52 protein-coding genes and 2 pseudogenes (2 of these 54 cut by a window edge) are annotated in these 57,464 nt (G+C 60.8%); 29 read left to right on the top strand and 25 right to left on the bottom strand.

From position 1 onward, the window contains the following. From NT26_RS14705 to NT26_RS14690, 4 genes are all read left to right on the top strand, one after another. Window positions 1-281: the 3' portion of an extracellular solute-binding protein gene (locus NT26_RS14705; RefSeq protein ID WP_052642226.1), read on the top strand. 964 nt of this gene lie to the left of the window's left edge; 281 of the gene's 1,245 nt are visible here — the last part of the coding sequence; its start codon lies beyond the left edge, outside the window; its stop codon occupies window positions 279-281. Between the two features lie 74 nt (window positions 282-355). Continuing rightward, a complete protein-coding gene (locus NT26_RS14700) occupies window positions 356-1,249 on the top strand; it encodes a carbohydrate ABC transporter permease (RefSeq protein ID WP_052642224.1) in 894 nt (297 codons plus the stop codon). After that, window positions 1,246-2,136: a carbohydrate ABC transporter permease gene (locus NT26_RS14695; protein ID WP_052639780.1), complete on the top strand. Its 891-nt coding sequence runs from the start codon at window positions 1,246-1,248 to the stop codon at window positions 2,134-2,136. The genes NT26_RS14700 and NT26_RS14695 overlap by 4 nt, the downstream gene beginning before the upstream one ends. A gap of 3 nt (window positions 2,137-2,139) precedes the next feature. Beyond that, window positions 2,140-3,246, top strand: coding sequence for an ABC transporter ATP-binding protein (locus NT26_RS14690; protein WP_052639778.1), 1,107 nt, complete (start codon window positions 2,140-2,142; stop codon window positions 3,244-3,246). A 664-nt stretch (window positions 3,247-3,910) separates the two neighbouring features. Here NT26_RS14690 and NT26_RS14680 read toward each other — a convergent pair. From NT26_RS14680 to NT26_RS14665, 3 genes are all read right to left on the bottom strand, one after another. Continuing rightward, a complete protein-coding gene (locus NT26_RS14680; RefSeq protein ID WP_052639774.1) occupies window positions 3,911-5,533 on the bottom strand; it encodes an MBL fold metallo-hydrolase in 1,623 nt (540 codons plus the stop codon). A 163-nt stretch (window positions 5,534-5,696) separates the two neighbouring features. Continuing rightward, on the bottom strand, window positions 5,697-5,918 hold the full coding sequence (locus tag NT26_RS14675; RefSeq protein WP_052639772.1) for a hypothetical protein: 222 nt from the start codon (window positions 5,916-5,918) through the stop codon (window positions 5,697-5,699). A 401-nt stretch (window positions 5,919-6,319) separates the two neighbouring features. After that, window positions 6,320-6,784, bottom strand: coding sequence for a lysylphosphatidylglycerol synthase transmembrane domain-containing protein (locus NT26_RS14665; protein ID WP_280136219.1), 465 nt, complete (start codon window positions 6,782-6,784; stop codon window positions 6,320-6,322). A gap of 163 nt (window positions 6,785-6,947) precedes the next feature. Between NT26_RS14665 and NT26_RS14660 the strand changes: the two genes are divergently transcribed. The 6 genes from NT26_RS14660 (at window position 6,948) to NT26_RS14635 (ending at window position 14,128) form a co-directional block, all read left to right on the top strand. Beyond that, complete coding sequence (locus NT26_RS14660) at window positions 6,948-7,628, top strand: SDR family NAD(P)-dependent oxidoreductase (protein WP_052639766.1); 681 nt, start codon at window positions 6,948-6,950, stop codon at window positions 7,626-7,628. A gap of 2 nt (window positions 7,629-7,630) precedes the next feature. Next, a complete protein-coding gene (locus NT26_RS14655; RefSeq protein WP_052639764.1) occupies window positions 7,631-8,236 on the top strand; it encodes a glutathione S-transferase family protein in 606 nt (201 codons plus the stop codon). A gap of 74 nt (window positions 8,237-8,310) precedes the next feature. Then, complete coding sequence (locus tag NT26_RS14650; protein ID WP_052639762.1) at window positions 8,311-9,570, top strand: ABC transporter substrate-binding protein; 1,260 nt, start codon at window positions 8,311-8,313, stop codon at window positions 9,568-9,570. Between the two features lie 70 nt (window positions 9,571-9,640). After that, entirely contained in the window at window positions 9,641-10,519 is an 879-nt protein-coding gene (locus tag NT26_RS14645; protein ID WP_052639760.1) for a branched-chain amino acid ABC transporter permease, read from the top strand. Window positions 10,520-10,526: 7 nt separating this feature from the next. Continuing rightward, window positions 10,527-13,052 (top strand): branched-chain amino acid ABC transporter ATP-binding protein/permease, encoded by a 2,526-nt coding sequence (locus tag NT26_RS14640; protein WP_052639758.1) that lies wholly within the window; start codon window positions 10,527-10,529, stop codon window positions 13,050-13,052. A 119-nt stretch (window positions 13,053-13,171) separates the two neighbouring features. Continuing rightward, window positions 13,172-14,128 carry a LysR substrate-binding domain-containing protein gene (locus tag NT26_RS14635; RefSeq protein WP_052639756.1) on the top strand — a complete coding sequence of 319 codons (957 nt, stop codon included), beginning with the start codon at window positions 13,172-13,174 and terminating at the stop codon, window positions 14,126-14,128. 13 nt (window positions 14,129-14,141) lie between these two features. Here the strand turns inward: NT26_RS14635 and NT26_RS14630 are convergent, their stop codons facing one another. The 6 genes from NT26_RS14630 to NT26_RS14610 are packed head-to-tail and all read right to left on the bottom strand — an operon-like array spanning window position 14,142 to window position 20,403. Then, a complete protein-coding gene (locus NT26_RS14630) occupies window positions 14,142-14,993 on the bottom strand; it encodes a sugar phosphate isomerase/epimerase family protein (protein WP_162197793.1) in 852 nt (283 codons plus the stop codon). A 17-nt stretch (window positions 14,994-15,010) separates the two neighbouring features. Beyond that, window positions 15,011-16,468 (bottom strand): aldehyde dehydrogenase family protein, encoded by a 1,458-nt coding sequence (locus tag NT26_RS14625; protein ID WP_052639752.1) that lies wholly within the window; start codon window positions 16,466-16,468, stop codon window positions 15,011-15,013. Window positions 16,469-16,506: 38 nt separating this feature from the next. Further along, window positions 16,507-16,872: a cupin domain-containing protein gene (locus tag NT26_RS14620; RefSeq protein WP_052639750.1), complete on the bottom strand. Its 366-nt coding sequence runs from the start codon at window positions 16,870-16,872 to the stop codon at window positions 16,507-16,509. A 27-nt stretch (window positions 16,873-16,899) separates the two neighbouring features. Continuing rightward, window positions 16,900-17,214 carry a thiamine pyrophosphate-dependent enzyme gene (locus tag NT26_RS23300; RefSeq protein ID WP_280136218.1) on the bottom strand — a complete coding sequence of 105 codons (315 nt, stop codon included), beginning with the start codon at window positions 17,212-17,214 and terminating at the stop codon, window positions 16,900-16,902. Beyond that, window positions 17,153-18,685, bottom strand: coding sequence for a thiamine pyrophosphate-binding protein (locus NT26_RS14615; RefSeq protein ID WP_280136217.1), 1,533 nt, complete (start codon window positions 18,683-18,685; stop codon window positions 17,153-17,155). The genes NT26_RS23300 and NT26_RS14615 overlap by 62 nt, the downstream gene beginning before the upstream one ends. Then, window positions 18,682-20,403, bottom strand: a complete 1,722-nt coding sequence (locus NT26_RS14610) for an FAD-dependent oxidoreductase (RefSeq protein WP_244467617.1) — start codon at window positions 20,401-20,403, stop codon at window positions 18,682-18,684. Before NT26_RS14610 ends, NT26_RS14615 begins: the two co-directional genes overlap by 4 nt. 248 nt (window positions 20,404-20,651) lie before the next feature. Between NT26_RS14610 and NT26_RS14605 the strand changes: the two genes are divergently transcribed. Beyond that, complete coding sequence (locus NT26_RS14605) at window positions 20,652-21,245, top strand: TRCF domain-containing protein (RefSeq protein ID WP_052639746.1); 594 nt, start codon at window positions 20,652-20,654, stop codon at window positions 21,243-21,245. Between the two features lie 309 nt (window positions 21,246-21,554). On the opposite strand, the gene uxuA is transcribed toward NT26_RS14605, so the two are convergent. Beyond that, window positions 21,555-22,772, bottom strand: a complete 1,218-nt coding sequence (uxuA, locus tag NT26_RS14600) for a mannonate dehydratase (RefSeq protein ID WP_052639744.1) — start codon at window positions 22,770-22,772, stop codon at window positions 21,555-21,557. 63 nt (window positions 22,773-22,835) lie between these two features. Here uxuA and NT26_RS14595 point away from each other — a divergent pair, with 63 nt between their 5' ends. The 5 genes from NT26_RS14595 (at window position 22,836) to NT26_RS14575 (ending at window position 27,639) form a co-directional block, all read left to right on the top strand. After that, entirely contained in the window at window positions 22,836-23,600 is a 765-nt protein-coding gene (locus tag NT26_RS14595; RefSeq protein ID WP_244467616.1) for a GntR family transcriptional regulator, read from the top strand. Then, complete coding sequence (locus NT26_RS14590) at window positions 23,600-24,781, top strand: AGE family epimerase/isomerase (RefSeq protein WP_052639742.1); 1,182 nt, start codon at window positions 23,600-23,602, stop codon at window positions 24,779-24,781. The genes NT26_RS14595 and NT26_RS14590 overlap by 1 nt, the downstream gene beginning before the upstream one ends. Window positions 24,782-24,809: 28 nt before the next feature. Continuing rightward, on the top strand, window positions 24,810-25,787 hold the full coding sequence (locus tag NT26_RS14585) for a C4-dicarboxylate TRAP transporter substrate-binding protein (RefSeq protein WP_244467615.1): 978 nt from the start codon (window positions 24,810-24,812) through the stop codon (window positions 25,785-25,787). Between the two features lie 77 nt (window positions 25,788-25,864). After that, a complete protein-coding gene (locus NT26_RS14580) occupies window positions 25,865-26,356 on the top strand; it encodes a TRAP transporter small permease (RefSeq protein ID WP_052639740.1) in 492 nt (163 codons plus the stop codon). Next, on the top strand, window positions 26,353-27,639 hold the full coding sequence (locus tag NT26_RS14575; RefSeq protein WP_052639738.1) for a TRAP transporter large permease: 1,287 nt from the start codon (window positions 26,353-26,355) through the stop codon (window positions 27,637-27,639). The genes NT26_RS14580 and NT26_RS14575 overlap by 4 nt, the downstream gene beginning before the upstream one ends. Window positions 27,640-27,810: 171 nt before the next feature. Here NT26_RS14575 and NT26_RS14570 read toward each other — a convergent pair whose 3' ends face one another. Further along, on the bottom strand, window positions 27,811-28,635 hold the full coding sequence (locus NT26_RS14570; protein WP_342024172.1) for a glucosamine-6-phosphate deaminase: 825 nt from the start codon (window positions 28,633-28,635) through the stop codon (window positions 27,811-27,813). Between the two features lie 343 nt (window positions 28,636-28,978). Here NT26_RS14570 and NT26_RS14565 point away from each other — a divergent pair. Then, window positions 28,979-30,103: pseudogene (locus NT26_RS14565) on the top strand (IS3 family transposase). Between the two features lie 84 nt (window positions 30,104-30,187). Here NT26_RS14565 and NT26_RS14560 read toward each other — a convergent pair. The 5 genes from NT26_RS14560 to dsbD form a co-directional block, all read right to left on the bottom strand. After that, the gene (locus NT26_RS14560; RefSeq protein ID WP_082077709.1) at window positions 30,188-30,946 is read right to left on the bottom strand and encodes a L,D-transpeptidase; all 759 of its coding nucleotides are present in this window, start codon (window positions 30,944-30,946) and stop codon (window positions 30,188-30,190) included. Between the two features lie 96 nt (window positions 30,947-31,042). Then, the gene (locus NT26_RS14555; protein ID WP_052639734.1) at window positions 31,043-31,654 is read right to left on the bottom strand and encodes a DsbA family protein; all 612 of its coding nucleotides are present in this window, start codon (window positions 31,652-31,654) and stop codon (window positions 31,043-31,045) included. Window position 31,655: 1 nt separating this feature from the next. Then, entirely contained in the window at window positions 31,656-32,351 is a 696-nt protein-coding gene (locus NT26_RS14550; RefSeq protein ID WP_052639732.1) for a L,D-transpeptidase, read from the bottom strand. Continuing rightward, on the bottom strand, window positions 32,348-33,163 hold the full coding sequence (locus NT26_RS14545; protein WP_052639730.1) for a TlpA disulfide reductase family protein: 816 nt from the start codon (window positions 33,161-33,163) through the stop codon (window positions 32,348-32,350). The genes NT26_RS14550 and NT26_RS14545 overlap by 4 nt, the downstream gene beginning before the upstream one ends. Beyond that, complete coding sequence (gene dsbD, locus NT26_RS14540) at window positions 33,160-35,004, bottom strand: protein-disulfide reductase DsbD (RefSeq protein WP_065814538.1); 1,845 nt, start codon at window positions 35,002-35,004, stop codon at window positions 33,160-33,162. The genes NT26_RS14545 and dsbD overlap by 4 nt, the downstream gene beginning before the upstream one ends. Window positions 35,005-35,107: 103 nt before the next feature. Here dsbD and NT26_RS14535 point away from each other — a divergent pair, with 103 nt between their 5' ends. The 5 genes from NT26_RS14535 (at window position 35,108) to NT26_RS14515 (ending at window position 40,466) form a co-directional block, all read left to right on the top strand. Beyond that, a complete protein-coding gene (locus tag NT26_RS14535) occupies window positions 35,108-35,770 on the top strand; it encodes a response regulator transcription factor (protein ID WP_052639728.1) in 663 nt (220 codons plus the stop codon). After that, window positions 35,767-37,134, top strand: coding sequence for an ATP-binding protein (locus NT26_RS14530; protein ID WP_052639726.1), 1,368 nt, complete (start codon window positions 35,767-35,769; stop codon window positions 37,132-37,134). Before NT26_RS14535 ends, NT26_RS14530 begins: the two co-directional genes overlap by 4 nt. 251 nt (window positions 37,135-37,385) lie before the next feature. Continuing rightward, window positions 37,386-37,937 carry a TRAP transporter large permease subunit gene (locus tag NT26_RS14525; protein ID WP_342025636.1) on the top strand — a complete coding sequence of 184 codons (552 nt, stop codon included), beginning with the start codon at window positions 37,386-37,388 and terminating at the stop codon, window positions 37,935-37,937. A 499-nt stretch (window positions 37,938-38,436) separates the two neighbouring features. Next, entirely contained in the window at window positions 38,437-39,798 is a 1,362-nt protein-coding gene (locus NT26_RS14520; protein ID WP_342024164.1) for a sensor histidine kinase, read from the top strand. Next, window positions 39,795-40,466, top strand: coding sequence for a response regulator (locus tag NT26_RS14515; protein ID WP_052639720.1), 672 nt, complete (start codon window positions 39,795-39,797; stop codon window positions 40,464-40,466). Before NT26_RS14520 ends, NT26_RS14515 begins: the two co-directional genes overlap by 4 nt. Here the strand turns inward: NT26_RS14515 and NT26_RS14510 are convergent. The 4 genes and pseudogenes from NT26_RS14510 to NT26_RS23400 all read right to left on the bottom strand — a co-directional run. Beyond that, complete coding sequence (locus tag NT26_RS14510; RefSeq protein WP_065814537.1) at window positions 40,434-40,937, bottom strand: hypothetical protein; 504 nt, start codon at window positions 40,935-40,937, stop codon at window positions 40,434-40,436. The genes NT26_RS14515 and NT26_RS14510 overlap by 33 nt on opposite strands. Before the next feature lie 609 nt (window positions 40,938-41,546). Further along, a complete protein-coding gene (locus tag NT26_RS14505; protein WP_052642212.1) occupies window positions 41,547-41,987 on the bottom strand; it encodes a hypothetical protein in 441 nt (146 codons plus the stop codon). Window positions 41,988-41,998: 11 nt separating this feature from the next. After that, window positions 41,999-42,412: a hypothetical protein gene (locus NT26_RS23405; RefSeq protein WP_082077814.1), complete on the bottom strand. Its 414-nt coding sequence runs from the start codon at window positions 42,410-42,412 to the stop codon at window positions 41,999-42,001. Window positions 42,413-42,682: 270 nt separating this feature from the next. After that, window positions 42,683-43,147, bottom strand: a pseudogene (locus NT26_RS23400) (hypothetical protein); the annotation flags it as partial. 419 nt (window positions 43,148-43,566) lie between these two features. Between NT26_RS23400 and NT26_RS14490 the strand changes: the two are divergent. From NT26_RS14490 to NT26_RS14475, 4 genes are read left to right on the top strand one after another with little or no spacing between them, the layout of a single operon-like run. Next, a complete protein-coding gene (locus NT26_RS14490; RefSeq protein WP_052639712.1) occupies window positions 43,567-45,174 on the top strand; it encodes a carboxyl transferase domain-containing protein in 1,608 nt (535 codons plus the stop codon). Window positions 45,175-45,184: 10 nt separating this feature from the next. After that, window positions 45,185-47,188: an acetyl-CoA carboxylase biotin carboxylase subunit gene (locus NT26_RS14485; RefSeq protein WP_052639709.1), complete on the top strand. Its 2,004-nt coding sequence runs from the start codon at window positions 45,185-45,187 to the stop codon at window positions 47,186-47,188. Next, window positions 47,181-48,038, top strand: a complete 858-nt coding sequence (locus NT26_RS14480; RefSeq protein ID WP_052639706.1) for a hydroxymethylglutaryl-CoA lyase — start codon at window positions 47,181-47,183, stop codon at window positions 48,036-48,038. Before NT26_RS14485 ends, NT26_RS14480 begins: the two co-directional genes overlap by 8 nt. Continuing rightward, window positions 48,035-48,838: a crotonase/enoyl-CoA hydratase family protein gene (locus NT26_RS14475; RefSeq protein WP_052639704.1), complete on the top strand. Its 804-nt coding sequence runs from the start codon at window positions 48,035-48,037 to the stop codon at window positions 48,836-48,838. Before NT26_RS14480 ends, NT26_RS14475 begins: the two co-directional genes overlap by 4 nt. Before the next feature lie 37 nt (window positions 48,839-48,875). On the opposite strand, the gene NT26_RS14470 is transcribed toward NT26_RS14475, so the two are convergent. The 5 genes from NT26_RS14470 to NT26_RS14450 all read right to left on the bottom strand — a co-directional run bounded on the left by NT26_RS14470 (window position 48,876) and on the right by NT26_RS14450 (window position 53,992). Then, on the bottom strand, window positions 48,876-49,604 hold the full coding sequence (locus NT26_RS14470; RefSeq protein ID WP_052639702.1) for a proteasome-type protease: 729 nt from the start codon (window positions 49,602-49,604) through the stop codon (window positions 48,876-48,878). 47 nt (window positions 49,605-49,651) lie between these two features. After that, the gene (locus NT26_RS14465) at window positions 49,652-50,446 is read right to left on the bottom strand and encodes a transglutaminase family protein (RefSeq protein WP_052639700.1); all 795 of its coding nucleotides are present in this window, start codon (window positions 50,444-50,446) and stop codon (window positions 49,652-49,654) included. 8 nt (window positions 50,447-50,454) lie between these two features. Further along, window positions 50,455-51,393: an alpha-E domain-containing protein gene (locus NT26_RS14460; RefSeq protein WP_052639698.1), complete on the bottom strand. Its 939-nt coding sequence runs from the start codon at window positions 51,391-51,393 to the stop codon at window positions 50,455-50,457. A gap of 30 nt (window positions 51,394-51,423) precedes the next feature. Next, entirely contained in the window at window positions 51,424-52,833 is a 1,410-nt protein-coding gene (locus tag NT26_RS14455; RefSeq protein WP_244467614.1) for a circularly permuted type 2 ATP-grasp protein, read from the bottom strand. Between the two features lie 208 nt (window positions 52,834-53,041). Continuing rightward, window positions 53,042-53,992 (bottom strand): LysR substrate-binding domain-containing protein, encoded by a 951-nt coding sequence (locus NT26_RS14450; protein ID WP_052639696.1) that lies wholly within the window; start codon window positions 53,990-53,992, stop codon window positions 53,042-53,044. Between the two features lie 143 nt (window positions 53,993-54,135). Between NT26_RS14450 and speB the strand changes: the two genes are divergently transcribed. From speB to NT26_RS14435, 3 genes are all read left to right on the top strand, one after another. Continuing rightward, window positions 54,136-55,194, top strand: a complete 1,059-nt coding sequence (gene speB / locus NT26_RS14445; protein ID WP_052639694.1) for an agmatinase — start codon at window positions 54,136-54,138, stop codon at window positions 55,192-55,194. 71 nt (window positions 55,195-55,265) lie between these two features. Further along, window positions 55,266-56,354 carry an ABC transporter substrate-binding protein gene (locus NT26_RS14440; protein ID WP_052639692.1) on the top strand — a complete coding sequence of 363 codons (1,089 nt, stop codon included), beginning with the start codon at window positions 55,266-55,268 and terminating at the stop codon, window positions 56,352-56,354. Window positions 56,355-56,437: 83 nt separating this feature from the next. Then, on the top strand, window positions 56,438-57,464 hold the 5' portion of the coding sequence (locus NT26_RS14435; RefSeq protein ID WP_052639690.1) for an ABC transporter ATP-binding protein. The gene runs 8 nt beyond the window's last position; the window shows 1,027 of its 1,035 coding nt (coding positions 1-1,027); it begins with the start codon at window positions 56,438-56,440; its stop codon lies off the right edge, out of view.

Below are 57,464 nucleotides of genomic sequence, written 5' to 3'. Positions count from 1 at the left end.
CGCCGGACTTCCAGAAGACCTTCAACATGGCGAAGGGCTCCATCCCCGCGCGCACCGACGTATCGCTCGATGGCTTCGACGAATGCGCGGTGAAATCACACGAGGACCTTCAGCGGGCGACGGCCGACAATTCCCTGCTGCCGTCGATGGCACATGAGATGGCCGTTCCGCGAACCGTCCGTGGCGAGTTCCTCGATGCGGTCACCAACTTCTTCAACTCCGACCAGAGTTCCGAAGATGCGGTCAAGCAACTCGCTGCGGCGGTCCAGCGGGCCGGATGAGGCATAAGGTTCGGGGCCGCCAACAGGCGGCTCCGAACGGCAAGGCGTACATGCTGCAAGTCCGGGGGGAGTTCATGCGGAAGGCTACGGTTGCACTGGAGAGATCGGTCGAGCGTTGGCTTCCGCAGATCGTGGTATCGCCGCTCTTCGCGATCAGCTTGTTCTTCGTCTATGGCTTCATCGCCTGGACCATCTACATATCCTTCACGAAGTCGGGCGTGATGCCGGATTACACCCTGCAGGGGCTCCACCAGTATCAGCGGCTCTGGTCGACTCCTCGATGGTACATCGCAGTCACCAATCTCTTCATCTTCACCAGCCTGTTCATCCTGGGTTGCCTGCTGATCGGCGGACTTCTGGCGGTGCTGCTCGACCAGCGCATCCGCGCGGAAGGCCTACTGCGCACCATCTACCTCTACCCCATGGCGCTATCCTTCATCGTCACGGGCACGGCATGGAAGTGGATCCTCAATCCGACGCTCGGGATCGAGCGGCTCATGCACGAGTGGGGCTTCTCCGATTTCCGGTTCGACTGGATCGTTGACCCGCAGATGGCGATCTACACGGTGGTCATCGCGGGGGTCTGGCAGTCTTCCGGCTATGTGATGGCGCTCTTCCTGGCTGGGCTGCGATCCGTCGACGACGAACTTCTCAAGGCGGCGGCGATCGACGGGGCTGGCCCCTTCCGGACCTATTTCGGTATCGTACTGCCGATCATCCGCCCCGTCTTTTTCTCCTCGGTGGTGATCCTGGCGCACCTTTCGATCAAGAGCTATGACCTGGTGGTGGCGCTGACTGCGGGAGGGCCGGGCTATGCCACCGACATGCCGGCAACCTTCATGTATGCCTTCGCCTTTCAGCGCAGCGAACTGGGAATTGCTGCAGCCAGTGCCGTCATGATGCTGGCGACGGTCGTCGCCGTGATCGTGCCATACCTCTACTCCGAACTGCGGGAGGGCAGGAGATGACGAAGCGCACCGATGGGATCGTCACACCGAGGGGGATCGCGAATACCATGCTGCGCCTGCTCCTCTTCGCCGTGCTTGTGCTTTTCTGCCTCTACTACCTGATCCCGCTTCTGGTGATGGTCTCGACGTCACTGAAGTCGCTGGAAGAAATCAGGACTGGCTCCCTTCTCAGCATGCCGCGGGAGATCAGTTTCGACGCCTGGAGCAAGGCCTGGAGTTCTGCCTGTGTCGGCGTTCGCTGTACCGGGCTTGCACCATATATGTGGAACTCGGTGATGATGGTGGTTCCCGCCGTCATCCTGTCGACCGCGCTTGGTGCGATCAATGGCTATGCGTTGACGAAGTGGCGGTTTCGAGGTGCCGACGTGGTCTTTGCCATGATGCTGTTCGGCGCGTTCATTCCGTTTCAGGTGGTCCTTCTGCCGATGGCCAGAGCCCTTGGTTACCTCCAACTGGCGGGCAGCGTCAGCGGGCTCGTCCTCGTGCACGTCGTCTATGGCCTGGCGTTCACGACGCTCTTCTTCCGCAATTTCTTCATCGGCGTCCCGGACGGCATCGTCCAGGCGGCAAAGACCGACGGGGCGGGATTCTTCGGCATTTTCTTCAAGATCATGTTGCCGATGGCGCCGTCGGCAATCGTGGTCACGGTGATCTGGCAGTTCACGCAGATATGGAACGACTTCCTGTTCGGCGCCGCCTTCACCGTCGGCGACAGCAATCCGGCCACGGTCGCCCTGAACAACATCGTCGCCACCAGTACCGGGGTCAAGGAATACAATGTCGACATGGCCGCCGCGATCCTGGCGGCCCTGCCGACGCTGCTGGTCTACGTGGTCGCCGGGAAGTACTTCGTTCGCGGGCTCGCAGCCGGCGCTGTGAAAGGTTGAGGCATGGCTGGTGTAAGCCTGAGGAAGATCTGGAAGAGGTTCGGCACGACTGAAGTGATCAGGGGCGTTGATCTGGACATCGAGGATGGCGAATTCGTCGTACTTGTCGGACCCTCCGGCTGCGGCAAGTCGACATTGCTCAACCTCGTGGCCGGGCTGGAGGGGTTGAGCAGCGGCGACATCTTCATTGGCGCCGAGCGCGTCAACGATGTCCCTCCGCGAGATCGCAACATCGCAATGGTTTTCCAATCCTACGCGCTTTATCCGACCAAAAGCGTGCACCGGAACATGACGTTCGGCTTAGAGACGCGACGTGTGCCACATGAGGAGCAGGAGCGGGTGGTGAAGGAATTCGCTGAGCTCCTGCACATTGACCATCTTCTCGAGCGCAAGCCGGGCCAGCTTTCGGGTGGACAACGCCAGCGCGTCGCAATGGGGCGGGCGCTGGTGCGTCAGCCGGAGGTCTTCCTGTTCGACGAGCCGCTTTCAAACCTCGATGCGAAGCTCAGGATCGAGATGCGCACGGAGATAAGGCGGCTGCACAAGCAGTTCGGCAAGACCACGATCTATGTCACGCATGACCAGATCGAGGCGATGACGCTGGCCTCTCGTATCGCGGTGATGGACAATGGCACGATCCGCCAAGTGGGAACGCCAGACGAGATCTATGAGGCGCCCGTTGATCTCTTCGTAGCCAGCTTCATGGGGTCCCCGCCGATGAACATCATAAAGGCGACGATATCGCCGGAGGAGCCCGTCGCCGCAGTGGTACGAGACATCCAGGGCGAGGTGCGGTTCCAATTGCCGGAAGATCTCGCAGGACGAGTGACGGATTATCGGGGCCGCGAAGTATACCTCGGCCTCCGACCAGAAATCATCACCCATCCAGGCGGCCACAGCCAGCAGGCGATGCTCTGCTCCTTCGAGCGGATTGTGGACGTCGTTGAACCTACCGGACCCGACATCATGTTTGTCTTCCTGCTGGGTGGAACAGAGGCGATCGCGCGGGTGAGGCCTGAGGCGCGGGTGGCGGAAGGTTCGCCCTTTTGCTTCGAAGTCGATATGCGCAAGGCAAAGCTGTTCGACCCGACCACGGGCAAACGGCTCTAGATCTGCCACTCGCTGGGTCTGCCGTCCGTCACCGTAGCCACGTGCCCTTCCGTCTCGGAAGATTTTTTGCGGCGGTCTTTCTACACTGTGATCACGCCACCTGGTTTCCCAAATGCGACGACCGGCGTATGATTGTTGAAGCTGAAGTGTATTCTGGAGGAGGACACGTGATGCGTTCTATATCGCAAGTCGGTTTGCAAGAAGAGTTACCAAGGACCGCCTACTCTCCATCGCGTGATCGTGTGCATGATCTCCACACCTCCCCGACCGCGAAGATGGACTTCCTTCGCGGCCTGATGGCGCAGGCGGGACGTCCATGCGAGGGGATGAACTGGCGTTTGCTTCTCTTGGAGTGGCGCTACGATCTAAAAGTCCTACTTGGCAATGTCCGAGACTGGATCGACTATATAGATCGGCAGTTTGACCGGCATTGACTATCTAAGCCCGGACGTCCTGATAATCATACTGGAGCATCTCTCTTCCGAGCCGGCTCTCTTCCCCTTGAGGACCGGCTTCAATGTTAGAACGCTTAACGCGCTGACCGCCGAACAAGGAGGCTGGCGAGGTGGAGCGGTACCTCTGACCATTCTCAGGACGGCGGCAACAGTACGGAAACTGAAGCCGCACCTTCGATATCCAGCGGCAAGCACGTCAGATCCATAAGCTAGTCACGGCTTGATCTGCCGGTGCTCCTCTCATCCTCATCCAAGGCTCCCATCACGCGTCGCAGGATTACGCGGCGGGCCTTATCATCGGCAGCCGTGGCAAGCCGCTCCTGAAGGTCAAGAACGAATCCCTGGAAGTCGTTGTGCCAGTCGCGACTTCCAACTTGAAGCGGAGGCAGTCGGGGAGGAACTTCAGGTGACGTCTGCTTGCTCTCACTGCGTCCGAGCATGTAGGTCGAATCCAATGACGGCTGGATGATGGAAAAGCCCGGATCGATATCCTCGATTCTGCGGTGCAGCCCTTCTAAAGCAGAGGTCTCACCATGCACAAGAAACAACGAAGTTTTGATCGGGAGCCGCTGTCTGATCCAATCGACAAGCTCTTTCGCGTCAGCATGGCCGCTGTACACGTCCAGGTTTCGGATGCTTGCTTTCACGGCGATGTCGTCGCCCTGGATGCGGACAGTCCGTGCTCCCTGCTCAAGCAATCTCCCCAATGTGCCCTCGGCTTGATAGCCGACGAGCAGGACTGTTGCTTCCTCACGCCACAGCCATCTTTTCAAGCGATGTCTAATCCTGCCAGCCTCGCACATCCCGCTTGCCGCGATGACGATGTGGAACTCCATCTGATCGTCAAGGGCCTTGGACTGTTCGAATGTTTCTGTAAAGCGCACGTGGCGGGAGGAGAGCGCGCGCTGCAACAGGTCTCCCCTTTCCAGTTCCGATACATTGCGCCTGAACACTCCGGTGGCTCTTGAGGCCAGCGGAGAATCTATAACCACCGGACAGGGGGAAATCAGATCCTGATCCATCAGCACAACAAGATCCGTCAGCAGTTCCTGGGTTCTGTCAACGGCAAAGGAAGGGATGACGAGTGCGCCGTTGGGACTCCGGGCGGCCCGGTTGACTTCCTCTCGCAGCAGCGCCCTCCGCTGCTCCGGACTAATGTCCACTCGGTCTTCGTCGCCATACGTGCTCTCACAGATTACATAGTCCCACTGTGCGGGTGCCTCCGGCTCATGCTGAAGAAGCTTGCCCTGTGGTCCGATGTCTCCGGAAAAGAGGATGCGAAGCGTTTCCGTCTGAAGCCTGATTTCGAGTTCCACCGACGCGGAGCCGAGAAGGTGGCCGGCATTCCATAGCCGGAAACGGGTGTCTTCAAGATCATCACACCACTGCCGGTACGGAAGCGTACGCATCTGGACGAGGGTGTTTGCGGCGTCGGCAGACGTGTAGATCGGAGACACGATCGGTCGACCGCGGCGTCTGTTGCGGCGGTTGAGCTGCTCCACCTCCATCTCCTGGATGTGGGCGGAATCGGGCAGCATGACCGCGCATAGGTCGAGCGAGGCTGGCGTGCAGTAGATCGGCCCGCGATATCCCTCCTTCACCAGCTTTGGAAGCAAGCCGCTGTGGTCGATGTGTGAGTGGGTGAGGATCACCGCATCAACGGTTGATGGGGAGAAGGGGAAGGCGCGGTAGCTTAGCTCCTTCTCGGTCTTGGAGCCTTGGAAGAGGCCGCAATCAATCAGAATGCTTCGCTCATTTGCCCGTAGGAGGAAGCAGGAACCCGTCACGCCACCGGCTGCACCGTGAAAAGAGATGGTAGGTTCGGCAGCCATGGTGGTTCTTACGGTCGGTTGATCATTGCGGAACAAGGCTAGCGGATATTGGCGCGCATTCGTTGATGTCCATCAATAGCGGCCGTGGCCACGTCGTGGCGTCATCTCGTTGTCCACGATGTGCAGGAACAGTCGCCGACGTCGGTGCGGGGTGGCTTCAATCTTATTTCTGCCTACGGCCTTGCGAGAACATGCTGCTTTGTGCTGCGGCATGAATCGGGTCGTCACTACGCTGAAGGTCGCTTCTCCGCGCCTGGACAAGGGTCAGTTCCCGTAGCGCTGACGCCAGCATCTCCTCGAGCCTCCGGCGACGCTCTTCGTCCTGCTCCTGGTCGAGGAGTGCCTGATATCTCGATATGTTTTCCTTGAGGATGAAGGCCTTCATGGCAACCTCCAGGGATCTCGCGGTCTTCCCCGCCTGCCAAACGTCAGAAGAACATCCCGGTGAAGAGTTTGCTGGTCGATAGAAGAGAAACGGCATCCGCCAAACGTTGCGGATCCTCTAGGCCACCCTGGTACAGGGACACGGCTATCCGCAGAATGATCCCTGGCTCTGCCTCGTTAGCTCGGGAGGCGAGCAGATCACAGGCGGCGACAACCTCCGCAGGGCCACTATCGATGATTGCTCTGCAGTTCCTAAGCAAGACCATCTATCCTGTTTGGCTAAAGGTGCAACATACTCCTCTACTTGCCGAGACACGAGTAGATTGATTGCCTGAGGCCGATACTACCTTTGGATCAGGTGCCGCATCTGATCGCCGCACCACGGCCGGGTCCGGCGGACCTTTACTCCCGGCCGGCACTGCGCGCATTCCTACCGGGCAATTCACGGCGCATCAGCCAGAGTCCGGGAAGCATCGGAAGCCACAGGGTGAAGCCGCGGAAGATCAAGGTCGCAGCCAGACTGCTCTCGATGCTGCTGCCCATGACATGGAGGAGCCCGATACACGTCCCCTCGAAGGTCCCCAAACCCAGCGGGACCGGCGACAATGTCGCCACCACGGACGCGAGCACGAAGCTGATGAAGGCCGGGGCCGGTGCCAGTTCCATGCCCACCGAATGCGCTACGGCCCAAAGAGTAGCCACATCCAGTAGAAAGATGCTCACCAGCAGGGCGAGTGTCTTCAACACCAGCCGTCCGTCCTGAAGCCTTGACTGCGGCAGTACGCGGCATCGTGCGGGACATCGCCAGTCGGCGTTTCTGTAGGTTGATCGGCCATCGCGTGGGGTCGGAGAAAACTCAAAATCCAATCCTAACAGTCACTTATTCCTATACGATCTTCTTATGGACCTGGTCGCAATCCCTATTGGCGGCTGCGGGAAAAAAAGCGCAGGTTCCAGCCCACAAGAGCATCTGGCAGCGGATGTACGCACAGACATCCTGTCATGCCGGCTCTGATGAGGGAGGGATTGTATGAAGACGGCTTTGATCGTTGGTGGATCACGCGGAATTGGCGCAGCGACTGTCCAAGCCATGCGCACGGAGGGGTGGAAGGTCGAGGCCACCTCCACCTCAGGCAAGGACGGATCAATTCCGGTGGACATTCGCGATCCGGCTAGCGTCGAGGCCGCCTTCGCCGAGGCAAAGGCACGGCTCGGCAAGCTGGATTGCGTCGTCGCCAATGCCGGCATCAACGTCCCGCCGGGTTCGCTTGCGACTTTCGACAATGATCGGATGCGCGATCTGGTGGAAACCAACATCATCGGTGCGTTCAATGTGCTCAAAGCCGCTGCCGCTGGGGTCGAGGACAGCGGTGTCATCATTGCGCTGACGACATCGCTGGTCCGCCATGCCGTGCCCGGTGTCGGGCCCTATGCGGCCACTAAGGCTGCCGTCGAGGCGCTCCTGCGTTCACTTGCCAAGGAAGTCGCTGGCAGGGGCATCCGCGTCAACGGCGTGGCACCGGGTCCCGTGGATACCGATCTCTTTCGCGCCGGCAAGGATGAGGCAGCAGTCGCCCGGTCGGCCGCGATGTCTCCGTTCAATCGCGTCGGCAGACCAGAGGAGGTGGCCGCTGTCGTCGCGTTTCTCGCATCGGACCGCGCGAGCTGGGTCTCGGGCCAGATTATTCAGCCGAATGGCGGGCTGATCTGATCATGCTGACGCTTCTCCATTCCCCCGCCTCGCCATTCGCGCGAAAGGTGCGGATGGCTGCGATGGAGCGGCAAGTTTCACTCCATTTGGAGATCGTGCGCGTCGACCCGGTGGTCAGGAACGACCACCTCGCGGGCATCAACCCGCTTGCAAAGATCCCGGTGCTGAAGACGCCGGATGGCCCGATCCACGACAGCCGGGCGATCTGTCGCTTCATCGACCGTCGGGGGGAGGGGCCAAGCCTCTACGGCTCGGAGACGGCAGACATATGGGAAATCCAGGTTCTGGAGTCGATCGCCGATGGCGTGATGGAGGCGGCCGTCAACCTTCGCTACGAACTGGTGAACCGGCCGGCCGAAATGAGGTGGCCTGAATGGATCGCGGCGCAGCGTCTGCGTATCAGCGCCGGCCTCAATCATTTCTCGGGACGGATAGCCCAGTTGGCGGCGCCGCATATCGGGACGATCGCCGTTGGCGCGGCACTGGAATATCTCGATTTCCGTCACCCCGAACAGGAGTGGCGGGCAGCATTTCCAGCGCTTTCGGACTGGGTGAACTCATTCGCCGAGGAGGAGATCATGCGGGCCACCGCTTACCCGGCGGCCTGAGGGAGGCTCATGCCCGCCGCTGCTCGCGCAGCGGCAAGATTTCGATATCCATGTAGCTAAAGGGAGGAAGCAAAATGGAAGAGACCAGCAAGTTCATCCTGTCCCGGCGACAGATTCTGAAGACCGGTGTCGGCACCGGCGTACTCATGGCGTCGGGGCTAGCAGCGCCGTCGATCCTGCGGGCGCAGGAGCAGCCTATCGTGCTGGGGCACCTGGTGCCGCTGACGGGGTTCCTCGGAACGCTCGGGCAGTACGCGATCAACGGTCTGAAGCTTTCGGTCGACCAGATCAATGAAGCAGGTGGTGTCAATGGTCGCAAGCTGCAGATCATTGCCGAGGACTCCATCAATCCGGAAACTGCGGCGACCAAGGCGCAGCGCATGATCGAGCGCGACAAGGTCGACGTGCTGGTGGGCGAGATATCCTCGGCCTCGGCACTCGCCATTTCCGAAGTGGCAAGCCGCAACAAGAAGCTATTCATCGCTACGGGACCGCGGTCCGACGTCCTTCGTGCCGACCGCTGCAACCGCTACATGTTCTGCACGGACATCCCGAATGCCGTCATGGTCAATGCAGTGGGAACGGCGCTGAAGCAACAGGGAATGGTGGAAGGCAAGAAGTTCTTCACGGTGACCTCCGACTATGTCTTCGGGCACGATCTTCTGAAGGCAGCGAAGGCCTTCTTCGCCGCCAACAATGCCGAACTCGTCGGCGATGAACTGGTGCCGACGGACGCCACCGACTTCTCCGCGAACATCCTCAAGATCCGCCAGGCTCAGCCGGACGTGGTCTGCCTCAACCTTGGCGGTAACCAGGTCACCAATTTCCTCAAGCAGTACGCGGAATTTGGGCTGTCCATTCCAACCGTCGGCTTCAACCTCAACACGGCGGATGCCTGGGCGGCCGGCATGGGCAATTTCGGAGGAGTCTGGCCTACCGTATGGTTTGACACGATCGATACCGCCGGAACAAAGAAGTTCGTCGAGGACTACAAGGCGGCATATGGCGGGGAGATCCCGGAGAACCATGCCTGGATCGAGTACATCACCGGAAACATCCTCGCGAAGGCTTTCGAAGCCACCGGCGGCAGCGACAACGAGAAGATCATCGACTACTTCGAGACTGAAGCGGAGTTCGACATTCTCAAGAAAAGGCCGGCCTACTTCCGCAAGTTCGACCATCAACTGGTCCAAGAAGCGTACTCGTTCTCCGTCAAGCCGGAAGGCAGCTATTCGACCGTCTACGACATGCTTCAACTAGGTGCCGTCGTGCCGGCCGAAGGCGAGAAGCTGACGAGCATTTATCCGGAAGACACCGGCGCCTGCAAACTCTGAGTCCGCAAACCGGCGGACCCATCCCCCGCGGGAGCACTTTCCGGCGGGGGACCATTGCCAGGAAACTCAAATGGAACTTTTCTTCCTCTTCGAGCAGGTCGTGAATGGGCTGGTTCTCGCAGGATATTACCTGCTGATCGCCTTAGGCCTGTCCCTGATCTTTTCGGTCGGCGGGATCGTCAATCTTGCCCATGGCGGCTTCTACGCGATCGGGGCCTACCTCGCGGTGACCCTCACGCCGCATCTTGGTTTTGCTCCTGCCGTAGTCGTCTCCCCTCTACTGGTTGCCTGTCTCGGCATACTGTTCGAACGTTTCGTTCTGCGTCGTTTCTACCGGGAGGATCCCATCCTCAGCCTGCTCGTGACATTCGGGCTGGCGATGGTCGCGGAACAGGCGATCCGGATGATCTGGGGTGCCGCACCGTTGTCGCAGACGCTCCCATCCGGTCTGAAGGGCGGCGTGGAGATCGGGCCGCTGCTTTTCTCGAAATACCGCCTGGTGATGCTCGGCGTCGTCCTCGCCATCCTCGCTTCGATTTGGCTGCTCCTGAACCGCACGTCATTCGGCCGCGTCATCCGGGCAGGGATCCAGAACCCGGACATGGTGGGCGCGCTTGGTATCCGCCTCCAGCCGTACATGACGACGGTGGTTATGATCGGCGTTGGCCTGGCGGCGGTGGGCGGTGCCCTCTTTGCCCCGATCACGACGGTTCATCCGGCCATGGGTGCGGAAATCCTGACGATCGGCTTCATCGTCGTGATCATCGGCGGGCTCGGCTCCTTCTGGGGCGTGGTGCTGGCAGCCGTTCTGGTCGGCGTTGTCCGGTCGATCACCATCCAGTATCTGCCCGCCGCCTCCGAGGCGTCGATGTACATCCTGATGTTCCTTGTCCTGCTGCTGCGCCCGCGCGGGCTACTGGGCGAACGCATGGCAAAATTCGAAGGCTGATGACCTGATGAGCTCGCAAACAAAAACCCTTGCCGTCAGCGCACTCGTGTTGGTCCTTCTGCCAGTCGTGTTACCGATGGTCGGCCTGACGCTGACGACGGCGACCATGGTCGTTTCCCTGTGTATCGCCGTATTGGGCCTCAACCTGCTGATGGGCTATACCGGTCTCGTCAGCTTCGGCCATGCCGCGTGGTTCGGGATGGGCGGCTATGCGGCAGCGCTTCTTCAGAAGAACTTCCTGCCCGGCCAGTTCATCCTTCCGGTGCTGGGTTCCATCTTCTGTGTCGCGGTGATTGCGGCGGTCGTCGGCTGGTTGATCCTGCGCCGGCGTGGTGTCTACTTTTCCCTTCTGACCCTTGCCTTCACCGCCCTGACATTCACCGTCGCCTATCGGTGGACGGCGTTGACCGGTGGTGAAGATGGTCTGGGCGGGTTCACCCGCGGAAGCATTGGGCCCCTCGATCTTGCCGATAACCTGACCTATTACATCGTGGTCGCGGCGATTGGTTTCGGCGTCCTGTATTCCATGATCCGCCTTACCCGGTCGCCGTTCGGAACGGTTCTTCTGGCAATCCGCGAGAACACGCTACGGGCGGAGTTCCAAGGCTACGACGTCCAGCGCTACAAGCATATCGCCTATATCGTTTCCGCCTCCCTCACCGGCCTCGCCGGTGCCCTTTCCGGTTTCCTCCATTACATCGTCACCGCCGAGAGCACGTCTATCGAGATGTCCGGCGAACTGATGGCTATGGTGGTGATCGGGGGGATGCATGCGCATATCCTGGGGCCGGCCGTGGGGGTCGTCTTCTTCATCCTCTTCCGGGAACTGTTCTCGATCGCCACCTCCGACTGGATGTTCTGGTTCGGTGTGACCTTCGTTGCCTTTGTGATGTATCTGCCTGGCGGTCTTGTCGGATTGGGAGAGAAGATCTGGCGGAAGTTCCATCCGCTGCCGGAAGAAACGGCTGCCATGAGCCGGCGCAAGATCTACGAGGGTCTTGAGCTCCCCGAAACACTTCGGCCGGAGCCGACGACCGGCGAGGTTCTGGTCGCCGAGCAGGTCTCCATCAACTTCGGCGGCATCAAGGCGGTCCAGAATGCATCACTTTCCGTGAAACCGGGGGAGATCCATGTCCTGATCGGCCCGAACGGCGCAGGCAAGACGACACTCTTCAACCTGATATCGGGGCTCTACAAGCCCGTCTCCGGAAATGTGCGTCTGCTCGGTCAAGCGATCCACGGGCTTTCTCCGCAGGAGATATGCCATTCCGGCCTCGCTCGGTCATTCCAGATCACTTCACTGTTCAACAACCTCAGCATCAGGGAAAACCTGCGGCTATCGGGTCAGGCCAAGGATCCGCATCGCTATGGGATCTGGCGTGACGCCGAGAGGCTTGTCGATGTCAATCGCGATACTGCGGCACTGATCCGGTTTCTCGGGCTTGAAGGCATTGAAGAGGTCAAGGGTGGGGATCTTTCCTATGGCGGGCAGAGGCTGGTCGATCTGGGAATTGCGCTTGCTTCGAAGCCGAAGGTCATCCTCCTGGATGAACCCCTGGCCGGCCTTGCGGCGGCGGAGCGCGAGCGCGTCGGTCGCCTGATCGTGACGATGGCCCGCTATGTCCCTGTCCTGATCGTCGAGCACGACATCGACCGCGTCCTTTCGTTCTGTCAGGAGGTCACGGTGATGAACGAGGGGCAGGTGCTGATCAATGGCACGCCCGAGATCGTTCGCACTGACCGCAAGGTCCAGGAGATCTATACGGGAACGGGCACACCGGCGGTGGTCGGTTGTACCGCGGTCACATCCACGTCCGGCGAACTGGTGCTGCAGGCTGACAACCTGCATACCTTCTACGGCAAGAGCCATATCCTCAATGGCGCTACGCTGGAGGCTCGGAAAGGCGAGATCGTGGCTCTGCTCGGCCGGAATGGCGCAGGCAAGTCGACCTTTCTCAAGACGATAGCGGGAATCGTAACGCCAGCAGACGGTAAGCTGCTCCTGCACGGGAAGGATGTGACGGGCCTTTCCCCGTGGCAGATGGCGCGGGCGGGGGTTGGCTATGTTCCGCAGGGCAGGGGCGTCTTCGCCGGCATGACCGTGCGGGACAACCTGGCGCTCGGGCGCCTGGCACGGCGGACCGACGGGGAAACGGGAACAGTGTGGGACGAAGACAAGATCTTCGACTACTTCCCGCGGCTCAAGGAGCGGATCAACAGCCATGCCGACTACCTTTCCGGCGGCGAACAGCAAATGCTCGCAGTGGCGCGGGCGCTATCCGGCAATGTCAACCTGCTGCTGCTCGACGAACCGTTCGAAGGCCTGGCGCCTGCTATCGTGGAAGATCTCTTCCGCACCTTCGACAGGCTGCGCCAGGACGTGCCGATCATCATCGTCGAGCACAATCTCGACCTTGTGCTGGCGCTGGCCGATCGCGTCTTTGCTTTAGAGAACGGAAAGGTGTTCCATACGGGGCCGGCAGAGCCATTGCTAAAAGACATGGACTATCGCAAGCAGATACTTTGGCTTTAGGCCGACGGCTGCAATGATGAGGTGCCGCAGCCAGGGCACCTCAGTTTCCATAGGCACGAGGCTTGCCCATTCGGCCACGTCGGACGCCGAAAGGCAGGGTTGGGGGTGTTGGACCTGGAATGGATGTCAAGCAACTCAGATACTTCGTCGCGATCGTCGACTGCGGAGGGTTCTCGCAGGCGTCTCGCGAACTGAATATCGCCCAGCCCGCGTTGAGCCAGCAGATCGCTCGCCTGGAATACGAGGTGGGCGCCCCGCTCTTTCTTCGCTCGAGCCGCGGGGTGACGCCCACCGCCAAGGGCATTACACTGCATCGGCAGGCGAAGTTCATTCTGCGCCAGATCGAGCAGGCTATCACCATGACACGGGAGGCGGAAACCCAGATTTCCGGCCGTGTCACTCTTGGTCTTCCGCCGACCACCTCAGCCCAGATCGGCGTGGATCTCGTCGTGCGACTCAACCGGCGCTTCCCGGGCATCATCGTCAACCTGATCGAAGGATTGAGTGGCAACCTCCGAAACCTCGCCGTTGCCGGTGATCTCGATCTCGCCGTGCTGTTTACGCCATCGGCTGTGCCCAACTGGGAGGAGACCGAGTTTCTGCGCGAGGAACTCTTCCTCGTCTATCCTCGCGACCGCAAGCTCCTGCCGGATGACATGACATCCGTCACGGTGCGGGACCTGCTCGAGGTTCCGCTGATCCTTCCCAGCCCGCAGCATGGGCTGCGCCGTCGCGTCGACCTGGAGTTCGAGCGGCTTAACCTGACTTGTAATCCGGTAGCGGAAATCGACAGCCTGTCGATCCTGATGCAATGTCTCCAGCGCGGCATGGGGGCGACCGTGAAGCCGATGGCCGCAGTCAATGTGCATGGCCCGGCGCAAGCCTCGCAGTGGCGCTGCCTGCCCTTCCGCGGCATGTCGATGACCCGGCTCAACTATCTTTATGCGCCGCCTCGCGAGACGGCGGCACCGGCAGTCAGCGTCGTGCACGAGGAACTGCTCAACATCGCCTGCGAGGAAGTGCTGTCACGGCGGTGGCGGGGTGTAACCTGGACGGGACCTGATCGAGCAGCCTGAGGGGCTGGGCACTTCAGAACTCCAGTCCGAAGCTGTGCCGCGCGCTTGCCAGCGCATGATGGCTGCGGGTGATGGCGTCTACTGGCTCGCTGCTGCTCGATATGATCTCGATGACCAGAGGTCCCATCCAGCCGATCTCGTCGAGGAGATCACAGATGCGCTGGAAGCCGATCTCGCCCTCGCCAATGATGTCGTGCCGCCACCTGTCCCGCCTCGTATCGGAGAAATGGAGGAGTTGGAGATGGTCTCTCAGGAGCATGATGCCTTCGAGGGGATCCTCGGCGCTATAGTGCGCATTGGCCACATCGTAACAGATGCCGAGATTCGACGGCGTATCGAGGAGGGTGATGAAGTCCAACAGGTCTGATGCCCTTGGCAGCGAAGCGATTGGGAGGTTCTCAAGCGCGAGGGTGACGCCCTCCCGGCGAGCGAGCGGAAGGAGGGCTTCAAGCGCATCCCGAAGCCATTGCCGAAGGAGCTCGGCGGGGGCGGGAAAGAGAGGGCTGACCCGTCCCGGCGCCACTACCAGTCTCCGCGCACCCAAAGCACCGGCCAGTCGGATCTGACGGCAGAACATGTTCACAGAGTATGCCCGCATCTCTTCCATGGCGGACGCCAGGTTAAGATCGAGGCTCGGCATGTTGAGGGAGTGCAACTCGAGGGTTCCCGCCGACACGAGGGACCTGATCGCCATCGCTTCCGGGCTCTTCGGGTCAAGCGAAAGATGCGGCGGCTGCATCATCAGTTCGAATTCCCGGTAGCCTTTCTCGAGCAGGAGCCCAATGGCTTCATCGGCCCTATGGCTCCAGAGAAAGCCATAGGTGTTGACCGTCGGCGGACGGGAGGTCGCTAAGCATTTCTCCACCCTTGCCTCCCGCTCCATCAGACCGTGAAACTCACGACACGTTCTTCCGTCATCTCGTGCATGGCGTACCGGGGCCCTTCGCGGCCGAAACCACTATCCTTGGAACCTCCATAAGGCATCATGTCGACCCGCGACGACGAAGTCTGGTTGATGTGCACGCCACCGACATGCAATTCGCGCATCGCCCTGAAGGCCTTCTCCAGACTGTTGGTGAAAAGCCCGCTGGCAAGCCCGTAGGGGGTTCCATTTATTCGCCGGATCGCAGCGTCGAAATCGCTGTATCGCTCAATGCAGACCACCGGTCCGAATATCTCCTTGCAGCCGACGCTCATGTCGGAGGTAACCTCGGCGAGTAGCGTCGGTGCAACGACTGCACCTTCCCGTGTACCGCCTGCGAGAAGACGTGCCCCATTCTGGCAAGCGTCGCCGATCCACGCCTCGATGCGTTCAGCGTCCCCCAGCGAGATCAGGGGGCCGGTGCTGCAGCCAGGCTGCGTCGGATCGCCATACACCAGTCCAGCGACCATCTGTGCCAACGTCGTTTCGACCTGCTCGGCAAGGCTTTCATGCACCAGAAGGACCTGAACGGAGGTGCAGACCTGCCCGGCCTTCCGGTAACCTGCGTTCACCACCTTCGGCAGGGCGCTGGAGAGGTCGGCGTCTTCAGCCAGGATAGTGAATGCGATGGAACCGAGTTCCATCTGCGTACGCCGCAAGCCGGCTTGCGATTGGATGATCCGACCCACTTCAGTGGAACCGGTAAAGGCGATGTACCGCACCCGCGCATCTTCCATCGCAAGGCGCACCGCTTCACCGCCACCATGGAATATCTGGAGGTGATTGGCAGGGAGCCCGGCCTCAAGAAAAAGCGTGGCCAGGAAGCAGGCGGTGCGAGGCGTCTGTCCTGCCGGCTTGAGGATCACCACATTGCCCGCGCCGAGCGCCGGAGCGATCTTGTGAGTGACGGTGTTGAGCGGCGCGTTGAAAGGGGTCACGGCCAGCAAGACGCCAAGCGGCACACGCAGCGTGAACGCCATCCGGTTTCCTTGCCCGGCCGCACCTGCCACGGGTACGATATCGCCGGACAGACGACGTGCCTCTTCCGCTGTTAGCCGTAGCGTCTCGATCGTGCGGTTGATTTCTCCGTTGCAGTCCTGGCTCGTAAAGCCGGTCTCACGCTGCATGACGGTCAAGGCGATGTCGCGTCGTGCTTCGAGAAGTTCTGCGACGCGCTCGAGCACGCGGCCTCGCTCGTGGGGGGTAAGCCGATCCCCTTCGAATGCCGCCTGCGCAGCATCTATCATCTGGCGGATCTGCCTTGGGGAACTTGCGGGGAGTTCGGCGAACGGGTCTAGGCGATACTTGTCGAAAACTGGCCGTGCTGCGCCTTCGCCCAACTCCCATCGCCCATCGAGCAGCATCGCAACCTGCGGGAGGGCTGCAGGTGACGGGGAGACATCAAATGGAAGTCTCATCGGACATCCTTTCTCAACTGGTATTTGGCCGATGAGGTTCATTCGTCCGAGACAGGCGTCGTGACCACGATGAAGGTCAACTGGCCGAGGCCGGAGTTCGTGATGGAATGCCAACTGCCGGGGGCAATGAAGATCACGTCGTTCTTGCGCACGACACGCGTCTTGCCGTCGATCTCCATAAGCCCTTCGCCGTCCAGGATGTGGTAGACTTGCTCCTGCACCTTGTGCACGTGACGTTCGACATAGGCCATCGGTGCGTAAGTCGAAATGCGGTAGTCCATCAGGCGGGAACCTGTAGTGGCGGGGGCTACCAGCGCTTTCGACAAGGCGCCGCCGAAATGGGCGGGGAATTCCTGCCAGGGCTCTTCGACGATGTTGCGGATGATGCTCTTGCGGTCGGTCATATTTTGTTTCCCTGGTACAAGTGATCGTCAGGTCGGCTGCCACGGAGTTCCGAACGCCGGCTCCTTTGGCTGCAGAGGCGGCAGGGCCCAGGAACCGGTCGCCGGCGGGCGGATGTCGGCATCGACATGCACGTCGATCAGGACCGGACGGTTCAGACGAACAGCCTCTTCCAGCGTCGCTGCGAAGTCCTCCGACCGGGTCACGGTGTAGCCCGCAACGCCGGCCGCCCGCGCCCATGCAGCAAAATCGGGATTGTAGGGCGCCGCGTTCGCTCCCTGGTTAGAAGGCCGTTCCGTATTCGCGGCCGTCGAAATAGCCGTATTGCAGGTCGCGGATCGCACCCCATGCAAAGTTGTTCCAGACGACCCAGATGACCGGGATGTCGTACTCGACCGCCGTACAGAGCACATGCGGCACCATGGTGAAGCCGCCGTCGCCGCACACGGAGACGCAGACGCGATCGGGGGCAGCGAGTTTCGCCCCGAGAATGGCCGAGGGGCCGAAGCCCATGCCGGAATAACCCCAGGAGTTCAGCATGCTCTGCGGGCGGCGTGCCTTCCAGAACTGCATGAACCAGTTGTGGTGGATGCCGGCATCGAAGGACAGGATCGCGTCATGCGGCAACACCTTTTGGCAATCCTCGACGATACGCTCAGGCCTTATCGGCGTCTGGTGCAGGGAGAAATTCGGGGCAACGAAAGCCTCCCACTCGCTGCGCCAACCAGCAATGTCGGCCCGCCAGGGGGCAAGCCGGCTCTCGTCGGGGCATACAGAACGTGAATCGAGTTCCCCGAGGACCTGGGAAAGGAACGTCCGTGCGTCGGCGAGAATGGCAATATCGGGAGTGTAATTGCGCGTCAGCTCAGCGTGGTCCAGGTCGACATGCACCAGCCTGGTGTGCGGAAAATTCCAAGAATAGCCCGGGCGCCAGCTTGAGGCGGAACGGTCGTCGAAGCGTGCACCGATGGCGAGCACCAGGTCGGCATGACGACCGGCCTGGTTTGCCTGATAGGCGCCGTTCCGGCCGATGAAGCCGAGCGACAGCGAGTCTTCCATGTCGATCGTGCCCATGCCGTTTGGCGAGGAGATGACCGGTACCTGGAGGCGGTGGGCAAGCTCGGTCAGTTCCGCACCGCCCTCCGAAAGCGCCATTCCGTGTCCGACGAACAGCACTGGCCGCTCGGCTGCCAGCAGCCAGTCGACCACCTGCTGGAGGTCAGCAGGGGATGCTCCGGGGCGGCGCTGGCCGAATGCCGAGCCGACGGGTTCCGGCTGGAGGTCACCTTCTTCCTGGAACAGGTTGTAGGGTATGTCGAGGTTCACTGGACCGGGGCGGCCGGTGGTCATTGTCGAGGTCGCCTGGCGGATCATCAGCGGCAGTTGCTCGACTCGCGATGGTTGGAAGCTGCGCTTGACCACCGGCTTGATGACCTGGTTGAAGTCTGCCTGGCCATGCATGTTCAGTTCCTGGAACGGTGCCCGGTTGAACTGTTGGGTCGGAACGTTCGCCGTGATGGCTAGTATAGCCGAACTATCGGTCTGGGCGACGGCAAGCCCCATGATCTGGTTACAGGAGCCGGGCCCCGTCGAGGTCAGCGTCGCCGCCACCTTGTGGGAGACCCGGAAGAAGCCGTCGGCCATGTGGACCGCCGTCTGCTCGTGGCGGGGCGAGATCATCGGGACCTCATCCTTGACCTCGTGTAGGCAGTCGATGAGCCCAACCGTGCCGTGGCCGCAAACACCGAACACGTAGGGAACCTTTTCCCGTACCAGCGCCTCGGCGATGTAGGTGCCGCCCTTTTGCTTCGTCATGTATCTCTCCCATTGAAGTCCTGCACGCGCCGTGCCGCGTGGCGGGCTGCTGCCCATCCAAATGTCATCGCCGGTCCGATCTGGGCGCCTGCGCCCGGATACTCGCCGCCGAACACGGATTGCATGTCATTTCCCGCCGCATAGAGACCGGGGATGGCATGGCCCTCATTGTCCAGCACCTCCCCGGAAATCCCGCAGAGCAGTCCGCGGGCGGTCGCTAGCGGTGTCGGCCACAAGGCGACGGCGTAGAGCCTGCCAGGTCCCACTTCGCCCAGGCAGGGGTTGGCAAAACCGCGACTTGCGTCGCCGTTCGAGCGCTCATAAGCACTCTCTCCACGCCGAAAGCCGGCATCCCGCCCCTCCCGCACGCACTCGTTGAATTTCGCGATGCTGCGGCTGAGGGAACCCGGCGGCAGGTGAAGCTCCCGCGCGAGCTCCTCGGGATCTTTCCCCGTCTTGAGGTAGCCTGAACGAAGAAACCGGTTGAGCGAAGGGGTTCTGGGCCGAATCACGCCCAAGCCATAGCGCCGGATGAAGTCTCGCCCGACGACCATCCAGGCTGGACAGGCTGCTGGTCCGTGACGGAACATCGCGGCGCAGAAGTCGTGATAGCTGGACGCCTCGTTGGCGAACCTCTCTCCGGCTTGGTCGATAATGATCGATCCCGGTTTCGCGCGGTCAAGGGCGATATGCGGGTAGACGGCGAGGCCGCCGCCAGGTCTCGCCCAAAGCGAGGATGGAAACCACAGGGCATTTAGACCGAGATCCGGCCCCATTTGCCCGCCGGCTTTGATGCCCAGTCCGATCGTCGTGCCGCGCGCGAAAGGGCTAGCGGGCGAATGTCCGGGTGCAAGCGTCGGGAGGTATCTGGACGTCATCTCAGGATCTGCAGGGAAACCGCCGCCTGCCAGCACGACGCCAGCGCGCGTAGCCAGGCTGAAGGGGCGTTCGCCGTATACGCCGCCGACCCGGGCCACGCGCCCTTCCGTTAGCTCGATTTCCCGAACATGTGCGTTGGTGAACACAAGTCCGCCACGGATGAGGGTAGCATGAAGAAGCCGCGCCACGAGGGCATTGCCCATGACAAGGCGAGTGCCTCGCCTGAAGCGCAGGCGATCACGAAGATGGCGAAGGAGGAGCTTCAGCCCTTCCATCATGGCGGCGGGAGAGCGTTCCGCATGGATCAGCCTTTGAGCTTCCGCCCGCGTTACCATCATCCCGCCAAGTACGGTCAGTTCTCGCATGGGCTCTGCGAGCCTGTCGAACCAGCTGTCGAGACGCCGTCCGTCGAACTCGATCGGCTCTAGCGCACGGCCGCCCGACGCGGCACCTTCCAGATTGCTTTGATAATCGGGGGCGCTGCGGTAGGGACGGAACAGGATCTCGGCCCTGTCTTCGAGGTCCGCCTGCATCTTAGGGGCATGTGTGAGGAATGCCTGCCAAGCTTCTTGCGCGTCAGCGTCGCTGATGAGGGCCGAGAGATAGGCGCGAGCCGCTTCCGCATCGGGCGCGAAACCGACGGCCCGCATCAACCGGTTGTCGGGGATCCACGCGGTTCCGGACGAGCGGGCTGTGGTGCCACCCACGACAGGAGCAGCCTCCAGAACGACTACGCTCAGCCCTTCCAGCGTCGCTGTCAAGGCGGCGGTCAGCCCTGCTGCACCCGTGCCCAGAACGATGAGGTCGACCTCGCCCAGTTCCGCGAGCGACTGCTGCATAGAAGGATCCAACCGCATCGCCTGCCAATCCTCCTCCGTTGCTCAGGCCTCTCCCGGAGACCACCACTAGGGCCTAACCGGCTTTATTCCTAATAGGGTTTTCCTTGGGTGCCATACGATGCAGCTATAGCCGCCACCTGCCCGCACCGCCCAGCGTGGGTAACGTCATCCTGGCCAGAGACTAGCCTGCCAGTCGGTCGCGGCGACGCTTGAAGACGCGATCAATCGCTGCCTGAAAGGTATCACTAATGAATCGCGACTCTGGTTCGGCAGAGTTCGGTCAGGTGAATCTGATTCTCCTCACGGAAGAGGGCGCCGAACTGCCGGAGGATACCCGCTTGCGCCTCTTGACGCTCGTGGAGAACGATCGACTGGGGTCAGGGCTTGCCATCAGCTTGCGTGAACTCGAATTGCGGGGTGGTGGCGACCTTGCCGGCGAGGACCAGGCAGGTCACATCAAGGCCATTGGGATCGGCCTGTACCAGAAGCTGCTCGCGAGCGCCGTTTCGAAGTCGCGTAGGCAAACTGAGGGTTCGTCTCCGCGCGCAACCCTTACCCTCGGGGTCGCAGGCACCATACCGGCGGATTACGTTTCAAACGCCGCCGTGAGGCCTAATCTCTACGCCCGGCTGTTGCGTGCTTCCGCACCGAACGAGATGGACGATCTGGAAGAAGAATTCGAAGATCGCTTCGGCGAGCTACCGCAGGAGGTGGCGCTTCTGCTGCGGACGACCCGACTACAGCTCGCGGCGGCGCGGCTAGGCTTTGCCAGGCTCGAGGCTGGGCCTGAAGCGCTTGCGATCACCTTGACACATGAGGCACCGGCTAAGGTCTCTGACTGATGCAATGAGGCACCGACAGCCCTTCGATGATGGCAAAATGTCAGAGCTCGCCGAGTGGAGGAATGTCAGACGCCGGAACGTTTTTACGTCTGCTCAGTAAGCTGCGCGTCCAATAGCCGTCAGTCCGCTCACGGCCCCAAACTGGCCGTCTCTGAACCTTAGTTTTTGTGTAAGGGATCGAGAACTTGCACACCAGTCAAAGGACCCACTGGCGGATGGACGGATGATACGCCCGCGATGATATGCAAGCGTCTTGGATGAAGGGGCAAGACAGCAGCAAGTATCCATGCCTACGATTGATCCAAGGCTTCAGTCGCGAATTCCCTCTACCGGATGAGAAAGCGCAGTGAGTATTCCCCTGAGTTCCGCTAATCCCTTCAAGCGTCCAATGGCCGGATAACCGGGTTGAGCGGATCTGCCGAGGTCGTCCAGTATGTCTTGGCCATGATCGGGGCGGAAGGGAATAGAGACATCCAATCGGCCTGCTTGCCGGCGCTTTGCCTCCTGCCTGAGCACGGCAGCAATGAGTGCGACCATATCCGTTCCCCCGCCGAGATGCTCAGCCTCGTAGAAGCTTCCAATGAGTCCGCCGCTTTCTCGGGTAACGTTTCGAAGATGCAGGAAGTGCACCCTGTCCCCCAACCGTTCCATCATCCCCGGAAGATCATTATCCGGTCGAGTGCCAAGCGATCCCGAGCACAAAGTAGCGCCGTTCGAGGGGAGGTTCACTGCATCAAGTACTGCACGATAATGCGCTTCCGTGGACATGACACGCGGCAGTCCGAGCAGGGAAAATGGCGGATCGTCAGGGTGACAACACAGGCGCATGCCAAGCGATTCCGCAACCGGTGCGACTTCGGAGAGAAAGTCAATCAGATGCTGCCGAAGACGGTCCTCGGAGATTTCGGCATACAGCGAGAGGTGGGTGCGAACATCATCGAGAGAGAAGTTCTCTGCGGCTCCCGGTAGCCCGAAAACCACATCGCGTGCCAGTTCGTGCTTGCGCTCCTCCGACATTTGCGCAAACCGCTCTTTGGCAAGCTCACCGATATCTTCAGGGAAGCTCTCCACAGCACCCTTGCGGCAAAGAATGTGGATGTCGAAAGCGGCGAAATCTATCAGATCGAACCGCATGCATGTCGCACCATTGGGGAGTCGGTGAGCGAGAGCTGTTCGCGTCCAGTCGAGCACCGGCATGAAATTGTAACAAATTGTCTGAATCCCTGCGGAGTTGAGGTTCTCAAGAGTAGTCTTCCATGCCCGAACATGGGCCTTCCAATCACCGGTCTGTCTCTTGATGTCCTCTGAAACAGGTATGCTTTCAACCACCTCCCAGGCTAGCCCGGAGGATGAGCCGTCCTTCATGCGTCCGATTTCAAGCTGCCGTGCTTCAATATCTTGCAGACGCCATGCGGTGCCTGTTGGTACATGATGGAGAGCGGAGACGACGCCTTCGACACCTGCTTGCATCATGTCATCGATGGACACACGGTCCTTCGGCCCAAACCAGCGCCATGTCTGCCGCATCTCGTTTTCTCCCGTCGTTGCTCGTCTGCCAATGAGTAACATCAGGAAAGGGGGTTGACTAGTATGCTAGTAGAAGACAAGCTGACTGCGGGTGGAGTTAAGATCATGAACACACGAGCTGGGACTACATTTCCCGTGCCGCCGAGGGTGACGCTAGAGGCGCCGATTGGTCCTCAGTTGTGGCGCATCATTCGTGAGTGGATATTGCGGGGAGAGTTATTGCCTGGCACCCGCCTATCCGAGCTCGACCTAGCCAATCTCTTTACTGTGAGCCGTCAACCTGTCCGCGAGGCCTTCATCAAGCTCGCTGAGGAGGGCCTTCTTGAGATCAGGCCTCAGCGCGGGACATATGTCAGCCGGATCCGCATCGATGCTGTGACCTCGGCCAGGTTCGTCCGCGAAGCTGTCGAAGCCGATATCGTCCGATTGGTGGCAAATCAGCCAAGCAAGCAACTTCTTGAAGACCTCAAGGCCAATCTCTCCGCTCAGGAAGAGGTGCTGGAAGGGCCGGAGCCGCAGAAGTTTCTCGCACTTGACGAACAGTTTCATCGTCTTCTTGCAGAGGCTGCAGGCCAGCGCCAGAGCTGGGAAATTCTTCAGCCTCTCAAAACACAAATGGACCGTATGCGATATCTCAACGCGCGACACTTCCCGCGCGACCAGCTTCTTCAGCAGCATAAACAGATCGTGGATGCGATCAGCAGCCACAATTCAGACGCCGCGGAAATGGCGATGCGTGCTCACTTGCGCCAGATCCTCGACGACCTTCCTGTAATCGCAGAAGCGCTACCCCACTTCTTCGAAGCAAGCCAATCGGAGGCGGTTTGATGTTAACCGCCAGCAAGTTTGCGACCGACTTCGTACCGGCCTGGATCGATCTTGCGCGCGACCGCGAGTATGGAGGCGTCGTGCAGCGTCTCGACTCCGACGGACACGCAGTTGTCGGGGAGATGAAATCAACGCTAGCGCATGCAAGGACGGTATTCTCTCTTTCGCATCTCTATCTCCATACGGGTGACGCCTCGCTTCTGAGGGCTGCACGAGACATAAACGACTTCATGATGGCTCATCTGCGCTCCTCGGAGGGAGGCTATCGTTACGCAGTCGAATGCGACGGACGTGCAAGCGCTGCTCCAGCCGATAATCTATGTCGGGCCTATGACCAGTCCTTTGCTCTTCTCGCTCTTGTGACCTTGCGTAAGGCAGATCCTTCCGCCGTCGACGCACAGACGATTTCACAGCTGTGGGAATTTATCGAGACGCTGACCGAGCCTGAGACCGGCGCCCTTTTCGAAGACGACGAGATGGCCCGTCAAAGGCCTCAGCTGGGGGACCTGCGTGCCCAGAACCCTCAGATGCACATGTTGGAGGCACTGCTCCAAGCCGTCGAATTGATCGGCAATAGAACCTGGCTGGAGCGGGCTGATCGGTATGTCGCTCTTGCCGAGAAATTCTTCATCGACCCCGCGACTGGAGCCGTGCGTGAATTCGTTTCGGGCGACTTGTCGCCGTTGGCATCGCTTGTGGGGCGTCGACGGGAGCCCGGCCATCAGTATGAATGGGCCTGGCTACTGCTTCGTTATCGTGAGCTTGGTGGGAATAGGGACGTAAAGGAGCATGCTGCCAGGATGTCGGCCTTCGCTGACCGTTCTGGCATCCGTAGCGATCGGGGACCTATGCAGGGTGCGCCCTATAATGCGTTGGACGCTGAAGGAAGGCCAACGGAGACCAGCCATCTTTTGTGGCCGCTGACTGAACTGGGGAAGCTTGCCTGCATGCGGCATATGCAAGGTCAGCCAGGCGCCGGCGAACGCGCACAGGATATGGAGCGCCTGATTTTTTCCCGCTTCTTCGCGGCTGAGAAGATCACTTGGGTTAACCAGTTGGACGGTTCCGGCGCGGTTCTCTCATCAAATGCGCTGAGCCGCCTGATCTATCACGTTCTTCTGTTTGTAACAGAAGGAGTCCGCGCTGGACTCTGGAACTTGCAGCGCAATCATTCGCAATGATTTCATCATCACCAAGGGAGGAAACCTCATGATGAACCGACTCGTAAGATCAACCGCATTGGCTGGAGCGCTGGCGATGCTGGCGGGAGGTGCAATGGCACAGGAGTTCCAGCTGAGCCTTTCGACCTCACAGCCGGTAACAGATCCTCTGGTCATCGCCATGCAAGGCGCGGAGAAGAAGATCGAGGAGAGGACTGATGGCCGCGTTGATGTCACCATCTTCCCAAGCTCGCAACTGGGCGAAGACAATGACGTCCTCGAGCAGATCCGCAACGGTGCGCCTATTGCCGTCCTCGTCGACGCGGGGCGTCTTGCGCCCTTCATGAAGGAGCTCGGCATCCTTTCCGCACCTTATCTGGTAAACGATTACACCCAATATGCTGCCATCACCGACTCACCCGTTTACAATGAATGGGTCGAGACCCTGGCGGACGATGCCGGGCTGCGCCTTCTGAACTACAACTGGTTCCAAGGCACGCGTCAGATGTTCACGAAGAAGCTGATCGAAAAGCCTGCCGATCTGAACGGTGTTCGCGTGCGCACAATCGATGCACCGAGCTGGATTGCTACCGTCAGTGCCATGGGGGCGACACCTGCGCCTATGGCATGGTCGGAGGTCTATTCCGCGCTGCAACTTGGCGCCATCGACGGCGCCGAAGCACAGTTGACCGGTGCAGCAGGTATCAAGCTCCACGAAGTCAGCACAAATGTTGCCCTGACAAACCATATTCAGCTGTTCACGGGACTGGCGACGTCGGAACAGTGGTGGAGCTCTCTTCCTGAAGACATCCGCACCATCATCGATGAGGAGCTCAAAGCGGCAGGCGACGAGGCAACCCGCATGACGGCCGACAAGCTTGCCGAAGTCCAGGCAATGATGGAAGAAGCTGGTGTCGCCTTCAACGAAGTTGACTTGGCGCCGTTCCGGGAAGCAACCGCGAAGGTCTATGAAGAGGTCGGCCTCGTCGAAGCGCGCAAAGCGCTTGAGCCGTATCTCCCAAAATAATAGCGCCTGAATTTGAGGGAACGCTGGCGAAGACTGCGTTCCCTCAAACACGTTTGTAATCTTTCGAAGGACTTCGCATGTGGCGCTTGTACGATAAAGTCGAGACCGTTTTCGCACTTCTGCTGCTCTCAGCGACGGTACTCGCAGTATTGGTGGCGGCGATCGGACGTACGATCGGGCTGCCTCTGACATCAGCACCTCAGTTCGCCCAGCTGTTCCTCCTCTGGACCTGCATGTTCGGCGCGGACCTGTGCATGCGCCATGGCGAGCATATCCGAGTGACGGCTTTGCCGGACATGGTTTCAGAGCGCATTCGCCGTAGCCTGTCAGTCGTCTCCACCGTCCTGATTCTGGTTTTTCTGGTCTGGATTGCCTGGCACGGCTTTCACCTTGCAATCAACAACTGGTCGCGAGAGCTCGGTGGAGCCGGTCTCAGCTACGGTATCGTGACGCTTGCACTGCCGGTCGGGGCGGTGCTGCTTATCATTTCGACGCTGAGGCGCCTGTTTAGCCGAGGGTTCAGCGGTGTCCTGCAGCCGGATATGGATGCCGAGGAGTATCCGCTTTGATTTCCACATTCATTCTGTTCGGAGCGCTTGCGCTCATCGGCATCGGAATGCCTGTCGCCTTCGCGATTGGCATTGCCGGTTCCGCCTATTTTCTGCTGCCGTCTGTGTTTCTCCCCGATAGCACTGCTGCACAGCGTATCGTTGCCGCCAGCCAATCTTTCCCATTGTTGTCAGTACCCCTGTTCATTCTGCTTGGGAATTTGATGAACAGTTCCGGTATCACGCCACGCCTGGTCGCGCTTGCGACCACAGTTGCAGGCTGGATGCGCGGCGGTCTGGCGCAATCGACCCTCATCCTCAGTGCCTTGATGGGTGGAGTGTCTGGCTCTGCGGTCGCTGACGCTGCTATGCAATCGCGGATCCTTGGCGAGCCGATGGTCGAAAAGGGCTATCATCGCGGTTTTACCGCAGCTGTTCTATCAATCGGCGGTCTCATTACTGCGACTTTGCCTCCAAGCTTGGGGCTGATCCTCTACGGATATCTGGGCGAAGTCTCCATCGGCCGCCTGTTCATCGCGGGCGTCGTGCCGGGGGTACTCTTGACGATCGTCTTGATGTTCGCCACCTGGGGCATCTCCTACCGCCGCGGTTACCAGCCTGAGAATGATCGCCTCCCGACCACGCGGGAAATCTGGCTTGCCTTCAAGGGCAGCTTCTGGGCAATCCTGTTTCCTATCTGGCTTCTAGTCGGTATTCGCTTTGGCTTCTTTACCCCCTCGGAAGCCGGCGGTTTCGCAGTGGCTTACGCACTATTCATCGGCTTTGTCGTCTATCGCGAACTGACGGTTGCTGCCCTTATTGATGCTCTGATCCGCAGCGTGCGCGACATCGGCATGATCATGCTGATCATCCTGTTTTCAGGCGCCTTTGGCTATGTGATAACGTTTGAGCGGGTCCCGCAAAGTATCGCAGAGTTCTCGCTTACCGCCATTTCCAATCCCACCGTGCTCCTGTTTGTGATCGCGGGCTTCCTGCTCGTTCTCGGGATGCTGATCGAAGCGACGGTCCTCGTCATGCTCCTGACGCCGATTCTGGTGCCTGTAATCACGGCCGCCGGAATAGATCCGGTACATTTTGGTTTGGTGATGATGACGCTGGTCACCTTCGGCGGTATGACACCCCCGGTCGGGGTGTCAATGTTCACTGTTTGCGGTATCCTGCGCTGTTCTTACAAGGAATATACCGTCGAGATGCTGCCGTTGGCTGCAGCTGTCCTGGCGCTGGTAATAGCGATGATCCTGTTCCCGCAGATTGTCCTCTTCCTGCCAGCATGGCTGATGTAGAGGATTGGGAATGTCCGGCCCGACCTGTAAACTATCCTTGGGCCTCGGCGGCTGGCTGTCGCCGACACCCCGCGTGCCGGTTGCGGGTCTCGTTGACCGATAGAAGCAGCCCGATCTGACACGAAACAGAATCGGGTTAGGTATACTCAAACTAACGTGCCCCAGAGCGGATCAATCATCCGGGCAGGAGGCTTCATCGACGTAAAGCGTACAGGCGCTGTGCGTTTTCAAGATGCTCGCAGGGCACGCCGTATCTATCGGGCCATGGAGGGTTCGCGAGACAGCCGTCCGTTTGACCTCACCTGGAACGACGCAGAACAGTCGACCGGCCCGCAGCAGACGCGGGACGGTGAGAGTGATCGCCTGCTGCGGCACTGAGCCAAGATCCGGAAAACAACCATCATCTACCTGTTGTTGTCGGCAGACCTCATCGAGGTCGACTATCTTGACGTCGAAGGGATCATCGAAGTCTGCGACAGGCGGATCGTTGAAAGCAATGTGCCCATTGACCCCAATCCCGAGGCACACCACGTCTATAGCAGCTTCATCTAAATGCACGGCATAGCGGCGCGCTTCAAGCTCCGGAGCGGGGCCGGGGTCGATGCGATGGACACAATCAAATCGAACCATTTCGAACAGATTGGCATCCAGCCACCTCGCAAAGCGTGCGGGTGAACCGGGCTCGAGACCGATATATTCATCCATATGGAAGGCAGTGACACGGGACCAATCGATGCTACCGTCTGCGACTAGCGCCGCCAACATTTCGGCCTGGCTAGGCGCGGCAGCAAAGATCATCCGTACCTTCGACTGTGTTGCAAGGCGCGCTTTGAGGTGACTGATGATGTCGGCCGCAGCGGCAGCGCCCATCTCAACGCGGGTCGGAAATTTCTCCACGCTGAGACGGTTACGGTTGAACTTCGCGGTAGGCTTTGGACGGTCGGTGGGAGTGGTGCTCACGGGACTTGCTTTAGACTTGTGCTTCTTCTGGAGCATTCATGCTTCCTCTCTAAGGCTCAATAGCCTATTTCAAAAGAGGCCCACTTTTAACGGGACAGACCAGGTTAGCCCGGAAGGCAATCGCCAACTGCAGGATGTCCTCTGCTGATTACGAAACAGTGAGCTCCTGACGATCTGGATGAATGCTAGGTTGCATAAACATACTACGTCTCGTTGAGGTGTGGGCACAGACACTGAGCCAACGAGCTTTGTAAAGAGGGGCTGCCTGTAAGAGCTGTTATAAGTCTCGGCGCAATCAGGCCCCCGCAACCAACGAGACTTGAATAGCCCCTAGATTTGTAGACGCCTTCTTCCCTAAGACTGAGGCAAGGAGGCGTTCATGGGCAAAGGCAATTTCACGGAAGAGTTCAAGCGTGATGCGGTGCGTCAGATCACCGAGCGCGCTACCCCGTAGCGGAGGTTTCGCAGCGGCTCGGGGTCAGCCAGCATTCGCTCTATGAATGGAAGAAGAAGTTTGCCGCGTCGAACGCCAAGGGCAACGACGCGGCAGAAGAGATTAGGCGACTGAAGAAGGAACTGGCTCGCGTCACCGAGGAGCGCGACATCCTAAAAAAGCGGCCGCGTACTTCGCCAGGGATGCAAAGTGAAGTACGCATTCATTGCCCTGCATCGCCTGTGCTTCTCGGTGCGGACGATGTGTCGGCTTCTCCATGTACACCCGAGCGGCTTCTACGCCTGGCTGAAGAACCCGTTGAGCAAACGGGCCAGCGAGGACAAACGACAGACTGATCTCCTGCTTCAGGCTTGGGAGGAGAGCGGCAAGGTTTACGGCTATCGCAAGCTGCACGATGATCTGCTCGACCAGGGCGAAGCGTGCTGCCCGAACCGCGTCGCGCGTCTGACAAGGCTTGCCGGGATCAAGGCGCAGATTGGCTACAAGCGCCGTCCCGGCATCTATGGCGGCAGGCCTTCCGTCGTTGTCGACAACACGCTTGACCGGCAGTTTGACGTAACGGCTCCTGACAAGGCCTGGGTGACGGATATCACCTACATCAGGACCTGCGAGGGCTTCGCCTATCTCGCCGTCGTCATCGATCTCTATTCCCGCCGGGTGATCGGCTGGTCAATGCAGAGCCGTAAAACCACCGACGTCGTGCTGCAGGCGCTGCTCATGGCGGTGTGGCGACGCAAGCCAAAGGATCAGGTTCTGGTCCATTCGGATCAGGGCTCGCAGTTCACCAGCATGGACTGGGCCTCGTTCCTCAAACACCACAATCTGGTTCACTCGATGAGCCGCCGCGGCAATTGCCATGACAACACAGTGGCTGAGAGCTTCTTCAACCTTCTGAAGCGGGAGCGGATACGTCGCAGGGTCTACCGCTCACGCGACGAAGCTCGTCAGGACGTGTTCGACTACATCGAAATGTTCTACAACCCGAAACGCAAGCACGTCAGAAACGGGATGCTGTCGCCCGTTGAGTTCGAGCGCGTGCAGAAAACATAGACCCGACGGTTGTCTACGAAACTCGGGGCTATTCACCCCGCTGGCCTCGCTACCCATGCTCGCCCGCGAGCTGGGTGCCTCCATTCAACCGACGAGCAGATGCTTCATTGTTGGATCCGGGATGACCACGATCCGGCTGCCATCACGAACCTCGTCGTGAAGGTGTATCACGTCCTGATTGATGAGCCGGATGCAACCTGAGGAAACGGCCTTCCCGATACTAAAAGCCTCTGGAGTGCCGTGGATGCGATAGAGGGTATCCTTCCCGTTTTCATGGATATAAAGGGCGCGGGCTCCAAGTGGATTCTTCAATCCGGGATCCATGCCGCCGTTGGCGATGCTGTAGGGCTCCAGTTCCGGTTGACGCGCGACCATGGAATCAGGAGGTGTCCAGCGGGGCCACTCACGTCTGTAAGCCATGATGGCTTCTCCTGCCCAGGCGAACCCCTCCCGCCCCACCCCGATCCCGTAGCGCATGGCGCGGCCATCTGCCTTGACGTGGTAGAGATATTTGGCGGGCGTATCTACGATCAACGTCCCAGTCTTCTCGTTGGTGGGGTAGTCCACCTCTGTCCGCCAGAACTGCGGCGGTAGCTGGCTGATATCCACTTCCGGGATCGGAAATCTCTCGTTGGGCATCGCATAATACATGGGCGGTACCACCGGCCTGGGCGCAGGTGGCGGTTCGGCGATGGTTGCAACGGGTGGCGGCTCGGTCGATACACAGCCAGAGACGGCGATTGCGCCTAGACCAAGGATGAAGGAGCGCCTTGGCAAGCCTGCGCCAACCCGCCGTCCCGTTGAGCTGTTCGTTCTCTTTTCAGTCTGAATGTCATAGGCCATATTAATATTCTTTGTTGATCGCAGGCTGGTTCCAAGCCTGCCCGCCTTACGGCAGCCTTAAGCGACGACGGGGCCGCTCGGCCGTGGAACCCCCGATCAGGCCGCGCGGGCCTCCGCGATCGCCTCCTTCAGCCCCTTCTCGTCCAGCACGCCGGCGAAGGTCGTCCGGCCGATGACGAAGGAGGGCGTCCCCGCGAAGTTGAAGGCCAGTGCCTGATTGTAGTTGCGATCGAGCAGGCCGGAGATCTTGGCGCTGTGCTCATTCACGGCGGCCGCAATCTCCTTCATGGTAAGGCCCGCGCCTGTCAGGGTCTTTTCGACGATTTCTTCCGTGAGCTTTCCGGTCGTCTTCATCAACGCTTCCATCGCAGGCTCGTACTTGCCGATCTGCGCGGCTCCAAGAACGGCCTGGGCAGCAAAGACCGATGCGCCTCCGAACACGGGCCAGTCCTTCAGCACGAGTCGGACATTACCGTCCTCACGAACGACCTTCTCGACCGTCGGGTGGATCTTCTTGCAGAAGGGGCACTGGTAGTCGAAGAACTCGACGACGGTGACGTCGCCTTCGGGATTGCCGAGAACCGGTGCGTCGGGATCATGGAAGACGGTTTTCTCGGTAATTTCCTGGCTGAAGGCCAGGCGCGGGAGGACGGAAGCCAATGCGGCAGTGCCCGCGGTGACGGCGAGCAGGTTTCTACGGGTAATCATGTCATATTTCTCCTTTTCCTGATTCTTCGGGTCCGAGCACGACCACCTTCGATCCCTTCGGGACACGGCGGTGCAGGTCGATGATGTCGTGGTTCAGCAGTCTGATGCAGCCGGACGAGACAGACTTGCCAATGCTCCAGGGCTCATTGGTCCCGTGGATTCGATAGAGCGTGTCCTTGCCGCCCTGGTAGAGGTACAGGGCACGCGCTCCCAGAGGGTTGTTGATGCCCCCCTCCAGGCCCGATGCCAAAGGGCCGTAGCGTTCCGGATCGCGCTTGATCATGTTCTGGGTGGGCACCCAGCCCGGCCACTGTGCCTTGCGCGAGATATCAGCCTCGCCCTCGAACTCCATGCCAGCTTTGGCGACGCCGACGCCGTAACGCATTGCCTTGCCGTTCTCCATGACGAGGTAGAGAAACCGGGAATAGGGGTCGACTACGATCGTGCCCGCCGGATAACCGGTCTTGTAGTCAACCACCTGCCGGACGTTCTTCGGATCCATCTTGGAGACGTCGACCCCAGGAATTGTCTCGTCCCCATCCTTGATCGGCGCGTACATGCTCGCCAGTGACGGATCCACTTTTGGTCCTTCGACCTTTGGTGGCTCCGGGGCGGTCTGCGCGCAGGCAGACAGGCCCATGACAAAAAGCGAGGCGGTCAACGGTCGCCACGGAGCGGCCGCTCGGGAAGGTGTCATTCGGATATTCCTTCTTCAGATATGAGTTCCTGGATCTTCTGCGCGAGAACCTCGCGGGAGATCTCCCCCAGGTGGGAGCCGGCAAGCGTGCCATCGGCTGCTAGAAAGAGTGTCGCGGGCAGGCCGACGGCCGAATAGTGGCGGCTGAGCAGAAGCTGCGGATCGAGCACCGCCTGCGGCAGGTCAAGGTTCTCGCGGCGGAGGTATTCAGCAATCTTTGCCGAAGGTTCTCCCTGGTTTGCGAAGACAAAGTCGACGTCAGCCGTACTGGCAGCGAGTTCCGCCATCATCGGCAGCTCGCGGCGACAAGGGGGGCACCACGTCGCCCATAGGTTCAAAACCGTAGGACGACCGTTGTTGCCGATCGTGGTCTCGGCTCCAGTGAGGGAATGGAAATTGGACGTGACAGGCGGAACCTGGGTGCCCGAAGAGGTCAATGCCAAGGTCGCCGCTGTGGCAACGACGCCTGCAACAACGCTGGCCGTGGCCCATCCGGCGAGCTTCCGGCTGCTCAGGAACAGCACGACCAGCATCAGGGCCACGCCTGCGGCACCACCGCTCCAGGAAAAGCCGCCCTGCCACACCGCAAGGATACGCCACGGCTCTGTCGCGAAGCTGCCGGAATGCTGCAGAACATGTCCCAGGCGCGCCGCTGCCAGTCCGACCAGAGCCGTCCAAGACGACCAGCGGCCGAGCCTGTCGTCAACCCGGTGAGCAAGAACGGACGCCACGGCAAGGAATACGATCATGCCCGCGATGGCAGCGAAGCGCTCCGTGTCGAACGCGAAGGGACCGAAGGACACCGCATTCATCGAAGCGCACCCTTGACGGCTGACGCGGAAGCCGCGACGGTCTGCGCGGTAATCTCGCCCACGAGGCGGCTGCCGGCGATCTCGCTATTGCTGTCATCCAGGAACAGCATGGTCGGCGGCCCGACGACCTGAAGCTCCTTCATCAGCGACTGGTTTTCCTTGTTTATCTTGCTGAGCTCGACCGAGATCAGGCGGACTCCGTCCAGCGCGTCAGCCACGGTCGGATCCGGAAAGACCGATCGCTCGATCACCCGGCATGTGACGCACCAGTCAGCCGTGAAGTAGACAAGCGAGGGAGCGCCGGTGGCATCGGCCTCCAGGAGCGAGGACAGTTCCGCTGCCGAGGAAACGGCCTGGAAGGAGCCCTTGTCGATCGTTTTCGCGGGTATGGCGTCTCCGGAGCGCGCGACAGCGATCGTTGCAAGAGGCTTTAGAGGATCGGTTGCGCCAGAGAGTCCCCCAATCCCCAGCATGACGCCGTAGAGCGCGGCCAGCATTCCCGCGGACTTGGCCAGCCGCGCAGTCCCACCCGTCTCGGCCTTGATCTGGTCGAAGGCGCCGACGAAGACGGCGAAGGTAATCGCCAGGACAGACCACAACAGAAGACCAGTCCCGGCAGGCAACAGACGATCCACGAGCCATACGGCGGTCGCGAGAAAGAGGAAGCCAAACACCTGCCGGACGCGCTCCATCCACTGTCCTGCACGAGGAAGCAGGCCCGATCCAAAGGTCCCCATCAGGATCAGCGGGATGCCCTTCCCGACGCCGAGCGCAAACAGGGCCGTCGCACCGAGAACGACGTCTCCGGTCTGCGCAATGTAGAGAAGTGCGCCCGCAAGCGGAGCCGTGACGCAAGGGCCTATGACCAAAGCAGAGGAAAACCCGAGCGCTGCTGAAGACGCCAATGAACCTCCGGCACCGCGGCGCCCCGCAAGCCGGTTCGAGAGGAAGGACGGCAGCTGGAGTTCGAAGAGTCCGAAGCTCGAAAATGCCAGAGCAACAAAGATGGCGGCGACGACGATGGTCGCAGTGGTCGACTGCAGGGCGATCTGGAAGCTCTGGCCCCACCATGCGGCGACGACACCGAAGAGACTGAATGCCGCCGCAAGAGCAAGGACGTAGGTCAGTGACAGTGCGAAACCGCGTCCGGCAGGGAGACTCTCGCCCTCCCTCGACAGCGTCGCGACCAGGATCGGGTACATGGGAAAGACGCATGGCGTGAAGGCCAGCAACATGCCGAGACCCAGAAAGCCGGCGATCAGGAAGAGCACACCGCCGCGGTTCAGGAGAGAGCCGACTACTCCGCTGGTAGACTGGTCCGAGATACGGATGCCAGGATTGTCGTCGGGTTCCGGCGCGGCCTTGGACACCAGGGGAAAGGCTGCCTGCGATTGAAGCGCAGCTTGAGGTTCAGGTGTCTTTGATGTCCATGTGGACGCAAGTCCCGCCGTGTCGATATCGACCGTTTTAGGAGGATAGCAAAGCCCGCCGTCCTGGCAGCCCTGGTAGGTGACCGTCAAGGAGCCACTGACCGGCCCCGCAATCGCTGCCGTGGTCGAGTTATAGTAGACTTCGGTGCTTCCGTATCCGGGATCTTCCTTGATGATGCCAGGCGGAGTTGTCAGCTCTACGGGCTTGCCGTCCGCCCCCGTTGCGCTCAGGTATTCGCGATAGAGATAATAGCCGTCCTCAAGCTGCCATCTTATTGCGATGTCAGGACCGTCGCGTCGTGCCTCCATGCGGAATGCCTGATCCATGGGCAGTGGCGGTTCGATGGCAGACGCCATCGCCGACACGGCCAAGGTCGTGATGAAACATGAAACCGACAGGAAGAAACGCAAGATCCGCTCCGTTGCTTGAGTTGGAGCGGCGGTCTCTCGTCCCAACCTTAAGGCAGCCTTAAGGTGACGGGCGCAGGGAGGTTGTGAAGTCAATGAGGATGCAATGCGCCTGCTTGTGGTTGAAGATGACGAGATCCTGCTGGACGGCCTGAAGGTTGGGTTGCAGATGTGCGGCTTTACGGTTGACGCGGTGACATCGATTGCCGATGCCGACGCTGCAATCAAGGCCGACAAATTCGATGCCGTTATCCTTGACCTCATGCTCCCGGACGGTTCGGGACACGACGTGCTGGCGAAGATGCGTCGATCGGGAGACCGCACCCCTGTTCTCCTCCTGACGGCGAAGGACGAGGTTGCCGACCGAATAGCAGGGTTGGATTCCGGAGCCGACGACTATCTCGGCAAGCCCTTCGATCTCGACGAGGTTGCTGCGCGGCTGCGCGCCATTGTGCGCCGTGGGCATGGTCGGGCGACGGGACTTCTGGAGTGGAAAGACGTAAGCCTTGACCCCGCCCGGATGTCTGCGTCGCGTGCCGGCACGGCGATCGCCCTCTCGCGGCGGGAGTTCGTCATCCTGCAGGCGCTGATGGAGACGCCGGGGGTCATCCTGTCCCGGTCGAATCTCGAGGAGAAGCTTTATGGATGGCAGGAGGAGATCGAGAGCAATACGGTGGAGGTTCACGTCCACAAGCTGCGCTCGAAGCTCGGCGCGAACTTCATCGAGACCGTGCGTGGCGCAGGCTATCGATTGAGGGGTGCAGAATGAACTCCATACGGATCAGACTGTTTGCGATCCTCATTGCCACGACCGGCGCGGTGTGGCTGTTCGCCGCTGCCTGGATCTACGCCAGCACCCAGGCCGAGGTCGAGCGCGTACTTGACGCCCGCCTGATGGAGGCGGCACGCATGGTGAGTTCGCTGATCACGGATCACCAGATCGATCCCTCCGCGGCAGCCAATGCGGCAACTGCCGATGCTCCCCCTTCGCCATTCAAGGAAGCCGGCGGCAGCTACAGCCGCCAGCTTTCCTGCCAAATCTGGTCGCTTCAGGGCAGCCTCGTCAGCCGCTCGGAAAGCGCGCCTGCAACCTCGCTCGCCAGCCACACGGACGGCTTCGAGGAAACCGAAATCGACGGAGAAAGGTGGCGCGTCTACGCCGTCGTCAATCCGACGCTTGGCGTTCGCGTGCTGGTCGGCGACAGTCTTGAGATCCGAGACCGGCTGATCGGCGACGTCATCAAGGGGCTTCTCGTTCCAGGCGTCGTTATCCTCCCAATCCTTGCTGGGCTGATCTGGCTGAGCGTCAGCCGCGGTCTCGCCCCACTGACGCGCATCGCTGAAGGACTTGCTGGCCGTTCTGCATCGGAGCTTCATCCCATAGATGCCGGCTCCGTTCCGCGGGAAGTGCGGCCAGTTGTCCGGGCACTGAACAGCCTGTTTGGCCGGGTGGCCGAAGCGCGAGACCGGGAGCGGAGCTTCACCGCCTATGCCGCGCATGAACTGAAGACGCCGCTTGCGGGGCTCAAGACCCAGGCGCAGGTCGCTCTTCGAACCGACAACCCCACCATCCAGCGCGAGGCCCTCTCCCGCATCTCCACCAGCGTCGACCGAACCAGCCGGATGGTTCGGCAGCTTATTGATCTTGCCGCCGTCGATGCGTCACAGGGCTTCGCCAGACGCGAGCTAGTCGACGTTGCCGTCCTCGTTGGCGAGATCGCTTCGGAACTGGAGACGCAGCTAGCAGCCAACGAGGTTCACGTCGCAATGGAACTCGCAGATAGAGCCCAGCATCCTGCGGTTCTTCAGACTGACAGGGTCCTGCTCCGTCTGGTGATCCGAAATCTGCTTGAGAACGCGATCCAGCACTCGCCGAAAAGGACAGAAGTCAGGTGCCGCGTCATCGCGAGACCAAGCGAGGTTGTCGTCGAGATCCTCGACCAGGGACCGGGAATTTCGGTTGCCGATGAGGCGCGGGTCACAGAACGCTTCTTCAGGGGATCGAAGGCCCATGGGCACGGGAGCGGCCTTGGACTCTCTATCGTCCAGATGGCGCTCGATCGTCTCGGCGGCAGCCTTACCTTCGAGAGAGGCGGTCGATGGTTCGTGGCGAGAGCCTCGTTCCTAACCTGACCGCCTCAGACCCGCATCCAGTTGAAGCAACCCGCTAGACCCTGCCAAACAACTTCTCGAACTAGTGGGTAGCGGGTGCTTTGCATCACTGTCAGAAGATCATCAGCCTCCTGGTGTCGATGGATTGGCAGGTGCCAGCGCCGGACCGGCTGAGGCGGATCATCGGAATTGGGGGCAGTCGTCGACGAAGACGTGGTCCGGTCATCGTGGGAACGGTCGACCTGCGCCCATAGAAGCACCGCCACGCAGGCATCGTCGGCGGCATGGTAACGGGTGCGTTCACGGCCACCCAAGGGGGAGGTATCGTGGTCTTCGTTGCCGTTGTACTCGGGCTCTTCATGTTCAGGACCATCAGCTTTTCCGACCTCTGGGGCGCGCTGATCGTTTCCGCACGGGCCAGCGCCACCGTCTACCTTCTCGTTGCCGCGGCATCCGTGCTGTCCTATGCGCTGAACCTGCTGGGGATCGGCGCCATGGTCACCGCAGCCGCCCCGTTCTTCCAGGGCAACCCGATGCTGTTCCTGGTCGGCGTGATGATCCTGATGCTGGTGCTCGGGATGTTCCTCGACATCGGCGCAGCGCTGCTCATCTTCGTGCCGCTCGTGATGCTCACGGTCATGCAACTCGGCATCGATCCGATCCAGGCTGCCATGGTGATCATCCTCTCGCTTGCAATGGGGCTCATCTCGCCGCCGGTGGGTGTCGTCCTGTTCATCCTGATGAAGATCGGCAACATCCGGCTGACGCCTCTGATGCGGGAACTGGTGCCGTCCATATCGCCGAGATCGGCATCATCCTGCTGATCATCGTCTTTTCGTCCCTCTCCACCTGGCCACCGGACGTGCTTCGCTAGCTGGCATACGCCCACCAGCTTCAAAGGCATTCCGCAGGCTTCGACACGGTTTTATCCTCCGCAGCATCGCGGGGGAACTGGTGCACAATTGGGGCGGAGACGACCGCCAACTTCTTGGCGACAAGAGAGCGAGACGTCGGAGATAGAGAAGTCCCGTCGAAAGGTCGGCCGATTTGGCAGCGGAAGATCGTCCACTCGCCAACTAAGAACACTGGAGCGGGGTCGGTTCCCGGCCGATCGGGGAGGTGATTCCGTATAGCGGCGGCATGCGGACATTGTTTCGCGTTCCGGTGAATCAGCGTTGTCCCTATTGGTGCCCGATTTCTGCTTCTTCGCCTTCCAAGGCGCCCGCCATTGACGCTGCTACGCGCTGCAATACTTCCTGCGCATTGTAATCGTGGCGAGAGAAGAGATTGTCCCGAACAATCGAACGGTGGAGACAGCAGTCGTTGGCGCGCCGGTTTCTTTTGGCCGGCGGCGTCGTGTCCATTGCAGCAGCACTGGTCGTGGGCGCTTTGGTGACAACTCTTATCGAGGCTGCCGTTACCAGAAACTCGGCGGCCACCACGGCAATGTACGTGGACGGCATCATTGCTCCGCTGCTTCCCGATCTTCAGACCACCGAGGTCTTGGACGATATTACAAGCCGCACGCTGGACGAGACCTTCGGACAGGGAGCGCTGGGAGACCGCGTCATTTCCTTTCGTCTGTGGCGGGCGGATGGCACGGTTCTCTATGCTACGGATCCCAGCATGATTGGCCGACGCTTTGGGCTGAACGAGGAACTCCAACGGGCGTTCTCGGGCAAGCTGATTGCCGAATTCGAGCGACCGGACGAGGAGGAGAGCATCGCTGAACGCGCCGCCGGCATACCGCTCCTGAAGATCTACAATCCCATCCTGCAACCGTGGTCGGGCGAAGTCGTGGCCGTTTCCGAATTTTATGAGGTGGCGGAGGGGTTCGAGGAAAGCCTGTGGGAGGCGAGGCTACTGAGTTGGGCAGCCGTGGCTGCGGTCGTTGCAGTTTTCTTTCTCTCTCTCTCCGCCATCGTCGTTCGGGGGAGCCGGACCATTGACGATCAAAAGGCTGCCCTGACGGAGCGGGTCGCCGAATTGTCCAACCTCCTGGAGCAAAACCGCGAACTTCACAGGCGGGCCCAGCGTGCATCTCAGAGAGCGACTGCGCTGAACGAGAGTTACCTGCGCCGCTTGGGTGCTGACCTGCACGACGGTCCGGCGCAACTGGTGGCCTATGCCGCACTTCGGATCGACAGCAAGACCCTCGTGACACCGGATACACCAGACGCTGTCCGTGAGGTCGAGCTTTCGGCGATCAAGGCCCGGCTCCATGAGGCGATGGAAGAGATCCGCGCGATCTGCAGGGGGCTCATCCTTCCTGACATAGAAAATGGGGACCTTCACGAGGTGATCACTCGCGCCGTGAACGCCCACGTTCAACGAACAGGTTCCCCCGTGGCGCTTCGATTGTCGGATGTCGCGTGCGAACTCTCGCCATCCGCGAAGATCACCATCTACAGGTTTGTTCAAGAGGCCCTAAATAACGGCTTTCGCCACGGAGGCGGGGCTGGACAGAAAGTGCGCCAAACCCTGGATGACAATGAGATCACGGTGGAAGTAGAGGATGAAGGTCCGGGCTTCGATGTGGAAAAGGTGAAGCCCGAGGGTCTTGGCATTGCGGGGCTGCGGGAACGGATCGAGAGCATTGGCGGTCACTTCAGCCTTAAGAGTTCGACAAGCGGAACAACCGTCTGCATGACGTTAAGAGCCGAGGGAGCAGAATTCACACAATGACGAACATCCGTGTCGCGGTAGTGGACGATCATCCGCTTTTCAGAGAAGGCGTTATTCGTAGCCTGGGAGAATCCCCTGGGCTGGAAATCGTGGCCGAGGGAGCATCGAGCCATGATGCGGTCGCCATCGCCGAAAATGACGCACCGGATGTGATGCTGATGGACATCTCCATGCCCGGGAACGGCCTCAAGGCGATCCAAGCGGTGCTCGAGGCGCAGCCAAACGCGAAGATCGTGATGCTGACGGTCTCGGAAGCCGGCGACGACCTTGCCAATGCCGTCAGGATGGGTGCGAAAGGCTATGTCCTGAAGGGCATCGGATCGCAAGGACTGGCGGAAGTGGTCAAAGCCGTCGCCTCCGGCCAGAGCTATATCGCGCCCAGTCTTTCGGCACGTCTCGTGGAGACGCTTTCGAGGTCGTCGGAACCAAGGCATGATCCTTTTAGCGACCTCACTCATCGTGAGATGGAAGTGCTGAAGCTGGTGGCATCCGGGCTCAGCAACAAACGTATCGCCATCGCGCTCGATCTGCACGAAAAGACAATCAAGCATCACATGACGCGCATCTTCACCAAGCTAAACGTCTCCAACAGGACGGAAGCGGCGCTCGCGCTGCGTGACGCCACGCGAGCGGAATCAGCGGAAGGATCTCAGACGCGCGCGATCTGAAGCGGTGGCGCGCCGGTTGACGATCCGCCTGTTGCGCGCATCGCGCATCTCGTAGCGGTTGCGGACGATCCGCTCGACGGTGCCGTTGGGGTGGCGTACGGTTATCGAGGGACCGTTGGTGCGAACTTCAACTTCGCCCTTTCCTGGACGGGATGGATCTGGCGCGGTGCCACGGCCTGTTTCCCGCGTCTCGCTGCTTCGGCCGCCGCTGTTTCCCCCGTTATTGCCTCCGCCGTTCCCACCGGCATTGCCGCTGCCGTTCCCGCCACCGCTACCTCCGCTATTCCCACCGCCGTTCCCACCGCCATTGCCGCCGCCATTCCCACCGCCGTTCCCGCCACTGTTACCTTGTGCGGCAGCCTCGTTGGGTGTGAAACTCTGACCGCGATTCAGGAAGGCCACGCGGTAGGGCGAAAGCAGCGCCGCTGACGTCAGCACAACAGACAGCAATAGTTCTCTTCTTGTCCTCATCTCCGGTCTCTCGCGCGTCCCAGCCTACGGGTCGTTCAGCATCTAGACAGCGTCTGCGGCAAAAGAAAGCCCCGCCCGTTGCGGAACGGACGGGGCAGGAGCCTGCGCAGGAAGGGACGGGCAGCGCAGGTATCGGTTGATCTCGTTACGCGGCTGCCGTGCCAAGAAGCACGAAGCCCAGGGCGAGACCGGCAATCGGGATGAGAAGCCATCGAGCCTGAAAGACGCTGTTTTCCATGATGATCTCCGCGTGCGCCGTTGTGTTGGTGCTGCAACGGATTGCTGGGGCCTGCCGTTCCGGCGCATTGCGTCCCTGGGACCTTTGCGCGGGACTATCCGACCAAGGTCTGACTTTTTCGGGCCAAGGCCGGAAGCCCTCCCCAACTTAATCGGAACAATCACACCAGAGATGCAAAGGAGACGGGAGCATCTGCGAAAGACGTCCAAGCACTGCGTGCCGCGGGAGGGCGAATTGATGGATGTAGAGGAAGAGGTCGAAAAAGGCGGCGTCCTGTGCCGACGCGCGCGGAACGCCGTTTGTGGCCCTGCGGGATTCGCGACAAAAAGAAACCCGCCGAAGCGGGTTAGGAAAACGCGCTACGCTCCTTCCTAGTCAGGAAGGGCAACGCTGCTGTCCATGCGATCAATTATAGGCTTTTTACCGGGCACATGGGACATGGTGCGGGTTGTGCTCTCGAGTTCGCCATCTCTCACCCGCGTCTTTGTCCGGGACTTGCTGAAGGTGCCCTTGTCCATCGCCTGGGCGCGGGACTGCGCTTTCAACTGGTTCGGGTTCTCATTGATCTGCGTACGGCTCTGTGCTGTTCCGTCTGCAGCAGCAGCGCTGCCGCCTGATGCGATGGAGGCGGTGGTGCCGTCGTCGGTGACGCAGGCCCCGGCAGTGCCGAGCGTGCTTGCGGAGGTTCCGCCAGCCGCGGCGCTTCCACCTGTTCCAACGGTTCCTGCCGCGTCACACTCCTGCGCATTTGCTGGAGAACTCGCGAAGATGGCCATTGCTGCTGCAGATGTAACAAGCATTTTGCGAAACATGAGGATGCCTTTCACTTTGCCGGTTTCGTAATGTCGCATGTCCCGTCTGACCGACGGGTGATAACGGTGCCGTCCGGCTGGACAACACTTGCAGTGGATAAGGACTGACCGCCGGCAGAACTGGAACTCGACGCCGACGCACCGCTTGAAGACGATGACCCGGCAGTGGAGGATGACGATGATCCGGTGCCTGATGTAGTCGTGCTGGTTTGCCCATTGACGGTTGTCGATGACGTGACCTTTCCGCCGCCCGCGGTCACGGACGAGGATAGCCCACCTGTAGCCTCAGCCTCGCTGTCATCGCTGTGGATGATGGTGCATGTGCTCCCATCTTCCAGCGTCACCCGCTCCGTCGTCGCGGCCACAGCAATGCCGCCGAACAAGATGAGCGGTAAGGCGAGCGGCTGGCTCGATAGTTTGCTCAAAAGCTTCATGATCTCCTCCTGAAAAGTTGGCTCCGGTAACCGGAGCCAACCAGAGACACGTTAGCAGGTGCCGTCGTTCTTCTTGACCTGGCCCGGAGGGCAGTCCTTGTTGCTGATGTCGTCTTGAGCTGCGCCAGCGGCACTGCCGGCAGTCCCAACAGAACTGCTGGAGGTACCGCCGCCAGCGCTGGTTCCGCCTGTCCCGAGTGTCGAAGCCGAGCCGGAGCCGCTGGCTGAGCCGGCCGCGGATCCACCGGTCCCGACGGAGCTGCTCGACTGGCCGTCGCCAGCAGAGGTTCCACCAGTGCCAAGGGTCGAGGCAGAGCCAGCGCCCTCACCGGATCCGGCCGCGGAACCGCCTGTGCCGACAGAACTGCTCGACGTACCGCCTCCCGCAGAGGTGCCGCCTGTGCCGAGGGTGGACGCCGATCCGGCACCGTCACCAGAGCCTGCCGCAGAACCGCCCGTGCCAACCGAGCTGCTGGACGTGCCACCTCCTGCCGACGATCCTCCGGTTCCAAGAGTGGAGGCAGAGCCAGCGTCGCAATCGGTAGCCCCGGGAGCGCAATCCGTGCTTCCAGCGGAGCTGCCGCCTGTGCCGACAGTACTGCTGGACGTCCCGCCGCCAGCGCTCGTGCCGCCGGTGCCGACCGTGCTGCTGGTTTGGGCATAGGCTGAAAGAGCGGTTCCGGCGAGCAGCGCCGTCGCAAGTGCAAGTGGGGTCACAAGTTTCATGGGGTTCCTCCTGGGTTTACCATGCTTCGGTCGATATTCGCCAAAGCTGCAGACGGAACATCCACTCTGGAGCCCTGTTCCCGCCTGAGGCTTCAGTCGTACAGGCGATACGACCTAAGTCTTGCCGGTGCGCACGGGCCCAAGAGGCACCGCATGACCGACGAAGTGATTGCAATTTTGGCTATAGGGAGCGTCGGATAAGACATCCGCCGAGTTTCGTCGCCACTCATGATCGAGCTTATGACAGCTACTTCTTCGAAGCTCATTCCCCAGATAACAATGTCGCAACGAGGCTCAGTCGAGGCGACCATACCGGCCATCATCTGTGGACGGCAATCGAGGCGGTGAGTAAGTTCACCGTGAGACCGCGCCGTTTCCCGTGCGCCTGTCTTGACACCAGCGAGGGAGCCGCGTCCGGAATGGCAGTATTGACATCGTCACTCTCGACCCGTTCCGAAACATTCACTTCGAATGTCAGGGCTCACCACGACGCAATAGAAATGATCCATCAGGCTGCAGCGCTTGCCGTTGATGGCGGCGGCCAGCAGTCGCGGGAGCGTCACGTGGCACGCGGCAAGATCCTGCCGCGGGATCGCGTGGCGAGGCTGCTTGATCCCGGATCACCGTTCCTTGAGATCGGGATGTTCGCCGCGCATGGTCTCTACGATGGCGCCTCGCCGTCAGCCGGGGTGGTGGCCGGCGTCGGTCGGGTGTCTGGCCGCGAGGTGATGATCGTCTGCAACGATGCTACCGTCAAAGGCGGTACCTATTACCCGATGACCGTCAAGAAACATCTTCGCGCCCAGGAGATCGCCGAGGCGAACTGCCTGCCCTGCGTATACCTCGTTGATTCAGGCGGGGCGAACCTGCCCCAGCAGGACGAGGTTTTCCCGGATCGCGACCATTTCGGCCGCATCTTCTTCAATCAGGCCAACATGTCGGCCAAGGGCATCGCGCAGATCGCGGTTGTGATGGGATCCTGTACGGCAGGTGGCGCCTATGTGCCGGCTATGTCGGACGTGACCATCATCGTCCGCGAGCAGGGCACGATCTTCCTGGCGGGCCCGCCGCTGGTCAAGGCTGCAACGGGAGAGGTCGTATCGGCGGAGGATCTCGGCGGCGGCGACGTGCATACCCGGCTGTCGGGCGTGGCGGACTATCTTGCCCGGGACGATGCCCATGCACTCGCTCTGGCGCGGCGGGCAGTCGCCAACCTCAACCTGACAAAGCCCCGGCAACTGGATCTCGCACCGGTGGAGGCTCCTCTATATGACCCGGAGGAGATACTTGGTATCGTTCCCGCCGACCTGCGCACGCCCTACGACATCCGAGAGGTGATTGCCCGCGTGGTGGACGGCTCCCGCTTCGACGAGTTCAAGGCCCGCTACGGCACCACTCTGGTCTGCGGATTTGCGCATGTCATGGGAATGCCGGTGGGGATCATCGCCAATAACGGCGTACTGTTTTCCGAGAGTGCCCTGAAAGGCGCGCATTTCGTCGAGCTTTGCTCGCAACGGAAGATCCCGCTGGTGTTCCTGCAGAACATTACCGGGTTCATGGTCGGCCGCAGTTACGAGGCGGGCGGGATTGCGAAGGACGGCGCCAAGCTTGTTACCGCCGTCGCGACCACCAAGGTCCCAAAGATCACCATGCTGGTCGGCGGCTCGTTCGGAGCCGGCAACTACGGCATGTGCGGCCGCGCCTACAGCCCGCGCTTCCTGTGGACGTGGCCTAACTCGCGCATTTCAGTGATGGGCGGCGAGCAGGCGGCGGGTGTTCTGGCGACGGTGAGGCGCGAAGCGCTGGAGCGATCGGGGAAGACCTGGTCGGCGGAGGAGGAGACCGAATTCAAGCGGCCGACAATCGAGATGTTCGAGCGACAGTCGCATCCGCTCTATGCCTCGGCAAGGCTCTGGGACGATGGCATCGTGGATCCGCGGAAGACACGGGAGGTTCTCGCGCTGTCGCTGTCGGCGGCTCTGAACGCACCCATCGAAGACACACGCTTCGGCGTGTTCCGGATGTGAGGGCAGGGCAATGTTTCAGAAGATCCTGATCGCAAACCGGGGCGAGATCGCTTGCCGTGTCATCACAACCGCTGCCCGCATGGGAATAAAGACCGTTGCCATCTACTCCGATGCCGACGTGCGGGCGAAGCATGTGGCGATGGCCGACGAGGCCGTGCGCATCGGGCCGGCGGCGGTTGCCGAAAGCTATCTCCAGGGCCAGAAGATCATCGAGGCGGCGCTTCATACCGGGGCGCAGGCCATCCATCCCGGCTACGGCTTCCTGTCGGAGAACCCCGATTTCGTCGAGGCAGTCGAGGCGGCAGGTCTCGTTTTCATCGGTCCTCCGGCCTCGGCGATCCGCGCCATGGGCCTGAAGGATGCGGCCAAGGCGCTGATGGCGGAAGCCGGCGTTCCGGTTGTTCCCGGTTATCACGGCGAAAGTCAGGACCCAGACTTTCTTGCAGCGGAGGCGGGCAAGATCGGCTATCCGGTGTTGATCAAGGCGCGCGCCGGGGGCGGCGGCAAGGGCATGCGCCTTGTCGAGAAGCCCGCCGACTTCATGGACGCCCTGGCAGGCGCACGGCGGGAAGGGCAGGCCAGTTTTGGCGACCCGACCTGTCTGATCGAGAAATACATCACGCATCCCCGCCATATCGAGATCCAGGTCTTTGGTGATGGCCACGGCAATGTCATCCATCTCTTCGAACGAGACTGTTCGCTCCAGCGCCGCCACCAGAAGGTGATCGAGGAGGCCCCGGCGCCAGGCATGCCTGCAGGCGTCCGCGAGGCAATGGGCAGGGCCGCAGTCGAGGCCGCCAGAGCGATAGGTTACACGGGCGCCGGTACTGTGGAGTTCATCGTCGACGGATCCGGTCCGCTGCGGGAAGACGGCTTCTGGTTCATGGAGATGAACACAAGGCTGCAGGTGGAGCATCCTGTCTCCGAAGCGATCACGGGACTTGATTTCGTCGAGTTGCAGCTCCGGGTCGCTGCAGGTGAGCCGCTGCCGGTAAGGCAGGACGATCTTACCGTAGATGGCTGGGCCTTCGAAGCGCGGGTCTATGCCGAAGACGTGCCCAAAGGCTTCCTTCCCGCGACCGGCCGGCTCGAGCACCTGCATTTCCCGTCTGCAAGCGCATTCGAAGCGGGTCCCGTTCGCATCGACGCCGGGGTGCGGCAAGGGGATGAAATCAGCCCATGGTATGACCCAATGATCGCCAAGGTCATTGTTCATGGACCCACGCGCTCGGCAGCGCTGAACATGCTTTCGTCTGCGCTGGAGGAGTGCCGGATTGTCGGCTCGGTCACGAATGTCGAGTTACTGGCGGCGCTCTCGCGACACGGAGGATTCCGCCGGGGCGAGGTCGATACCGGCCTCATCGCACGCGACATGGCCGAACTGATGCCTGCCTCGGAGCCATCGTTCCAGGTTCTAGCACTGGCGGCACTCGGCGGCCTGAACCTGCTGGGTGCAGAGGAAGGTTCCGATCCATGGGATAGTCTCGTAGGCTGGCGACACTGGTCGGCTGCGCGGCAGTTCGTGCATCTGGAAAGCGGCGGCAGGTGCATCGAGGCGCAGGTAACGAGCCTTGGCCAGGGGCGGTTCACTGTCTCGGTCATGGGGGAGACCGTGACGTTGAACATGATGGGTCTCGGCGGCCCCACTGTCCGGGTGGAAGTGGATGGCCACCAGTTCAATGCCGATATCGTGTGTGAAGCCGATCGCGTCTCTGTGTTTGTCAGCGGGCGCAGTTTCTCGTTCGGCCTGGCTGATGCACTTTCGGAGGTGGATGAGGAGCAGGCCGCAGGTGACACGATCACCGCACCCATGCCCGGACTTGTCAGGGCAGTTTACGGAAGGCCGGGTGCATCCGTCACCAAAGGCGAGGCGCTGCTTGTCCTTGAGGCGATGAAGATGGAACACACCCTGTTTGCACCGCGCGACGGAGTTGTCTCGGAAGTCCTGGCGGCAGAGGGCGAGCAGGTTACCAACGGGACGTTGCTGCTGGCGCTGGAGCCGCAGGATGAGTGAACACGTGACGATCTTCGAGGTGGCGCCGCGGGACGGGCTGCAGAACGAGCCGGCAATGATCGCGACGGCCGACAAGGTCCGGCTCGTAAACCTGCTAAGCGCATGCGGCTTCACCCGGATCGAGGTGGCAAGCTTTGTCAGTCCGAAATGGGTGCCGCAGATGGCGGATGCGGCCGATGTTATGGCGAGCATCGAACGCCGAAAGGGCGTCTCCTATGCAGCATTGACGCCCAACCTTCGCGGCTTCGAGGCGGCGCAGGCGGCCGGTGTGGATGAGGTTGCGATCTTCGCCTCGGCCTCCGAGGGCTTCAGCCGTGCCAACATCAACTGTTCGGTTGCAGAGAGCCTCGAGCGCTTCGGCCCCGTGGCTGAAGCTGCACGCGCGGCAGCGGTACCGCTCCGTGGTTACATATCCTGCGTCACGGATTGCCCTTTCGACGGTCCGACCGATCCGGAGAAGGTGGCGGAGGTCGCGGCGAAGCTGCTCGCCATGGGCTGCCATGAAATCAGTCTCGGGGATACGATCGGGGCGGGAACGCCGAATACGGTCGCTCGCATGCTCGATACGGTTCTGACTTCTGTCCCCGCCAATCGGCTGGCGGGGCATTACCATGACACTGGAGGACGAGCGCTGGACAATATCCGCGTCAGTCTCGATCGTGGGCTTCGCGTCTTCGACGCTTCGGCGGGCGGGCTCGGCGGATGTCCCTATGCCCCCGGCGCCAAGGGCAATGTCGCCACCGAGGCGGTGGTCGAGCTCGTCGAATCGCTGGGGTTCGGCACCGGTATCGATCGCAAACGCTTGGCCGAGGCAGCAGCGTTTGCGCGCAAGTTGAGGACAGTGGGATGAGTTACGAAACGCTGGACGTGCGGGTTGACGACCGAGGCGTCGCCTCTGTCACCCTCAACCGGCCCGACAAGCGCAATAGTCTGTCGGCGCAGATGATCGAGGATCTGACGCGGATGGCTGGTACCTTGGGCGCTGATCCAGCCGTCCGTGCCGTTGTCCTTACCGGCGCCGGTGAAGTCTTCTGCGCGGGCGGTGACTTGACCTGGATGAAGGCGCAGATCGAGGCGGACCGTGCAACCCGCATGCGTGAGGCGCGCAAGCTGGCGCTCATGCTGAACGGGCTGAACACCTTGCCGAAGCCGCTGATCGGCCGCATCCATGGCGGGGCGTTCGGGGGCGGGGTGGGCCTTGCCTGCGTCTGCGACGTGGCGATCGCGGAAACTGCAACGCGGTTCGGACTGACGGAGACGCGGCTTGGGCTGATCCCGGCCACCATAGGTCCCTACGTCGTGGCGCGGATGGGTGAGGGAAATGCGCGTCGCGTCTTCATGTCGGCCCGGCTTTTCGACGCTGATGAAGCCGCGGCACTCGGTATCGTGGCCCGCGCCGTGCCGAACGTCGAGCTTGATGATGCCGTCGAAGCCGAGATCCAGCCCTATTTGCTGGTTGCTCCCGGTGCAGTGGCGGCCGCCAAGAAAATGGTCCGCAGCCTTGGGCCTCGCATCGATGAAACCGTGATCGACGATACCATCCGGCGCCTGGCCGACACCTGGGAAGGGCCGGAGGCGCGGGCAGGCATCATGGCGTTCCTGGAGAAGAAGGCGGCACCGTGGGCTCCGGGTGGGAACGACGTTTTATAGCCGTACCTTTTCCCGGCTGCGCTGCCGACAGATGTGCCTAGAACTCGAAGTCTGGTAGGCTCTTGAATGCTGATCTGAGTGCTTGCGACCATCCGTCGGAGATTGCCCGAAAGCAAGGATCATCCTGTTCGATGCGTTTCTGATGCCCGACCTTGAAGCTGTCGGCGGGGTAGCAGAGAAGGTCGAGGGGCAGGCCGACGGAGAGGTTGGATTTCACCGTCGAATCGAAGGAGACAAGGAGCAGCTTGGCCGTTTCCTCGAAGCTCAGGTCCATCTCGTGAGCGCGAATGAGGATCGGCTTGCCGTATTTCGTCTCGCCGATCTGGAAGAACGGAGTGTCGGGGCCGGCTTCTATGAAGTTGCCTTCCGGATAGATGAGAAAGAGGCGCGGCTCACCGCCGCGGATCTGGCCGCCGAGAATGAAGCTTGCACCGAACGCGTCGGCGCTTTGGCCGCCGGTTGCAGCCTGGCGGATCACCTCCTTCAGCGTATCGCCAACGAGGCGGGCTGTCTGAAACATGGACGGGGTGGCCAGAATGGAAGGTGTGCGTTCTTCCGGCGCCTTGCTGCGTTCGTCGAGAAGGCTTGCAACTGCCTGGGTGGTGGCAAGGTTGCCCGCAGATAACAGCACGATGACGCGTTCGTCCGGTCGCTCCCAGACCTTCATCTTGCGGAAGGTCGAGATATTGTCGACACCCGCATTGGTGCGGGTATCGGACATGAAAACAAGTCCGCTGCCTATCTTCAGTCCTACGCAATATGTCATCAGGCTGGCCTTCCCGGCGGCGAGTGTGTGACTCGCCTTTGAGACGATTACTGCTCGACCGTGAGCCGAACCGCAAGATGTTCTTCAGCCTCGCCCAGTCTGATCCCCATCACCGGCATGGCATCCCGATAGTCGCGGCCACAGGCGATGCGAACATATCGCTCATCTGGCGATATGCCGTTGGAGCAGTCAAACCCGATCCAGCCCAAGCCTTCCACATGCGCCTCAGCCCAGGCATGGGTGGCCGTTTGAGCATCGATCGCGTCGAGGTTCAGGTAGCCGCTGACATACCGAGCAGGGAATCCCATGAGCCTGGCTGCTGCAATGAAGACGTGGGAATGGTCCTGGCAGACGCCCTGACCCTTGGCGAGTGCTTCTTCGGCCGTGGTCACCGCGTCTGTAGCTCCGATCGTATAAGCAACCCGCTCCCTCACCAGTCGCATCAGTTCGTGAAGTCGCTGGAGGTCGTTGCCAGCCGAAACGAGACCCACGACCGCCTCCGTTGCTGGTCCCGGCCGGGAGAGGTCCGTCGGTTGCCTGAACAACCACAGCGGCGCCAGTCCACGGTGGTTACCAAGCATGCCGTGATTGTCGATCGTCTCCACGGTGCCCGAGGCGTGGATCGCGATGCTGTGTGGCTCTCCGTCGACACTCAGCAGCCAAGTCGTGTTGCCGAAAGAATCGTCGTAAGTGACTTCCACCCTCGCGCCGTCGATGGAAATATTCCAGTCGATCACGGTCTGCAGCGCAGAGGATCGCGGTACCAACCGAAGGCGCTGAAGCGAATAGGTCAGCGGCGCGTCGTAGCGGTACTCGGTGCTGTGGGTGATCCTGAGCAGCATGGCGGGCCTCAGTGAAAGCGGTAATCGGTCATGATCTGGTCGCCCAGTCTCGCATTGGCCCTGATGAAGTCCGACAGGAACTCGTGGAGCCCAGTCTCGAAGATATCCGCGATCGAAAGCCCCCGCAGCTTCTTCGACTGCGCCTGTGCAATGTCATGACAGGGATGCCGCACGTCGTACTCGTCCGCGAGAAAGCCAAGCGCCTCGTTGATGCCGAGATAGCAGTAGGCCAGCGATCGCGGCAGTCGACGGTTCAAAATCAGATAGTCGGCGATATTCGCAGCCGTGTAGTCGCCGTAGCTCCAGCGGAAGGAACGCTGTGCGGAGACGGAGCGAAGGATCGCGTGCCACTGGTGATTGTCGAGCGACGTCCCGACCCAGTGGACGGAGGGAAGCAGGACGTAGTACTTCACATCGAGGATGCGGGCCGTGTTGTCAGCCCTTTCGATCATCGTTCCAAGCCTGGCAAAGTCGAAGATGTCATTGCGCAGCATCGTGCCTTGGAACGACCCCCGGATAAGCGCCGTTTCGCGCTTGATGATCTCCAGTACCTGCGGCAGTTCACGCTCGTCGACCGGGTGCCTCAGCAGGCGACGAAGCGCCATCCACGCTTCATTGACACTCTCCCAGACCTCGCGGGTAAGTGCGGTGCGGACCATTCGTCCGTTCTGCCGGGCGTTTTCCATGCAGGTCATGACGCTGGAGGGATTTTTCGGGTCGCGCAACAGGAAGTCGATGACCGCATCGGCGTCATAAGATCCTACGCTCTCATCGAATGCCTGGCTTACGCCTGCGCTGCGCATCACCGACATCCATTCATCGGCGGCGGCAGAGGTCTGCGTCAAGGCTAGCCTGAGGCCGGTGTCGATCAGTCGGGCCATGTTCTCTGCCCGCTCTATATAGCGGCTCATCCAGTAGAGACCATTTGCGGTGCGCCCCAGCAGCATGGTCAGCCCCGTCGCATCGTCTTGGGAAAGCTAGTCATCAAGCACCCATGTGTCCTTGGTTCCTCCTCCCTGAGAAGAGTTGACCACGAGCGACCCCTCCTTGAGGGCCACGCGGGTGAGCCCGCCAGGCACGATCTTGATCTGGTCCGACACCAGCACGAAGGGTCGCAGGTCGACGTGGCGCGGCGCCAATCCCTTTTCCGTCAGCACAGGGCAGGTCGACAGCGCCAATGTTGGCTGGGCAATGTAGTTGGACGGGAAGGCTTTCAACTTGGTGGCAAAGGCCTCTCGCTCCTCCTTCGTGGCGGCGGGCCCGACGAGCATTCCGTAGCCGCCTGATCCATGCACCTCCTTGACCACGAGTTCCTCGAGATTGTCGAGGACGTAGGAGAGGCTCTCCGGCTCCGCACAGCGCCAAGTCGGGACGTTGCGAAGAATGGCCTTGCGGCCCGTATAGAACTCGACGATTTCAGGCATGTAGGAATAAATCGCCTTGTCGTCCGCAATGCTGGTGCCGGGGGCATTGGCGATCGCCACGTTGCCGGCACGGAAGACATCCATGATGCCGGGAACGCCGAGAATTGAATCCGGCTTGAATGTCAGCGGGTCCAGGTAGTCATCATCGAGCCGACGGTAGAGCACGTCGATCGTCTTGTATCCCTGGGTGGTCCGCATAGCGACGCGGCCGTCGACAACACGCAGATCCTGCCCCTCCACGAGTTCGACGCCCATCTGGTCGGCAAGAAAAGCATGCTCGAAATAGGCGGAATTGAAGCTGCCGGGTGTCAGCACCGCAAGCGTCGGGCTGCCCTTGCACCCGTCTGGCCTGGCGGCGGCAAGCGAATCCCGCAGGAGCTGCGGGTAGTTTTCCACGGGCAAGACCTTGATCTTCTGGAACAGCTCGGGAAAGAGCTGCATCATCGTCTCCCGGTTTTCCAGCATGTAGGAGACGCCCGAGGGGGTGCGCGCATTGTCTTCAAGCACGTAGAATTCATCTTCGCCAGTACGGACGATGTCCACGCCGATGATGTGGGTGTAGACGCCGCCCGGCGGTCGCACGCCGATCATTTCCGGCACGAAGGCCTTGTTCCTGGCGATCAGATCGGTCGGAATGCGCCCTGCTTTCAGTATTTCTTGCCGGTGGTAGATGTCGTAAAGGAATGCGTTGAGCGCGCGAACCCTCTGCTCAATGCCTTGCACCAGAAGCCGCCACTCCTTGCCGGACAGGATACGTGGCACGATGTCGAATGGGATCAGCCTTTCTGCGGCTTCGGGGTCACCATAAACGGCAAAGGTGATGCCGGTGCGTCGGAAAACCTTCTCGGCGTCCTCTGATTTTATCCTCAGTCGTTCGGCATCCTGCCGCTCGAACCAACTGGCATAGGCGTTGTAAGGTGGCCTGATCTGGTTGCCCAGACGCATCTCGTCGAATGTATCCACGAAGTACTCCCTGGGAGTATTTGTCGCGACCTGATCGATATTTGCAAGTAGAATTTCTAATCTGTATTTCTTGCTGAAGTAATGGGCGGGCTGCCTCGGTTATGTGCGCGACGTGATCAAGGGAGAGGCAAGTGTCGGTCCGATAGACTCGCCCGCGACGGCGGCTTCTCGATGCCATCGTCGAATGGCTAATGTGATAGCCACCCGTTTAAGTCCTGCCTCCCGCCTTGCTCCGCAGCAGAGTTCGACCGAGTGTGGACGGCTCCGGCAGCCGGTCTGCTTCGAGCGACGCAAAAAGCCAATCGATAAAAACGCGGACGATGGGGGCGGCGCGCATTTCCTGGCGGCAGGCGACATAGAATGCGTCGTTCGCCGGCACGCTGAGATCAAAGGGAACCAGGAGTTCGCCTTCTGCGATGAGTTTTGCCGCGGTTATCGTATCGCCGAGCGCGACACCCTGTCCCTGGAGCGCTGCCTCAGTGGAGAAGCGTGCATCGCCCATGAAATGTTGTCGGTGCCGGGGGATGTCCGCCCCGTCGGCTGCAGCCAGCCACGTGTTCCATTCCCGGCCGTCGGTATCGCCATGCAGAAGAACATGGTCTTCCAGGTCTCTCATCGACCGGAGCGGGCGGCTGTTGAGCAGGGTTGGGCTAGCCACCGGGAAGAGCTGCAGATTGCTCCAGAGCCGTGTCCAGGCATCCGGCCAGTTGCCGTCGCCGTAGAGGACGCAGACATCCACGTCCGATGAATGAAGGTGGCGAGGATCATTGGATGCCGCAAGCTTCAGGGTCAGGTCGGGATACTGGTCGGTGAACGAAGACAGCCGCGGAACGATCCAGAACGACAGGAGCGCCGGGACGCAGGTGATGGAGAGGCTTCCCCTCGTCGCCGGCCGCTGCATCTGGGCCGTTGCCGCGGCAATCCCGCTGAAGGCCTGGGTGACGGCCGGCAACAGGAGGGCGCCCGCGGCCGTGAGCTTCATGCGCTTCCCACCGCGTTCGAAGAGAGCGGTGTCCAGCGACTCCTCCAGCGCTTTCAACTGGTGGCTCACTGCGCCATGGGTCACCCGCAGTTCCCGGGCGGCAGCCGATACCGAGCCGAGGCGCGCCGTTGCCTCGAAGGCGCGAAGCGGGTTGAGCGGCGGCAGGCGGCCGTTCATCTTGTCTCCTACGTGAATTTTTCTCACAGCTTCTGCTAGAACATTGTCAATTGCATTTCCAGCTGCTCTTTGCCGATAATGATGAAAACAGAGGCGACGCGTTCGCTGGAACCAAAAATAGGCACATGGGAGCGGTCGGATCTATGGCCCTGGACGATAAACAACTGAAGGACCTGCGGGAGAAATACGGGAGCGGGCACGGGGGCAATCTCTATGATCCGGACTTCCTCAAGGTCGCGGAAAAGATCTTCTCTAAGAGCGGGAGCAGGATCGCCCCCTATGCCGGCGTCCCGACCTTCCTTTCTGCTCCATTCATGCAGGTGGATGCGGAAAATCCCGAATTCGATGACTTGCAGGTTGCCATTACCGGCGTGCCGATGGATCTGGGCGTAACGAACCGGCCCGGATCGCGTTTCGGGCCGCGCGCCTTGCGGGCGATCGAGCGGATTGGACCCTATAATCACGTGCTGAAGACGGCGCCGGTCTTCGATCTTCGCGTTGCGGATATCGGCGACGTGTCGCTGCGCAGTCGCTACGACCTTGAAATGTGCCACCAGGACATCGAGAAGCGCTTCACCCAGATCGTCGATGCGGGCGTGGTGCCGCTCGCGGTTGGCGGCGATCACTCCATCAGCCAGTCCATCCTGAAGGCAGTGGGTCGACGCGCGCCGGTGGGAATGATCCATATCGACGCCCATTGCGACACGAGCGGCCCCTTCGACCACAGCAAGTTCCATCATGCGGGCCCGTTTAGAAACGCGGTGCTGGACGGGGTGCTGGATCCTACTCGGACGATCCAGATCGGCATTCGTGGTGCAGCGGAATATATCTGGGAGTTTTCCTACGCGTCCGGCATGACGGTCATTCATGCAGAAGAGGTGCCTGGACTCGGGATACCGGCTATCATCGAGAAGGCGCGGGCGGTGGTCGGCGAGGGTCCGACCTATCTGTCCTTCGACATCGACAGCCTCGATCCGGGATTTGCTCCGGGAACCGGTACTCCCGAGATCGGCGGCCTGACGACGCGTGAAGTCCTGGAACTCATTCGCGGCCTGAAGGGGTTGAACCTTGTCGGGGGCGATGTGGTGGAGGTAGCGCCGCAGTATGATCCAACCAGCAACACGGCCCAGGCCGGCGCGCAGATGCTGTTTGAAATTCTCAGCCTGATGGTGTTCAGCCCTTCCGTGACGGGCAAGCCCTGACGTAGACTAAAGACAAGAGTGGGAACTGGCTGCGCAGGCACAGAACCTGCCGGCAAACAAAGGAGAAAGACATGGGTAAGATCTTCAACATGCAGCCGACCCGCCGCGCGGTACTTGGCGCCGGCCTGGCAGGTGCGTCGATGCTGGCAATGCCGTCCATTCTGCGCGCTCAGGACCGTTCCCTGAAGGTCGGCGTCTACGGGGGCTACTTCAAGGACTCCTTCGACAAGAACATTTTTCCAGAATTCACCAAGGCTACCGGCATTGCGATAGAATCCATTGCCGAGCCGACGGGCGAGGCCTGGCTGGTGCAGCTGGAGCAGGCGGCGCGCGCTGGCCAGGCGCCGGCGGACGTCTCGATGATGTCGCAGGTGGCTCTGTTGAAGGGGCAATCGACCGAGCTCTGGGCTCCGCTCGACATGGCGAAGATCGGGAACGCTTCCGGCCTCATCGACACCTTCATCAACAAGTACCCTGATGGTCGCGTCGCCGGCATCGGTGCCGTGTCCTGGTATATCACGCTCGTCACCAATATCGACGTCTATCCCGAAGCGCCCACTTCCTGGGCTGCCCTGTGGGATCCGGCAAACGCCGACAAGCTGGGCCTGCTTGCGCTCGTCTCCAATTCCTTCCTGCTTGAGGTGACGGCGAAGACGCATCTCGGCGGCACCGATATCCTCGCAACCGAGGAGGGGATACTCCAGGCCTTCGAAAAGCTGGCAGAGGTGAAGCCGAATGTACGGCTGTGGTATCGCGACGAGGCGCAGTTCGAGCAGTCCCTGAAATCGGGCGAGATCCCGATGGGCCAGTACTATCATGACGTGACGGGACTTGCTGCTGCAGACGGCCATCCCGTGCGTTCCACCTTCCCGAAGGAGGGCGGTATCCTCGATTCCGGAAGCTGGGCTCTCTCGCGCGCCTCCGAGAAGGTCGAAGAGGCACATATCTTTATCGATTACATGTGCCAGCCGGCCGTCCAGGCGACGCTGTCGCGCAAGGTCGGCACGTCTCCGACGGTCAAGCGCGATCTCCTCGACCTGACAGCCGAGGAATTCGACGCAGTCTCGTCCGATATCGATCCGATCATTCCGCGTTACGAGATGTACCAGCAGAAATCCGACTTCCTGAACCAGAAGTGGACGGAGATGATTGCAGGCTGATCCTGCGACGGCCACCCTCCCCATCAGGGAGGGTGGCTTCCCTTCAAAGACAAGAGGCTTCTTTAAAGCCGAGCGTAGAGCAGATGTCCGGACTGACCCTTAGCCATGTGACGAAAGAGTTCGGCACGTTCAAAGCCGTGAACAATGTCAGCCTTTCGGTTCCGGACGGGACCTTCGTCTGCCTCCTCGGTCCATCCGGCTGCGGCAAGACCACGTTGATGCGAATGGTCGCTGGCTTGGACCTCCCGACGGAAGGCTCGATCACCTTGGGCGGCGAAGACATCACGCGCGTCCCGACCCACAAGCGCAATCTCGGCATGGTCTTCCAATCGCTGGCGCTGTTCCCGCACCTGACCGTCGGTGAGAACATCGCCTACGCTCTGCGTATCCGTGGCGCTTCAAAGGACGAGCAGAAGAAGCGGGTCGACGAGCTTCTGTCGATGATCCATCTGCCTGGTTTTTCCGACCGCTCCGTCAACAAACTCTCCGGCGGCCAGCGTCAGCGGATTGCGATCGCCCGCGCCCTGGCCATCTCGCCAAAGCTCTTCCTGCTCGATGAACCGCTATCCGCACTCGATGCGAAACTGCGCGAGGCCATGCAGGTTGAACTGCGTCAGTTGCAGCAGCGTCTCGGCATCACCACGATCGTCGTGACGCATGACCAGCGCGAGGCGATGACCATGGCCGATACCGTCGTGGTCATGAACGGCGGTGAAATCCGCCAGGCAGCAGCGCCTGTCGACATCTATCGTCGGCCGGCCGATTCCTTCGTCGCCGACTTCATCGGCTCCACGAACCTCATTCCATTCACCACCGACGGCAAGGGAGAGGCATCCGTCTTCGGTTCCTCCGTCGCAGGCCTCACGCTCGGCACCACGAGAAGCGGCACCATCTCCGTCCGGCCGGAGGATGTGCAGATCGTCCCGCCAGCGGAAAGCAGTCTGGCCGGAAAGGTCACCTTCGTCCGTGACCTCGGCGGGAGCGTCGAAACCTTCATCGAGGCGGGCGGGCAGCAGATCGTCGCCGTATCCGCCCCCCGCTCGCGGCCCGATGTCACCGTCGGCCAAACGGTCGGCCTGCGCTTCGATCCAGAGACGAGCGTGGTGCTGG

The sequence above is a fragment of the Pseudorhizobium banfieldiae genome (assembly GCF_000967425.1).
GTDB classification, from domain to species: Bacteria; Pseudomonadota; Alphaproteobacteria; order Rhizobiales; family Rhizobiaceae; genus Neorhizobium; species Neorhizobium banfieldiae.
This window is presented reverse-complemented; position numbering and strand designations above follow the sequence as displayed.

Coding starts and splice junctions, on each gene's coding strand:
- NT26_RS14700 (WP_052642224.1), top strand. CDS start 356: ATGCGGAAGGCTACGGTTGCACTGGAGAGATCGGTCGAGCGTTGGCTT.
- NT26_RS14695 (WP_052639780.1), top strand. CDS start 1,246: ATGACGAAGCGCACCGATGGGATCGTCACACCGAGGGGGATCGCGAAT.
- NT26_RS14690 (WP_052639778.1), top strand. CDS start 2,140: ATGGCTGGTGTAAGCCTGAGGAAGATCTGGAAGAGGTTCGGCACGACT.
- NT26_RS14680 (WP_052639774.1), bottom strand. CDS start 5,533: ATGGCTGCCGAACCTACCATCTCTTTTCACGGTGCAGCCGGTGGCGTG.
- NT26_RS14675 (WP_052639772.1), bottom strand. CDS start 5,918: ATGAAGGCCTTCATCCTCAAGGAAAACATATCGAGATATCAGGCACTC.
- NT26_RS14660 (WP_052639766.1), top strand. CDS start 6,948: ATGAAGACGGCTTTGATCGTTGGTGGATCACGCGGAATTGGCGCAGCG.
- NT26_RS14655 (WP_052639764.1), top strand. CDS start 7,631: ATGCTGACGCTTCTCCATTCCCCCGCCTCGCCATTCGCGCGAAAGGTG.
- NT26_RS14650 (WP_052639762.1), top strand. CDS start 8,311: ATGGAAGAGACCAGCAAGTTCATCCTGTCCCGGCGACAGATTCTGAAG.
- NT26_RS14645 (WP_052639760.1), top strand. CDS start 9,641: ATGGAACTTTTCTTCCTCTTCGAGCAGGTCGTGAATGGGCTGGTTCTC.
- NT26_RS14640 (WP_052639758.1), top strand. CDS start 10,527: ATGAGCTCGCAAACAAAAACCCTTGCCGTCAGCGCACTCGTGTTGGTC.
- NT26_RS14635 (WP_052639756.1), top strand. CDS start 13,172: ATGGATGTCAAGCAACTCAGATACTTCGTCGCGATCGTCGACTGCGGA.
- NT26_RS14625 (WP_052639752.1), bottom strand. CDS start 16,468: ATGAGACTTCCATTTGATGTCTCCCCGTCACCTGCAGCCCTCCCGCAG.
- NT26_RS14620 (WP_052639750.1), bottom strand. CDS start 16,872: ATGACCGACCGCAAGAGCATCATCCGCAACATCGTCGAAGAGCCCTGG.
- NT26_RS14615 (WP_280136217.1), bottom strand. CDS start 18,685: ATGACGAAGCAAAAGGGCGGCACCTACATCGCCGAGGCGCTGGTACGG.
- NT26_RS14610 (WP_244467617.1), bottom strand. CDS start 20,403: ATGCAGCAGTCGCTCGCGGAACTGGGCGAGGTCGACCTCATCGTTCTG.
- NT26_RS14605 (WP_052639746.1), top strand. CDS start 20,652: ATGAATCGCGACTCTGGTTCGGCAGAGTTCGGTCAGGTGAATCTGATT.
- uxuA (WP_052639744.1), bottom strand. CDS start 22,772: ATGCGGCAGACATGGCGCTGGTTTGGGCCGAAGGACCGTGTGTCCATC.
- NT26_RS14595 (WP_244467616.1), top strand. CDS start 22,836: ATGCTAGTAGAAGACAAGCTGACTGCGGGTGGAGTTAAGATCATGAAC.
- NT26_RS14590 (WP_052639742.1), top strand. CDS start 23,600: ATGTTAACCGCCAGCAAGTTTGCGACCGACTTCGTACCGGCCTGGATC.
- NT26_RS14585 (WP_244467615.1), top strand. CDS start 24,810: ATGATGAACCGACTCGTAAGATCAACCGCATTGGCTGGAGCGCTGGCG.
- NT26_RS14580 (WP_052639740.1), top strand. CDS start 25,865: ATGTGGCGCTTGTACGATAAAGTCGAGACCGTTTTCGCACTTCTGCTG.
- NT26_RS14570 (WP_342024172.1), bottom strand. CDS start 28,635: ATGCTCCAGAAGAAGCACAAGTCTAAAGCAAGTCCCGTGAGCACCACT.
- NT26_RS14560 (WP_082077709.1), bottom strand. CDS start 30,946: ATGGCCTATGACATTCAGACTGAAAAGAGAACGAACAGCTCAACGGGA.
- NT26_RS14555 (WP_052639734.1), bottom strand. CDS start 31,654: ATGATTACCCGTAGAAACCTGCTCGCCGTCACCGCGGGCACTGCCGCA.
- NT26_RS14550 (WP_052639732.1), bottom strand. CDS start 32,351: ATGACACCTTCCCGAGCGGCCGCTCCGTGGCGACCGTTGACCGCCTCG.
- NT26_RS14545 (WP_052639730.1), bottom strand. CDS start 33,163: ATGAATGCGGTGTCCTTCGGTCCCTTCGCGTTCGACACGGAGCGCTTC.
- NT26_RS14535 (WP_052639728.1), top strand. CDS start 35,108: ATGCGCCTGCTTGTGGTTGAAGATGACGAGATCCTGCTGGACGGCCTG.
- NT26_RS14530 (WP_052639726.1), top strand. CDS start 35,767: ATGAACTCCATACGGATCAGACTGTTTGCGATCCTCATTGCCACGACC.
- NT26_RS14515 (WP_052639720.1), top strand. CDS start 39,795: ATGACGAACATCCGTGTCGCGGTAGTGGACGATCATCCGCTTTTCAGA.
- NT26_RS14510 (WP_065814537.1), bottom strand. CDS start 40,937: ATGAGGACAAGAAGAGAACTATTGCTGTCTGTTGTGCTGACGTCAGCG.
- NT26_RS14505 (WP_052642212.1), bottom strand. CDS start 41,987: ATGTTTCGCAAAATGCTTGTTACATCTGCAGCAGCAATGGCCATCTTC.
- NT26_RS14490 (WP_052639712.1), top strand. CDS start 43,567: ATGGCAGTATTGACATCGTCACTCTCGACCCGTTCCGAAACATTCACT.
- NT26_RS14485 (WP_052639709.1), top strand. CDS start 45,185: ATGTTTCAGAAGATCCTGATCGCAAACCGGGGCGAGATCGCTTGCCGT.
- NT26_RS14480 (WP_052639706.1), top strand. CDS start 47,181: ATGAGTGAACACGTGACGATCTTCGAGGTGGCGCCGCGGGACGGGCTG.
- NT26_RS14475 (WP_052639704.1), top strand. CDS start 48,035: ATGAGTTACGAAACGCTGGACGTGCGGGTTGACGACCGAGGCGTCGCC.
- NT26_RS14470 (WP_052639702.1), bottom strand. CDS start 49,604: ATGACATATTGCGTAGGACTGAAGATAGGCAGCGGACTTGTTTTCATG.
- NT26_RS14465 (WP_052639700.1), bottom strand. CDS start 50,446: ATGCTGCTCAGGATCACCCACAGCACCGAGTACCGCTACGACGCGCCG.
- NT26_RS14460 (WP_052639698.1), bottom strand. CDS start 51,393: ATGCTGCTGGGGCGCACCGCAAATGGTCTCTACTGGATGAGCCGCTAT.
- NT26_RS14450 (WP_052639696.1), bottom strand. CDS start 53,992: ATGAACGGCCGCCTGCCGCCGCTCAACCCGCTTCGCGCCTTCGAGGCA.
- speB (WP_052639694.1), top strand. CDS start 54,136: ATGGCCCTGGACGATAAACAACTGAAGGACCTGCGGGAGAAATACGGG.
- NT26_RS14440 (WP_052639692.1), top strand. CDS start 55,266: ATGGGTAAGATCTTCAACATGCAGCCGACCCGCCGCGCGGTACTTGGC.